At 64.6% G+C, this 57,096-nt stretch carries 49 protein-coding genes, 3 tRNA genes and 1 pseudogene (2 of these 53 running past the window's edge); 29 read left to right on the top strand and 24 right to left on the bottom strand.

Annotation, left to right across the window (positions count from 1 at the left end; all coding sequences use genetic code 11):
• From PKB_RS09510 to cysB, 5 genes are all read left to right on the top strand, one after another.
• Window positions 1–320: the 3' portion of a YbbN family protein gene (locus tag PKB_RS09510; RefSeq protein WP_043251115.1), read on the top strand. 70 nt of this gene lie to the left of the window's left edge; the window shows 320 of its 390 coding nt (coding positions 71–390); its start codon lies off the left edge, out of view; its stop codon occupies window positions 318–320.
• A complete protein-coding gene (locus PKB_RS09515) occupies window positions 321–1,271 on the top strand; it encodes a putative 2-dehydropantoate 2-reductase (RefSeq protein WP_043251118.1) in 951 nt (316 codons plus the stop codon). It begins immediately after the preceding gene.
• A gap of 13 nt (window positions 1,272–1,284) precedes the next feature.
• A complete protein-coding gene (locus PKB_RS09520; RefSeq protein WP_043251119.1) occupies window positions 1,285–2,193 on the top strand; it encodes a 5'-nucleotidase in 909 nt (302 codons plus the stop codon).
• 83 nt (window positions 2,194–2,276) lie between these two features.
• Entirely contained in the window at window positions 2,277–2,762 is a 486-nt protein-coding gene (locus PKB_RS09525) for a universal stress protein (RefSeq protein ID WP_043251123.1), read from the top strand.
• A 198-nt stretch (window positions 2,763–2,960) separates the two neighbouring features.
• Window positions 2,961–3,935 (top strand): HTH-type transcriptional regulator CysB, encoded by a 975-nt coding sequence (gene cysB, locus PKB_RS09530; protein WP_043251125.1) that lies wholly within the window; start codon window positions 2,961–2,963, stop codon window positions 3,933–3,935.
• A gap of 56 nt (window positions 3,936–3,991) precedes the next feature.
• On the opposite strand, the gene PKB_RS09535 is transcribed toward cysB, so the two are convergent.
• The 3 genes from PKB_RS09535 to PKB_RS09545 all read right to left on the bottom strand — a co-directional run bounded on the left by PKB_RS09535 (window position 3,992) and on the right by PKB_RS09545 (window position 5,879).
• Window positions 3,992–4,621, bottom strand: coding sequence for a phosphatase PAP2 family protein (locus PKB_RS09535; RefSeq protein ID WP_043257112.1), 630 nt, complete (start codon window positions 4,619–4,621; stop codon window positions 3,992–3,994).
• Window positions 4,622–4,738: 117 nt separating this feature from the next.
• Window positions 4,739–5,083, bottom strand: coding sequence for a hypothetical protein (locus tag PKB_RS09540; protein WP_043251127.1), 345 nt, complete (start codon window positions 5,081–5,083; stop codon window positions 4,739–4,741).
• 61 nt (window positions 5,084–5,144) lie between these two features.
• Window positions 5,145–5,879, bottom strand: a complete 735-nt coding sequence (locus PKB_RS09545; protein WP_043251130.1) for a phosphoadenylyl-sulfate reductase — start codon at window positions 5,877–5,879, stop codon at window positions 5,145–5,147.
• 188 nt (window positions 5,880–6,067) lie between these two features.
• On the opposite strand from PKB_RS09545, the gene thrH reads away from it, so the two are divergent.
• Entirely contained in the window at window positions 6,068–6,685 is a 618-nt protein-coding gene (gene thrH, locus PKB_RS09550; protein ID WP_043251132.1) for a bifunctional phosphoserine phosphatase/homoserine phosphotransferase ThrH, read from the top strand.
• Between the two features lie 57 nt (window positions 6,686–6,742).
• Here the strand turns inward: thrH and pabB are convergent, their stop codons facing one another.
• Window positions 6,743–8,086 (bottom strand): aminodeoxychorismate synthase component I, encoded by a 1,344-nt coding sequence (pabB, locus tag PKB_RS09555; protein ID WP_043251134.1) that lies wholly within the window; start codon window positions 8,084–8,086, stop codon window positions 6,743–6,745.
• A 164-nt stretch (window positions 8,087–8,250) separates the two neighbouring features.
• Here pabB and PKB_RS09560 point away from each other — a divergent pair, with 164 nt between their 5' ends.
• The 7 genes from PKB_RS09560 (at window position 8,251) to PKB_RS09590 (ending at window position 19,037) form a co-directional block, all read left to right on the top strand.
• A complete protein-coding gene (locus PKB_RS09560) occupies window positions 8,251–10,962 on the top strand; it encodes a winged helix-turn-helix domain-containing protein (protein WP_084166595.1) in 2,712 nt (903 codons plus the stop codon).
• Between the two features lies 1 nt (window position 10,963).
• Window positions 10,964–13,681, top strand: a complete 2,718-nt coding sequence (locus PKB_RS09565; protein WP_043251137.1) for a helix-turn-helix transcriptional regulator — start codon at window positions 10,964–10,966, stop codon at window positions 13,679–13,681.
• A gap of 228 nt (window positions 13,682–13,909) precedes the next feature.
• A complete protein-coding gene (locus tag PKB_RS09570) occupies window positions 13,910–14,350 on the top strand; it encodes a DUF6160 family protein (protein ID WP_043251140.1) in 441 nt (146 codons plus the stop codon).
• Window positions 14,351–14,427: 77 nt separating this feature from the next.
• The gene (locus PKB_RS09575; protein ID WP_043251143.1) at window positions 14,428–15,189 is read left to right on the top strand and encodes a C39 family peptidase; all 762 of its coding nucleotides are present in this window, start codon (window positions 14,428–14,430) and stop codon (window positions 15,187–15,189) included.
• A gap of 46 nt (window positions 15,190–15,235) precedes the next feature.
• Entirely contained in the window at window positions 15,236–16,240 is a 1,005-nt protein-coding gene (locus PKB_RS09580) for a transporter (RefSeq protein ID WP_043251147.1), read from the top strand.
• 18 nt (window positions 16,241–16,258) lie between these two features.
• Entirely contained in the window at window positions 16,259–17,857 is a 1,599-nt protein-coding gene (locus PKB_RS09585; protein WP_043251149.1) for an outer membrane protein transport protein, read from the top strand.
• A gap of 10 nt (window positions 17,858–17,867) precedes the next feature.
• The gene (locus PKB_RS09590; protein ID WP_043251152.1) at window positions 17,868–19,037 is read left to right on the top strand and encodes a MalM family protein; all 1,170 of its coding nucleotides are present in this window, start codon (window positions 17,868–17,870) and stop codon (window positions 19,035–19,037) included.
• A 113-nt stretch (window positions 19,038–19,150) separates the two neighbouring features.
• Here PKB_RS09590 and PKB_RS09595 read toward each other — a convergent pair whose 3' ends face one another.
• The 4 genes from PKB_RS09595 to ppsR all read right to left on the bottom strand — a co-directional run bounded on the left by PKB_RS09595 (window position 19,151) and on the right by ppsR (window position 23,282).
• Window positions 19,151–20,137, bottom strand: a complete 987-nt coding sequence (locus PKB_RS09595) for an alpha-L-glutamate ligase-like protein (RefSeq protein WP_043251155.1) — start codon at window positions 20,135–20,137, stop codon at window positions 19,151–19,153.
• A 3-nt stretch (window positions 20,138–20,140) separates the two neighbouring features.
• Complete coding sequence (gene rloB / locus PKB_RS09600) at window positions 20,141–21,667, bottom strand: osmotic stress tolerance membrane protein RloB (RefSeq protein ID WP_043251158.1); 1,527 nt, start codon at window positions 21,665–21,667, stop codon at window positions 20,141–20,143.
• Between the two features lie 6 nt (window positions 21,668–21,673).
• Complete coding sequence (rloA, locus tag PKB_RS09605; protein ID WP_043251161.1) at window positions 21,674–22,216, bottom strand: retropepsin-like aspartic peptidase RloA; 543 nt, start codon at window positions 22,214–22,216, stop codon at window positions 21,674–21,676.
• Between the two features lie 247 nt (window positions 22,217–22,463).
• The gene (ppsR, locus tag PKB_RS09610; protein WP_043251164.1) at window positions 22,464–23,282 is read right to left on the bottom strand and encodes a posphoenolpyruvate synthetase regulatory kinase/phosphorylase PpsR; all 819 of its coding nucleotides are present in this window, start codon (window positions 23,280–23,282) and stop codon (window positions 22,464–22,466) included.
• 165 nt (window positions 23,283–23,447) lie between these two features.
• Here ppsR and ppsA point away from each other — a divergent pair, with 165 nt between their 5' ends.
• From ppsA to PKB_RS09650, 8 genes are all read left to right on the top strand, one after another.
• The gene (ppsA, locus tag PKB_RS09615) at window positions 23,448–25,817 is read left to right on the top strand and encodes a phosphoenolpyruvate synthase (RefSeq protein ID WP_043251166.1); all 2,370 of its coding nucleotides are present in this window, start codon (window positions 23,448–23,450) and stop codon (window positions 25,815–25,817) included.
• A 68-nt stretch (window positions 25,818–25,885) separates the two neighbouring features.
• A complete protein-coding gene (locus PKB_RS09620) occupies window positions 25,886–26,863 on the top strand; it encodes an alpha/beta fold hydrolase (protein ID WP_043257116.1) in 978 nt (325 codons plus the stop codon).
• A 177-nt stretch (window positions 26,864–27,040) separates the two neighbouring features.
• Entirely contained in the window at window positions 27,041–27,529 is a 489-nt protein-coding gene (gene rraA, locus PKB_RS09625) for a ribonuclease E activity regulator RraA (RefSeq protein WP_043251169.1), read from the top strand.
• A gap of 108 nt (window positions 27,530–27,637) precedes the next feature.
• Entirely contained in the window at window positions 27,638–28,636 is a 999-nt protein-coding gene (locus PKB_RS09630; RefSeq protein WP_043251173.1) for a zinc transporter ZntB, read from the top strand.
• 55 nt (window positions 28,637–28,691) lie between these two features.
• On the top strand, window positions 28,692–28,940 hold the full coding sequence (locus PKB_RS09635) for a hypothetical protein (protein WP_043251176.1): 249 nt from the start codon (window positions 28,692–28,694) through the stop codon (window positions 28,938–28,940).
• Window positions 28,941–28,942: 2 nt separating this feature from the next.
• Entirely contained in the window at window positions 28,943–29,767 is an 825-nt protein-coding gene (locus PKB_RS09640; protein ID WP_043251179.1) for a mechanosensitive ion channel family protein, read from the top strand.
• Between the two features lie 74 nt (window positions 29,768–29,841).
• Entirely contained in the window at window positions 29,842–30,432 is a 591-nt protein-coding gene (gene sigX / locus PKB_RS09645; protein ID WP_043251181.1) for an RNA polymerase sigma factor SigX, read from the top strand.
• 117 nt (window positions 30,433–30,549) lie between these two features.
• Window positions 30,550–31,611, top strand: a complete 1,062-nt coding sequence (locus PKB_RS09650) for an OmpA family protein (protein WP_043251184.1) — start codon at window positions 30,550–30,552, stop codon at window positions 31,609–31,611.
• A 63-nt stretch (window positions 31,612–31,674) separates the two neighbouring features.
• Here the strand turns inward: PKB_RS09650 and cobA are convergent, their stop codons facing one another.
• The 11 genes and pseudogenes from cobA to acnB form a co-directional block, all read right to left on the bottom strand.
• Window positions 31,675–32,409 (bottom strand): uroporphyrinogen-III C-methyltransferase, encoded by a 735-nt coding sequence (cobA, locus tag PKB_RS09655; protein ID WP_043251186.1) that lies wholly within the window; start codon window positions 32,407–32,409, stop codon window positions 31,675–31,677.
• A gap of 11 nt (window positions 32,410–32,420) precedes the next feature.
• Window positions 32,421–35,129 carry a nitrate reductase gene (locus PKB_RS09660; protein ID WP_043251189.1) on the bottom strand — a complete coding sequence of 903 codons (2,709 nt, stop codon included), beginning with the start codon at window positions 35,127–35,129 and terminating at the stop codon, window positions 32,421–32,423.
• A gap of 26 nt (window positions 35,130–35,155) precedes the next feature.
• Window positions 35,156–35,482 (bottom strand): nitrite reductase small subunit NirD, encoded by a 327-nt coding sequence (nirD, locus tag PKB_RS09665; protein ID WP_043251192.1) that lies wholly within the window; start codon window positions 35,480–35,482, stop codon window positions 35,156–35,158.
• A gap of 10 nt (window positions 35,483–35,492) precedes the next feature.
• Complete coding sequence (gene nirB / locus PKB_RS09670) at window positions 35,493–37,943, bottom strand: nitrite reductase large subunit NirB (RefSeq protein WP_043251195.1); 2,451 nt, start codon at window positions 37,941–37,943, stop codon at window positions 35,493–35,495.
• 265 nt (window positions 37,944–38,208) lie between these two features.
• Window positions 38,209–39,827: pseudogene (locus tag PKB_RS09675) on the bottom strand (bifunctional protein-serine/threonine kinase/phosphatase).
• 186 nt (window positions 39,828–40,013) lie between these two features.
• Window positions 40,014–41,225, bottom strand: a complete 1,212-nt coding sequence (locus tag PKB_RS09680; RefSeq protein WP_043251197.1) for a nitrate/nitrite transporter — start codon at window positions 41,223–41,225, stop codon at window positions 40,014–40,016.
• Window positions 41,226–41,529: 304 nt separating this feature from the next.
• Window positions 41,530–41,958 (bottom strand): thioesterase family protein, encoded by a 429-nt coding sequence (locus PKB_RS09685; RefSeq protein WP_043251199.1) that lies wholly within the window; start codon window positions 41,956–41,958, stop codon window positions 41,530–41,532.
• A gap of 72 nt (window positions 41,959–42,030) precedes the next feature.
• The gene (locus tag PKB_RS09690) at window positions 42,031–42,723 is read right to left on the bottom strand and encodes a polysaccharide lyase family 7 protein (protein WP_043251201.1); all 693 of its coding nucleotides are present in this window, start codon (window positions 42,721–42,723) and stop codon (window positions 42,031–42,033) included.
• Window positions 42,724–42,939: 216 nt separating this feature from the next.
• The gene (locus tag PKB_RS09695; RefSeq protein ID WP_043251204.1) at window positions 42,940–43,518 is read right to left on the bottom strand and encodes an ANTAR domain-containing response regulator; all 579 of its coding nucleotides are present in this window, start codon (window positions 43,516–43,518) and stop codon (window positions 42,940–42,942) included.
• A gap of 14 nt (window positions 43,519–43,532) precedes the next feature.
• Window positions 43,533–44,729: a CmpA/NrtA family ABC transporter substrate-binding protein gene (locus tag PKB_RS09700; RefSeq protein ID WP_043251206.1), complete on the bottom strand. Its 1,197-nt coding sequence runs from the start codon at window positions 44,727–44,729 to the stop codon at window positions 43,533–43,535.
• Between the two features lie 383 nt (window positions 44,730–45,112).
• Entirely contained in the window at window positions 45,113–47,722 is a 2,610-nt protein-coding gene (acnB, locus tag PKB_RS09705; protein ID WP_043251208.1) for a bifunctional aconitate hydratase 2/2-methylisocitrate dehydratase, read from the bottom strand.
• A gap of 527 nt (window positions 47,723–48,249) precedes the next feature.
• On the opposite strand from acnB, the gene PKB_RS09710 reads away from it, so the two are divergent.
• The gene (locus PKB_RS09710) at window positions 48,250–48,726 is read left to right on the top strand and encodes a DUF1289 domain-containing protein (RefSeq protein ID WP_043251211.1); all 477 of its coding nucleotides are present in this window, start codon (window positions 48,250–48,252) and stop codon (window positions 48,724–48,726) included.
• 49 nt (window positions 48,727–48,775) lie between these two features.
• Here PKB_RS09710 and PKB_RS09715 read toward each other — a convergent pair whose 3' ends face one another.
• A complete protein-coding gene (locus PKB_RS09715) occupies window positions 48,776–49,639 on the bottom strand; it encodes a universal stress protein (RefSeq protein ID WP_043251213.1) in 864 nt (287 codons plus the stop codon).
• Window positions 49,640–49,820: 181 nt separating this feature from the next.
• Here PKB_RS09715 and PKB_RS09720 point away from each other — a divergent pair, with 181 nt between their 5' ends.
• Window positions 49,821–50,426: a MiaE family protein gene (locus PKB_RS09720; RefSeq protein WP_043251216.1), complete on the top strand. Its 606-nt coding sequence runs from the start codon at window positions 49,821–49,823 to the stop codon at window positions 50,424–50,426.
• A 46-nt stretch (window positions 50,427–50,472) separates the two neighbouring features.
• Here the strand turns inward: PKB_RS09720 and PKB_RS09725 are convergent, their stop codons facing one another.
• The 3 genes from PKB_RS09725 to PKB_RS09735 form a co-directional block, all read right to left on the bottom strand.
• A complete protein-coding gene (locus PKB_RS09725; RefSeq protein ID WP_043251217.1) occupies window positions 50,473–50,682 on the bottom strand; it encodes a YgdI/YgdR family lipoprotein in 210 nt (69 codons plus the stop codon).
• A 74-nt stretch (window positions 50,683–50,756) separates the two neighbouring features.
• Entirely contained in the window at window positions 50,757–51,500 is a 744-nt protein-coding gene (gene lpxH / locus PKB_RS09730) for a UDP-2,3-diacylglucosamine diphosphatase (protein WP_043251219.1), read from the bottom strand.
• Window positions 51,501–51,504: 4 nt separating this feature from the next.
• Window positions 51,505–52,002, bottom strand: a complete 498-nt coding sequence (locus tag PKB_RS09735) for a peptidylprolyl isomerase (RefSeq protein ID WP_043251221.1) — start codon at window positions 52,000–52,002, stop codon at window positions 51,505–51,507.
• 123 nt (window positions 52,003–52,125) lie between these two features.
• On the opposite strand from PKB_RS09735, the gene PKB_RS09740 reads away from it, so the two are divergent.
• A complete protein-coding gene (locus PKB_RS09740) occupies window positions 52,126–53,808 on the top strand; it encodes a glutamine--tRNA ligase/YqeY domain fusion protein (protein ID WP_043251226.1) in 1,683 nt (560 codons plus the stop codon).
• Entirely contained in the window at window positions 53,809–55,194 is a 1,386-nt protein-coding gene (gene cysS, locus PKB_RS09745; protein WP_043251229.1) for a cysteine--tRNA ligase, read from the top strand.
• Between the two features lie 307 nt (window positions 55,195–55,501).
• Here cysS and folD read toward each other — a convergent pair whose 3' ends face one another.
• Complete coding sequence (folD, locus tag PKB_RS09750; protein ID WP_043251232.1) at window positions 55,502–56,356, bottom strand: bifunctional methylenetetrahydrofolate dehydrogenase/methenyltetrahydrofolate cyclohydrolase FolD; 855 nt, start codon at window positions 56,354–56,356, stop codon at window positions 55,502–55,504.
• A gap of 264 nt (window positions 56,357–56,620) precedes the next feature.
• Between folD and PKB_RS09755 the strand changes: the two genes are divergently transcribed.
• The 4 genes from PKB_RS09755 to tig form a co-directional block, all read left to right on the top strand.
• Window positions 56,621–56,697: transfer RNA gene (locus tag PKB_RS09755), tRNA-Arg, on the top strand.
• 31 nt (window positions 56,698–56,728) lie between these two features.
• Window positions 56,729–56,804: transfer RNA gene (locus PKB_RS09760), tRNA-His, on the top strand.
• Between the two features lie 52 nt (window positions 56,805–56,856).
• Window positions 56,857–56,941: transfer RNA gene (locus tag PKB_RS09765), tRNA-Leu, on the top strand.
• A 145-nt stretch (window positions 56,942–57,086) separates the two neighbouring features.
• Window positions 57,087–57,096: the beginning of a trigger factor gene (gene tig, locus PKB_RS09770; RefSeq protein WP_043251233.1), read on the top strand. Its footprint extends 1,301 nt past the window's final position; only the first 10 of its 1,311 coding nucleotides appear in the window; it begins with the start codon at window positions 57,087–57,089; its stop codon lies beyond the right edge, outside the window.

The following is a 57,096-nucleotide window of genomic DNA, read 5'->3' on the forward strand; positions in this document are numbered from 1 at the left end:
TGACTGACCTGGATGCCGAGCATCAGCTGCTGGCGCTGCCCGGCGACACACTGCTGATCTTCACTGGCGAAGGTTGCTCCGCCTGCCGATTCGCGTGCGCACAGCTGCCCAAAATGGGGCTGCCGGTGGATCGCCTTGCGTGGATCGATGCGGAGCGCAACGGTGGCCTCGTCGAGTGCTATGAAGTCTTTCACCTGCCGGCGCTGTTCCTGATTCGCGATGGCAGTTTCCATGGCCGCGTGCTGGCGCCCTTGCGCGCCCCAGCCCTGGCCGAAGCCCTGGGCGTCGCCGCGACGCGCGCCCCCGAGGAGTTGCCCTAGATGAAGAATGTCCGCATCGGTGTCATCGGCACCGGCGCTATTGGCGGTTTCTACGGTCTGCTGCTGGCGCGTGCCGGCTTCGACGTGCATTTCCTGCTGCGCAGCGAGTACGCCGCGGTAGCCGAAAACGGCCTGCGATTAAACAGCCAGGTGCATGGCGCCCTGGCGCTGGAGTCAGTTCAGGCGTACCACGATGTCGCCGACATGCCACCCTGCGACTGGGTGCTGGTTGGCGCCAAGACCACCAGCAATGCCGAACTGGCCCCGATAATCGCCCGCGCGGCGGCGCCAGGTGCGAAGGTCCTGCTGCTGCAGAATGGCTTCGCGGTGGAAGAGGGCATGCGCGCGCTGCTGCCGGACTCGCTGCACCTGCTCGGCGGCCTTTGCTACATCTGCGTGCATCGATCGGCACCGGGTGTCGTCGAGCACCAGGCGCTGGGGGCGGTACACCTTGGCTATCACTCGGGGCCTGCGGTCGATTCGGAGGCGCAACTGGCGATCGCTGAAGAGGGATCGGCGATGTTCCGCGCCGCCGGCCTGGATTCCAAGGCCATGCCGAACCTGGAGCAAGCGCGCTGGCAGAAACTCGTCTGGAACATCCCCTACAACGGTCTTTCGGTGCTGCTCGATAGCGGCACCCGCGATCTCATGGCCAGCCCGGACAGTCGCGCATTGATCGCCGCGATCATGGACGAGGTCATGCAGGGAGCCGCAGCTTGTGGCCATGAATTGCCTGCCGGCTATCCGGCGGCGATGCTCGACGCCACCGAGCGCATGCCGGACTACCTGCCGAGCATGTACCACGATTTTGCCCAGCATCGTCCGCTGGAGCTGCAAGCCATTTATGGAGCGCCCTTGGCTGCCGCTGCGCAGGCAGGCGCACAGCTGCCTCGCATCGAGTCATTGCTGGCTGCGCTACGTTTCCTGGATGCACGCAATCAGCAACGCTGAGGGAGAGACAAGCATGGCGGCAGGGCTGGGCGACAAGCTGGTGGTGGCGATTTCCTCGCGGGCATTGTTCGACCTGCGTGAAAGCCACGAGGTCTACGAGAACGATGGGGTTGAAGCCTACCGCCAGTACCAGATCTCCCATGAGGACGAGGTGCTGCAGCCTGGCGATGCGTTTTCGCTGGTGCAGAAGCTGCTGGCTCTGAATGCGCGGCTGGAGCGGCAACTGGTGGAGGTGGTGCTGGTCTCGCGCAACAGCGCAGATACCGGCCTGCGCGTGTTCAATTCCATCCAGCAGCACGGCCTGGAGATTTCCCGCGCGGCCTTCTCCGGCGGCAGCAGTCCCTATCTGTACCTCAAGGCCTTTGGCTGCCACCTGTTCCTCTCGACCCACGTAGAGGATGTGCGCGGCGCGCTGGAGAACGGCTTCGCTGCGGCGACCATCCTTTCTGGCGGTGCTCAGCGCGATGCGGCGGATGAATTGCGGTTCGCCTTCGATGGCGATGCCGTGCTGTTCTCCGACGAGGCCGAGCGGGTGTTCCAGCAAGGCGGGCTGGAAGCCTTCCAGAACCGCGAGCGCGAATCCGCTCGCGAGCCCTTGGGCGGCGGCCCGTTCAAACCTTTCCTGGCCGCGCTGAACCGTGTGCAGCGCGCCTTCCCCCAGGCGTCCTGCCCGATCCGCACGGCGCTGGTTACCGCGCGCTCGGCGCCGGCTCACGAGCGGGTGATCCGCACCCTGCGCGAGTGGGATATTCGTCTCGACGAGTCGCTGTTCCTCGGCGGCCTGGACAAATCGGCCTTCCTCGAGGCGTTTTCCGCCGATGTGTTCTTCGACGACCAGCCGGGGCATTGCGAGCGTGCCAGCAAGGTCGTCGCGACTGGCCATGTGCCGCACGGGGTAAGCAACGAGAAAGTTGCCAACTGAAGCCGGCGGCGCGCCGTCGGTGGTCTTCTCCAGTTGCTGCTACGCTGCTCTAAGGCCCGCCGTTCCAGGCAGTGGGAGGCCGCATGATCCGCTCCATTCTCTATGCCACCGATCTTGGTCTTTACGCGCCTTACGTCCTGCAACACGCCTTGTCGCTGACTCGCGCTTATTCGGCTGAACTCTATGTAGTACATGCGGTAGAGCCGATGGGGCTGTTCGCCGATTCGGTGCTGCAGACCTATCTGGATAGCGAAACCCTGGCCGAGCTGCGCGCTTCGGGGATGCAGACGGTGATGGGCAATATCGAGAAGCGGGTGATGGAAGGCTTTCGCGATGAACTGGGCGAGCTGCAGCCGGACGCAGGGCTGATCCGCTCGGTGCGCGTGATGCTGGGCGACCCGCCCATGGTGATCCTCGAAGAGGCGCAGCGCCTGGGTGTGGACCTGATCGTCGCGGGCAGCCACAGCCACGGAGACGGGCTCAATACGCCCCTGGGGCGAACCGCCGCGCGCGTGGTGCAACTGGCCGAGGTGCCGGTGTACCTGGTGCCGATGCTCCAGCATCGTTGAGTACGACGAGCGGCGCAGTGGCACGCAGCCGCTCTGCAATGGAGCTTCGCGCGATTCTGCAGGGAAACGGACGGGGACTTTGGACGAGTGGTAGGCAGGTTCCCAAAAAACGTCTAACTTTATTCCCTAAACCATTAATATGGTTATAAAAGCAGAGCCCGGGATCGCGGGCCGCGACATCCATTTCGAGGAACCTCCATGAAGCTTCAGCAACTGCGCTATATCTGGGAAGTCGCGCACCACGATCTGAACGTGTCCGCCACGGCGCAGAGCCTGTACACCTCGCAGCCGGGCATCAGCAAGCAGATCCGCCTGCTCGAAGACGAACTCGGCGTCGAAGTCTTCGCCCGCAGCGGCAAGCACCTTACCCGCGTCACGCCGGCCGGCGAGCGCATCATCACGACCGCCGGGGAGATCCTGCGCAAGGTCGAGAGCATCAAGCAGATCGCCCAGGAGTTCTCCAACGAGAAGAAGGGCACGCTGTCCATCGCCACCACCCACACCCAGGCGCGCTATGCGCTGCCTGGCGTGATCGGCAGCTTCATCAAGCAGTACCCGGATGTGTCGCTGCACATGCACCAGGGCACGCCCATGCAGATCGCCGAGATGGCTGCTGACGGCACCGTCGACTTTGCCATCGCCACCGAGGCCCTGGAGCTGTTCGGCGACCTGATCATGATGCCCTGCTATCGCTGGAATCGTTGCGTGATCGTGCCCCAGGGCCACCCGCTGACCAAGGTGCCGAAGCTGACCCTGGAACTGCTGGCCGAACAGCCGATCGTTACCTACGTGTTCGGCTTCACCGGCCGTTCGAAGCTGGACGAGGCTTTCAACCAGCGCGGCCTGCAGCCCAAGGTGGTGTTCACCGCGGCCGACGCCGACGTGATCAAGACCTACGTGCGCCTGGGCCTGGGCGTGGGCATCGTGGCGCACATGGCGGTCGATCCCAAGCTCGACAGCGACCTGGTGATGCTAGACGCTAGCCACCTGTTCGAGTCCAGCATCACCAAGATCGGCTTCCGCCGCGGCACCTTCCTGCGCGGTTTCATGTGCGACTTCATCGAGAAGTTCGCACCGCACCTGACCCGTGACCTGCTGGCCAAGGCGGTGCAATGCCACAACAAGACGGAGCTGGACGAACTGTTCGAAGGCATCGAGTTGCCGGTCTACTGAGCCTGAATATCGAAAACGAAAACGCCCGGCATTGCCGGGCGCTTTCATTTGGGCGATCAGTCTCGTACCCAACCTCGCGCTATGGCGGGTGCCAGGCAGCGCCGATACAGATTCTCCGCCTGCTGTGTGAGGGGCGCGCCGTGACGTTGCCAGAGCACCCAGACCAGGCTGTTGCCGACGGCCGATACGGCCAGGGCGCCGAGCATGTCGAGCGGGAAGTGGATGCCCAGGTAGACCCGTGCATATCCGACCGCCAGGCCAACCAGCCCAAGCGCTGCGCCCAGCAGGTAGGCATCGTCGAACAGTAGGCTCAGGGCCACGCTGGCGAAGATGGTGAGGTGGTCACTGGGGAAGGAGGCATTGTCCGCATGCTGCAGCCAGGCGTGCCCCAGGCCGATGGCGAAGGGGCGTGGATGCGGCCAGAGAGCGCCGATCAGGAATCCCATCAGCAGGGCAACGACGGTGACCGAAAGCGCTCGCAGCAGAGCACCGCGCTTTGCGCGGTCTCCCCAGCACCAGAGGCCAAGCAGGAGCGGCGGCAACAGGAAGAGCGGCACCGTCGCCACGAAACGGGCGCAGCCCAGCAGCCAGGTCGGCGTGTCGGGGCCGGCGTTGATAGCCAGGAAGACCTGGTGGTTGAGGTGCTCCAGCAGGCTGGACGAGGACACGAGGTGAGGGCTTTGCATGAAGAGTCGGAACCGCTTGAGCAACGGGGCTCGTGGCGAGCCCGCACGGCCGCACTCTAAGGGGCGAAGAATGAACGCGGCATTAACCGGCGGTGAAAAAAATGTCGCGAGAAGGCGTCAGAGGTGATCGAGGTCGTTCCGTGCGGCCAGTTCGGCCAGCACCTCGGGGTCGTCCGCAGGGGCGGGGCCACGGCCTTCGAGAATCTCGTGGAGGAAGCTCATGAACACCGTGAAGACCTGCTCGCGACCGTCGTCATGGCGCACCACGAAGAAGGGGGCGGTTTCCACGCCATACTGCGCGGCGACCATCCAGCCGCTGCTGGACGGATTGCGCTCGTCGGCGACCAGCACGCGATCGATGCGATCGAGATAGCCGCCGCGCTCCAGGCGCTGCTGGACGTCCTTGCATTTGCCGCAGTCCTCGCCATCGGCGAGGACCTTCTTCACCAGGGTGATACGCATCGATCTACCTCGTCTGCTGTCCCGGTAGAGCAGGGCGCAGGTGCAAACCTGCGGCCCATCTTCAGCCCTTGCTGATCAGGTTGCCGGCGTGCAGCCCGCATTCCTTCTGGGTGGCTTCTTCCCACCACCAGCGGCCTTCGCGCTCGTGCTGGTTCGGCAGCACCGGACGGGTGCAGGGCTCGCAGCCGATGCTGATGAAGCCGCGCTCGTGCAGGCTGTTGTAGGGAATCTCCAGCATGCGGATGTAGGCCCAGACTTCCTCGCTGCTCATGTTGGCCAGCGGGTTGAACTTGTATAGCGGTTTCTCCGGGGTGGAGAAGGCGCCATCCAGCTCGACCACCGCGACCTGGCTGCGGGTGCCGGGGCTCTGGTCCTTGCGCTGGCCGGTGGCCCAGGCGGTTACGGTGGAGAGCTTGCGACGCAGCGGCTCGATCTTGCGGATGCCGCAGCATTCTCCGTGGCCATCCTTGTAGAAACTGAACAGGCCTTTCTCTTTAACGAAGGGTTCCAGAAGACGCGGATCGGGCGTCATCACCTCGATGGCGATGCCGTAGTGCTCGCGCACCTGCTCGATGAATCGGTAGGTCTCCGGGTGCAGACGGCCGGTGTCCAGGCTGAACACCTTGACGTTCTTGTTGATCTTCCAGGCCATGTCCAGCAGCACCACGTCCTCGGCACCGCTGAAGGAGATCCACAGGTCGTCGCCGAAGTGCTCGAAAGCGAACTTGAGGATGTCCTGGGGGGACTTGCTGGCGTAAGTCGCGGCGACTTCCGCTACATCGAAGGGGTGGCTCATCAGGCGGCTTCCAGTTGTTCTTGCGCGGTGCGCTGTAGTGGCCGCCGATCTTAGCAAAGAGGCGGATATGCCCCTAAATAACCATCAGGAAGGGTGACTGCATTGTTTGGGTATAAGGGCCGCGTTGCGCCGGCTCGGGCGAGCCGCTAGAGTGCCGCCTTCTGTCAAATCCTGCGGGGAAAACGTTCGTGGAAATCGCCTGTCTCGACCTGGAAGGGGTTCTGGTTCCGGAAATCTGGATCGCCTTCGCTGAAAAAACCGGTATCGATGCGCTGAAGGCGACGACCCGCGACATTCCCGACTACGACGTGCTGATGAAGCAGCGCCTGCGCATCCTCGACGAGCACGGCCTGAAGCTGTCCGACATCCAGGAAGTGATCGCCACCCTCAAGCCGCTGGAAGGCGCGGTGGAGTTCGTCGACTGGCTGCGCGAGCGCTTCCAGGTGGTGATCCTCTCCGACACCTTCTATGAGTTCTCCCAGCCGCTGATGCGCCAGCTCGGTTTCCCGACCCTGCTGTGCCACAAGCTGGTCACCGACGAGACCGATCGCGTGGTGGGCTACCAACTGCGCCAGAAAGATCCCAAGCGTCAGTCGGTGATCGCCCTCAAGAGCCTGTACTACCGTGTGATCGCCGCCGGCGACTCGTACAACGACACCACCATGCTCAGCGAAGCCCATGCCGGCATCCTGTTCCATGCGCCGGAGAACGTGATCCGCGAGTTCCCGCAGTTCCCGGCGGTGCACACCTACGAGGACCTGAAGCAGGAATTCCTCAAGGCGTCGAACCGCGAGCTCAGCCTGTAATTTCGGCTGTGTAAACGAAAATGGCCCGCTGACGCGGGCCTTTTTCATGCGTGGGATTTACAGCTGCTCCAGGGTTCGCAGCAGCACATCGACCTTGGTCAGCGATTCCTCGTACTCGGCTTCCCAGTTCGAGTCGGCAACGATGCCGCCGCCGCCCCAGCAACTGGCCTGGCCGTCTTTCACCAGCACAGTGCGGATGGTGATGGAGCTGTCCAACTCGCCGCGCACGTCGAGGTAGAACAGGCTGCCGCAGTAGATGTTGCGGCGAGTCGGTTCCAGCTCGTCGATGATCTGCATGGCGCGGATCTTCGGCGCACCGGTGATGGAGCCGCCGGGGAAGCTGCCGAGCAGCAGGTCGAGGGCGTCCTTGTCCGGCGCCAGTTCGCCGGTGACGCTACTGACCAGGTGGTGCACGTTGGGGTAGCTCTCCAGGGCGAACAGCTCCGGCACTCGCACACTGCCTGGCGTGCAGCTGCGCCCCAGGTCGTTGCGCAGCAGGTCGACGATCATCAGGTTCTCCGCGCGGTCCTTCTCGCTGGCCAGCAGCGCTTCGGCGTTCGCTGCGTCCTCTTCCGGCGTGCGCCCGCGGGGGCGGGTGCCCTTGATCGGGCGGGTCTCCACCTGGCGCTTGTGCATCTGGATGAAGCGTTCCGGCGACAGGCTGAGGATCGCGCCTTCTTCCAGCGCCAGGTAGCCGGCGAAGGGTGTCGGGCAGGCCTGGCGCAGCGCCTGATAGGCCAGCCACGGCGAGCCGCTGCAGGGGGCTTGGAAACGCTGGGTGTAGTTCACCTGGTAACAGTCGCCGGCAAGGATGTAGCCCTGTACGCGCTCCAGCGCTTCGCGGTACTGCGCCTTTTCCAGGTCCGGGCGGAAGCCGCGTTGCAGGCGGAAGGGCTCTTCCGCGTGTGCCGGCTCGCCGCTTTCGAACAGCGCCATCAAGCGCTGGCGCTCGTCCTGACCCAGATGCGGATGAAACACCAGCTGGCTCGTGCGCTGCTGGTGGTCGCTAATTAGCGCCCAGGTGTACAGACCGACACGCGCCTCGGGTAGACCCAGGTCGTCGGCGCTGCATTGCGGCAGCCGTTCGATGCGCCGGCCGAAGTCATAACTCAGATAGCCGATCACTCCCCCGACGAATGGCAGATCCGGAATTTCGGCCGGTTGCAGATTGCCGAGGCTCTGCAAGGCGTCTCGCAGGCGATCGAAGAAATCCTTGGCCGATTCGTCAGTGCCTGGCGCCAGTTCTGCCAATGGCCAGGCGCTCATAAGGTCATAGCGTCCACGTGTGGCCACTGGCCTGCCTGCATCAAGCAGGACGGCGCCTGGAGCCCGACTGATGCGCGTGAAATACGCGGCAGGATCTTCCCGATAGGGCAGAGGGTGTACGAGGTAATGGGACATAGGTGGGGTGAGGGCGCTCCAAGCAGGGGCTGCTGCTTGTCTGAAAAGTCCGATGCTAGAGCCGTTTCCTCGGTTTACGTAGGAAAGGCATTCTGATAAGAATTGGATTATCCCGCGGAAGCCATGCTCCGTACCACAACGATAATGAAACAGGGATATAGGCCGTGGACGTCGTGTTCAAAACCGCAGCCGGCAGCCTTTCGCGTCATCAGTCTTCGCTCCCCCAGGTGCCTGCCGATCATCTGTACCTTCCCCAGGTCCAGTCCGCACTGGATCGTTCCAAGCATTTCCGAGTCCTGCTGTTCTCTGCGCCTGCCGGTTTCGGCAAGAGTGCCGCTTTGGCGTCGCTTGCAGCTCAGCGTGAGGAACGCGGCCACCACGTGGTGTGGATTTCCCTCGAGAGTGCCGACGACGACCCGGTGCGCTTCTGCACCCGGCTGACCGAGTCGCTCGCCGCCGCCTTGCCCGGCGTCGGCGCCGATGCCCAGAGCTACCTGCAGAACACCCTGCGTGTGCCGGTCGTCGCAGTCATGGAAAGCCTGCTGATGGACCTGGCGCGTTGCGAGCAGCCGGTCCTGCTGGTGCTGGATGACTTCGATCGCATTGGCCACGAAGAAATCCTCGGTGGCCTCAACCGCCTGGTGCAGTACGCCCCGCCAGCCTTCACCCTGGCCATCGGCAGCCGTTCGCTGCCGCCGCTCAGCCTGGCCACCTGGCGCGCCAAGGGTCTGTTGCTGGAAGTCGGCCTCGAAGAGCTGCGCCTGAGCGAAGAACAGACCCGCGACTACTTCCGCCGCAGCGGTCTTGAACTGGCCGACGAATGCCTGCGCGCGCTGTACACGCAGACCGAGGGTTGGGTGATCGGGGTACACCTGGTGAGCCTGTGGCTGCGTCAGCAACCCAGCGGCACGCCCCTGAACCTCGAGGCCCTGCGCGGTGACCAGGCGGCGGTCGGTGGTTATCTACTGCGCGCGGTCTTCGAGCGCCTACCCGACGACATCCGTAGCATCCTGCTGTCTCTGAGCGTGGCCAGTCGCCTGAACGGCGACCTGGCCAATGCCCTGACTGGTCGCCAGGACGGCCAGGCCCTGCTGGAGCGCCTGGACAGCCTGCAACTCTTCCTCCTGCCGCTGGACCGCGAGCGCCAGTGGTACCGCTTCCACCAGCTGTTCGCCGACTTCCTCCGCGCGCACCTGCGCGATCGCGAGCCGGAACGCTTCAAGCAGCTGCACTTCAACGCGAGCCTGTGGTTTACCAACCACCACATGCCGACCCTGGCGATCGAACACGCCTGCCTGGCCGAAGACCCGGAAATGCTAGCCGCGCTGGTCGATGGCTACGGTCTGGAGCTGATCAACCGCGGCCAGCTGTACCTGATCTCGCGCTGGCGCCGGCACGTGCCGGACGAGATCGCCGCGCGCTATCCGATCCTGGTGCTCAGCGATGTCTGGACCCGCGCCACCGAGCTCAGCCTCGCCGAAGCCAATCGCATGCTCGACGAGCTGCTGGCGCGCTGGAGCGACGGCAAGCCGCAGTCGCCCATGGGCGACCAATACCTGTCGGCGCTGGCGGTGAAGGCCGTGCTGGCGCTGCAGAAGGACGATCTCGAACAGTGCATCGCCCTGGCGCGCCGGGTGGAGAGCCAGCTGGGGCAGAACTCGGCGTTCCTCGAGTGCGCCATCCTGCTGGTCGCCGCCTTCGCCCAGGTCATGCATGGCCAGGCCGAGCAGGCGCGGCGCCTGATGGGGCTGGCGCAGCAGCGCAATCATTTCCTCGACGGCCGCTACCTGCACATGCAGCTGTCCACCATCGAGGTGATGCTGGCGCTGGAGCAAGGCCACGTGAAGCAGGCGCAGCTGCTGGTCGATCGCGTCCGCGAGCAGGCGGTGCCGCTGTTCGACCGGCGCTCCCAGGCCCTGGCCCTGCCGGCGATCACCGAGAGCCTGACGGCCTACTACCGCATGGAGCTCGATGGCCTGGAGGCCCGCCTGCGTTGGGCGTTGGGGCGGGTCGACGTGATCAACCCCATCGATCTGTACGCCCAGGGCGTGCAGTGCCTGGCGCGCATCCAGCGCCTGCAGGGGCGCAGCAAGGAGGCCCTGGCGACCCTCGGCCTGATGCAGGCGCTGGCGTCGCGCAACCACTCCTGGCGCATCTTCGCCATGGCGGTGGGGGAGGAGATCAACCTGATTCTCCAGGAGCCGGCCGCCGACCGCTGCAAGCGCGCCGAGCAGCGCCTCAACGGCATCGATTGGCAGAAGCTCGCTGCTTCGTATCGCCAGGGCCCGTTCAACCCGGTGCTCTGGGTACGCGGCATCAGCCGGGTGCGCCTGCTGCAGGCGCGCGGCCATTTCAGCGAAGCGCTGCACGAGATCACCCAACTGCGCGCGCTGCTGCAACCCGGCTGGCACGGTCTGCAGCGCCTGCGCCTGGACCTGCTGGCGGCGCTCAGCTACCAGCGCCTGGGCTACCAGGAGCGCGCCAACAGTCTGCTCGGTCAATGCCTGATCGGCGCCGAGCGCGAAGGGGTGCGTAGCCTCTTCATCGAGGAGGGCGAGGGCATCCGCCTGCTCCTCCAGCAACTCGAGTCCACCGAACGCCAGCCGGCGCTGCAGGTCTTCATCCGCGGCCTGTTGTCCGCCTGGCCAGGACAGGAAATACGCAAGGCACAGGACGTGCTCGAGGAAGGGCTGACCGACCGCGAGCGGGAAGTGGTGTGTCTGGCTGCCCAGGGACTCTCCAACGAGGAGATCGGCCAGAAGCTGTCGCTGGCCCTGGGAACCGTCAAATGGCACCTGCACAACATCTACGAGAAGCTCAAGGTGCGTAATCGGACCCAAGCGATCCGCCGTGCCCGCGAGCTGAGCCTGCTCTGACATGAACATGATGAATTCTCAGCAGCCCACGCCGCTGCTGCGCACCAAGCTGTTCCCGCCGCACGCGGATGGCGTGGCGCTGTTGCCGCGCCAGGCCTTGATCGACCGCCTGTACGGTGCGCGCAACCAGCGCGCGCTGATCCTCAGCGCGCCGGCAGGGTTCGGCAAGAGCACGATCCTCAGCCTGTTTCGCCGGCGCCTGCAGGAGAGCGGGGCGCTGGTAGCCTGGCTGTCCTGCGACGAAGGCGACAGCGAGCCGCAGCGCTTCCTGCAATATCTGGTGGCGAGCATCCGCAGCGTCGCCGAGGGCTTCGGCGCCAACACCTCGAACCTGCTGCAGTCGGACATGACGCTGCCGCTGGAGGGGCTGCTCGATGCCTTCCTCGCCGACCTCAAGCGCATCGATGGCCAGCTCTATCTGTTCCTCGACGACTTCCACCGCATCCGCCATCCGGCGCTCACGCCCGGCGCGCGCTATCTGATCGAGCACCTGCCGGACAACGTCCGCCTGGTTACCAGCACGCGCTACCGGCCACGCTTCCTGGTCGACGAACCGGCGCTGTCGCCCTGGGCCTTCTGCCTGAGCGGCGCGGATCTGCGCCTGACCCGCGAAGAAGCCGACACCTATCTGCTGGAGCTCAAGGGGCTGTCTCTGGCCGAGTCCGAGCTGGCGCTGCTCTACAAGCGCACCGAAGGCTGGATCACCGCGCTGCACCTGGCCGCCCTGGCGCTGGCCCGGCACAGCGACCGCGCCGCCTTTCTGCGCGGGCTGTCCGGTACCGAACGGGACATAGCCGACTACCTCGCCGAAGACGTGCTCGCCTCGCTGCCGGCGCCGCTGCAGCAATTCCTCGACCAGACCTCCGTGCTCGACGAGTTCTGCGCCGAGCTGTGCAACGCCCTGACCGGGCGGCGCGACGGCATGGACATGCTCATGCGCCTGCAGAACGAGCAATTGTTCATCATCCCGCTGGACGACCAGCGCGAGTGGTTCCGTTACCACCACCTGTTCGCCGAGTTCCTCCACGGGCGCTTGGCGCGCAGCGCCGATCCCACGCCGTTGCTCAATGCCGCGGCGCGCTGGTGCGAGAGCCGCGACATGGCCGATCGCGCGGTGCGCTATGCGCTGCGTGCGCGTGACTACGCTTTTGCCGCCGACTTGCTGGAGCGCCAGGGCGCGCGGCTGATCGCCGGCAACCGGGTGTACAGCATCCTCGGCATGCTCGGCAGCATTCCCGCCGAGGTGATCCGCGAGCACCCGGTGTTCCAGATCTTCTATGCCTGGCAGTTGGCCTTCGAGCAGAAGTTCGCCGAGGCCGAGGCCCTCATCGAGGAGCTCAGCGCACGGCTGCTGCTGGGGCAGGGCAAGGCGCGCAACTTCGGTCTGGCCGAGTTGCTGGCGGTGGCCCAGGTACTCAAGGCGCTGGTGCTGCTCTACCAGGACAAGCTGGAGGCGAGCCTCAAGGTCTCGCGCCAGTGGCTGTCGCTGGTGCCTGCGAACCAGCCGGTGTTCCGCGCGAGCCTGGCGTGCATCCTCGCCGCTGCTCATGCACTGCTGGGCGACTATGCCGAAGCGGCCGGTGCCATCGGCATCGCCCGCGAATGCCTGCGCATGGCGGACAGCGAGTACCTGCAGGTGGTGGCGAGCATGATCGAGGCGCTGATCTGCAAGGAGAGCGGCGAACTGGAGCGCGGGCGGACCATCGCCGAAAGCGCGCGCAGCCGGGTCGAGCGGGTGTTCGGCCGGCGCAGTAGGGTAGGTGGGCCGTTGTCGCTGGCCTACGCCGATATCCTCTACGAGCAGGATCGCCACGCCGCGATCCTCGCCGAACTGCCGCTCGCCACGACCTGGCGCGACGTGGCGACGCCGGTCGAGCTGATCAGCCGCGGCCAGTTGGTGATGGCCAAGGCGCGTTTCTTTGCCGGCGAGGCCGACCAGGGTCTGGCCCAACTCGACGAATGGCTGGCCGGGCTGCAATCGCCGGGTTACGAGCGGGTCAATGCGCTGGCCATGAGTTGCAAGGTGCAGCTGTTGCTTTGGCTGCGTCGACCCAACGAGGCCGAGCGCGTTTGCCTTCAACTGGCGCGACAGCTCTCGGGGCTTTCCGCGGAGCGCTTCGCTGACGCCCACGCCGCGCTGTGCCTGGCCGAGGCGCGCCTGGCGTTGTCCGAGCGGCATGCCGAGAAAGCGCAACAGCGCCTGGAAGCCTGCCTGGCGGCGACGACTTCGCCCTATCTGCGCGACCGGCGCTTGCGTCTTTCCTTGTTACTTTCTGTTGCGTATTGGCAGAAAGGTAACAGCGAAAAAGCCTTCGCACTCTTCGCGCCGACTCTCGAAGAGGCCTGGAACCAGGGCTATCGCCGCCTGTTCCAGGACGACGCGCTCTGGCTGCTGCCGTTCTGGGAGGCCTGGCGCGAAGCCGAGCCCAAGCGCGCCGCCGCCTGGCAAGGGGTGGCCGAGATGCTCCGCGAGCAGTGCCGCCGGCTCTCCGTCGACCCGGAAGGTTTCGAGGAAAATCAGGATGTTAGCCACCGCGAGCGGGAGATCCTGCGGCTGGTCGCGGCGGGCCTTTCCAATCGCGATATCGCCCAGGCGGTACATCTGTCGGAGGCCACCATCAAGTGGCACCTGCACAACCTGTTCGCCAAGTTGGGAGTGCGCAGTCGTACCCAGGCAGTTCTCAAGGGGAAGAGCCTCGGCTTGCTGAGCGAGGCGTGAAATCACGGAAGATCCGGCTCCATCCCTTGGATGGGCTGGCAGGTGGGGGTTGGACCAGTAGCTTGAAACCAGGACGCGAAGCCTGAGTGCTTCACGAATCCATGCCCGCGACACCTAGGGAAGCCGTGGCGGGTCTGGAGGGTCGGCTTGGCCGGCCAACCTGCAGCGGGGCAGGACGCCCACTGCAGCCCTGGGGCAAACCCACCTGAACACTGGAGAGACACAACAATGAAAAAAATCCAACAACTGGTTCTTGCAAGTGCTGTTCTGGCCGCTCCGTTCATGGCTCATGCCGACCTGAAATCCATGGATGACACCGCGCTGTCCAGCGTGACCGGTCAGGACGGCATCAGCATCGCCGGTACCTTCAACGCCTCTATCGGCGCCGTGACCTACACCGACGCCGACACCAACGGCGGCTCCCTGGTGCTGCAGGGCATCCATCTGCCGAGCGTAACCATCGCCGACAGCGCCCCGATGACCGTAGACGTGGTTACCACCACCATCGGCAGCACCCCGACCCAGCAGCTGGCTATCGGCCTGCCGACCGTTACCGGCGACGTGACCATCGACGCCATCAAGGTTGGCAGCACTGGCGCCAGCATCGGCTCGCTGACCGTCTCCAACCTGAACCTGGCCGGTTCCACCGTGAAGATCTGGGGTCACTGATCACGGTGTTCGCGTAGTACCCGATCTCGCCGGCGCCTCGCCGGCGAGGTCCATCCAGAATTCAAGGAGTGGGATGGATGTTCGAGATTCTGCTGGGGAGCCTGCTGGGGCTGTTCGGTTTCACCCAGGCGGTGGACACCAAGCCGCAACCGCAAGGCACGGTCAATCTCTCGCAGCAACTCACTCCCAACGGCCCCTTGCGTGAGTCGGTGCAGCTCGAGCCGATGAGCCAGGTGCAGTTCCGCAACGTCATTCGCCAGTCGTACGACTACAGCTGCGGCTCGGCGGCCCTGACCACGCTGCTGGACTACTACCTGGGGCGCAACCTGGAAGAGCGCCAGGTCATGGAAGGCCTTCTGAAGTACGGCGAGGCGGACAAGATCGTCCAGCGTCGCGGTTTCTCGCTGCTCGACATGAAGCGCTACGCCGCTGCACTGGGCTACAAGAGCGGCGGTTTCCGTGCCGAATTCTCCGACCTCGACTCGCTGGAAAACCCGGCGCTCGTGCCCATCCACTACGGCGGCTTCAAGCATTTCGTGGTGGTGCGTGACGTCTACAACGATCACGTTTTCGTTGCCGATCCTGCCCTGGGCAACATCAGTTTCACCCGCAGCCGCTTCGAGGCGATCTGGGACCAGAACGTCCTGTTCGTGATCTACCCCGGCGGCCAGGAGCCGAAGAGCGCCCTGGCCCTGAAAGAACAGGACCTGCGCCTGGTGGATGACCGTACCGTGAGCCTGCTGGCCTTCCGCGATTTTCCGGAGCTGAGCAAGTTCGCCAGCAACCGCGTGACGGAGGCCGCCTCGAAAGGCGACGTGCAGTACATCCGCAACAAGTGAGCGCTCTTTTCATCGACCCATAAGAACAAGACCAGGGGATAGCATCATGGATTTCAGGGGGTATGCGTGCGCCGCCATACTGGCCTTGCTGGCTGGCGGCCCTGTGTGGGCCGAGGAGAAATCGGTCGACCAGGCGCGTGATGCACTGTCCAAGAAAGAGGGTGACGCCGACAGCGCCAAGGCGCTGGAGCAGGTGTTCCAGGCGGCGGAACAAAGCTACACCTTGCTGAAGAAGGGCGAGCGCACGCTCACCTATGGCTTCGACTACTCGATGATGCGCGACACCCGCATCCAGCAGGTGCGCACTGGCCAGAACGTCTACAGCGTCCTGGCGCAGAGCGAGGCGCAGCACACCTTCACCAACTCGTTCACCTTCGACTACGGCATCTGGGACAACCTGACCTTCAGCCTGCGCCTGCCGTTCGTGGCCAAGTACGACACCGAGCGCGACGTGCATGCCTACAGCCTCGGCGACATCTCCACGACGTTGCGCTGGCAGCCCTGGCCATCGGTACGCGGACGTCCCGTCACCACCTTCTACGCCACCCTCGGCCTCCCCACCGGCGACAGCCCGTACGACATGAATCCGGACAAGGACGTGTCTACCGGCAGCGGCTACTACAGCCTGGGCGTGGGCGCCAACATGTCCTACGTGATCGACCCGGTCGTGCTCTACGGCTCGCTCGGTTACACCTACAACATGCAGGTCGACAGCATCCATCAGTACCAATACAACGAGGAGCTGCAGAAGGTCACTCCGGGCGACACCCTGAACTTCGCCATGGGCATGGCCTACGCGCTGTCCTATGACGTATCGCTGGCCACCTCGTACCAGATGGCCTACCAGATGAAGAGCCACTACCACTTCGACGACCGCACGGTGGAGGCTCCGGAACAGACCAGCGCAATCATGAACTTCTCGCTCGGCCTGCGAACTTCACCCGACTACATCGTCAACGTGAACGCCGGCTTCGGCATGACCGAGGACTCGCCGGATGTCCTGCTGGGGGTTTCCCTGCCCCTGGACATCAAGGGCCTGAAACCCGACTAACCCGCGAGCGAGACCCACATGACGAAGCGCATTTCGCCACTCGTGCTGGCGATGGCTGGGGCGGGGCTTGGCTGGATTCTGCCGGCGCACGCACAACTGGCCAACGACATCACCATCGGCAACCCCAAGGCGATGGCCCTGGGCAACGCGGTGACTGCCGATTCGACCGGCATCGACGCCGTGCACTACAACCCGGCCGCACTGACCAAACTCAAGGGCCGGCAGACCACGGTGAAGCTGGTGGCCGGCTTCATGGATATCCGCGCCGGCTTCCATGCGCCGCCAGATTATGGCTCGAGCACCTTCGGCGTGACCGACGACCCGATCGCCAACTCGCACAGCCGCACCACCACGCCGACCATGTACCTGCCAGGCCTCGGCGGCATGACCGACGTGCCGGCGCTGGTAGCGCCGCTGGCCGGCATCTCGATCAACCCGCCGGGCTCGAAATTCACCTTCGCCACCAACGTCTACACCCCGCAGGCGCTGGGCTATTCGCGCGATTCCGACAGCGATCCGGCACGCTACGATGGCCGTCGTGTATCGCTGCAGCGGCTGACCTACTTCTCGCCCTCGGTGGGCTACCAGATGAACGACGCCTGGTCGTTCGGCCTGTCGATCGGCTTCTCGCACCAGGCCATGGCGCTGGATACCGACTTCCGCAACCCGGGCATCCTCACCGGCCTGCTGGAAACCCTGCACAACACCACCTGCGTGCCGGGGGCGCAGGAAATCGTCGAGCTGGTGTTCAACGTCTGCGGCGGCAAGATCGGCCCTTACGACAAGCTGGCCAACCTCAAGCTGGACATGCAGCAGACCCTCTCGCCGAGCTACAACCTCGGCGTGCTCTGGGAGCCCAACGACTGGTTCGGCTGGGGTGCGGTGTACCAGAGCGAGTCGCGCATGAAGCTCAAGGGCAAGTACCGCGTCGACTACACCCAGGACTGGCAGGGCTTCTGGTCCGGCCTGCAGAGCTCGGTGTTCGGTGCCTTCCTCAGTCCGCTGTTCCCCAACGGCAACGTCGACGAAGAGCACGGCGTAGCCACGCTGAAGCTGACCAACCCGGACAACTTCTCCACCGGCATCAAGATTCGTCCGTTCGACAACTGGCAGTTCAACGCCGACCTCAAGTGGAGCGGCTACAGCGACTGGAACAACATGACCATCGAGTTCGACAAGGAACTCGACCTGCTGCGCATCGCCAAGAACTTTGCGCCCAACGGCGCCACCGACCACAGCATCATTCTCGACCGCGGCTACCGCGACACCTGGAGCTACGCCGCCGGCGTACAGTACGACGTGAACGACCGCCTGCAGCTGCGCGCCGGCTACGAGTACCGCCCCTCGGCGATCCCCAAGAGCAAGGCCGACGCCCTGGTGCCCATCGGCGACGCCAACCTCTACGGCCTCGGCCTGGGCTATCGCTGGGACAAGGACACCACCATCGACCTGGGCTTCAACTACTTCGTTTCCAAGCAGAGCATCAAGGCCGGCGAGAGCTGCAACCTGACCTGCACCGGGATCGACAACCTGGTGTACAACCCCTATGCCGGCATGGATGTGGACACGACGGTGAAGGCCTATATTTTCGCACTGACCTACAACACCACCTTCTGAGGACGGACAGATGCGTCGCTGCACTCCACTGGGCATTGTTCTCCTCGGCGTGGCCTTGCTGTCCGCGGGTGCGCAGGCGGGCGCCGGACGCTATCTGTCGTGGATCGACGACAGCGGGCAGGTGCACAACACCTTCGTCGACGACGACTTCAATCGCCAACAGCGCCAGGCGGCCAAGCGCATCGACCAAAGCGACCAGGCGCGCCTGCTCGACGACGGCGGCACGCGCTGGCCGGGGAGCCAGGCGGCGGGGGAGAGCAAGCGGCGTTACTTCACCTGGGTGGACGGCCAGGGCAACCTGCAGAACAGCTTCTACGCGGCCAACCAGGCGCCTGCCGGTGGCGCCGACTACGTGCTGCCCAATGGCGATCGCTCGTCCGAGTACATCGATGCCGAGGCGTACGAAGACAAGGGCTTCGTTCGCAGCCAGAACGGCAATCCGTACTACACCTGGGTCGACGAGCAGGGGCGCATGCACAACTCGCCGATCAGCCCCGAGGAGCGCGCAGCGGGCATTCGCCGCAACGACATCGCCTTCACCGAAGGTCGGCAGGTCGAGTTCGGCAAGCGTCCGCAGGCATTGCCTGGGCTCGACGGCAGCGGCGAGCAGACCGACGCCATGAAGGCGCTGCTCAAGGGCAGCGGCAAGACCCTGAACGACCTCTACCAGGACCTGCAGCGGCGCTGCTGCGAGCAGATCGGCGAGGGCGATTTCACCGAACTGAGTGCCGATGAGCCGCGCTACGAGGAGCTCAACAAGTTCTCGCCGAGCTTCGATTTCCCGATGGGCAAGAGCTACTACGTGGCCATGAAGCTGCCGGCATCGCAGCAGGTCTATGGCCTGCGCGTGCGTAGCTTCGCCAACCATCAGGTGGTCTATCCGTCGCTGCTGTTCCTCGACGAACACAAGCGCCCGACCCGCCTGGTCAGCGACGCGGTGTACAAGCTCAATCCGGAGACCTGGTACCGCTACGCCTTCATCGAAGGCACGGTGCCGGTGCGCGCCAACGAAGGTGAACGCTACGTACTGCTGCTGACCACGGACGAGGACCGCAGTCTGCAGACCCTCGACAACAAACCGTACAAGCGGCCGCTGGAAAAACTGGCGGTGAACGATGCCGGCATGAAGGTGCGCGACCACGGCGACCAGGGCGGTTTCGAGCTGGCGGTGATTCGCTGAGGTTGGGCGGGGGAATCCCTGTAGGAGCGGACCTTGTCCGCGATTCGCGCGCATGGCGCGCTCCTACAGGTTTTTCGCGGATGAGATCCGCTCCTACGGGCGGGGCGGCGCCGTCAGATCTCCCGCTGCGGCACGTGCCCGAACAGGCTCTGGGCGAACTTCACGCGCTGCTCCGGCGTTTCCTCAATACCCTTGGCGCGCAGGCTTTCCAGATGCGCCTCCACTGCCTGAGTTCGGCCGACCAGGCCGCAGTCGTTGGCGATCTGGATGTTCAGGCCGGGGCGTGCGTTGAGCTCGAGGATCAGCGGGCCCTTGTCCTGGTCCAGCACCATGTCCACGCCGATGTAGCCAAGGCCGCAGAGCTCGTAGCAGCCCGCGGCGAGCTTCATGAAGCCGTCCCAGAACGGCAGCTGCACGCCGTCCACCGCGTTGGCGGTGTCCGGGTGCTTGGCGATCTTGCGGTTCAGCCAGGTGCCGCGCAGTGTGCTGCCGGTGGCGAGGTCCACACCCACGCCGATGGCGCCCTGGTGCAAGTTGGCCTTGCCGTTGGACTGGCGGGTCGGCAGGCGCAGCATGGCCATCACCGGGTAGCCCATGAGGACGATGATGCGGATGTCCGGCACGCCCTCGTAGCTGATGCTCTTGAAGATCGGGTCGGGGGTGACGCGGTACTCGATCAGTGCGCGGTCACGGTGCCCGCCGAGGGAGTAGAGGCCGGTGAGGATGCTGGACAGCTGGTACTCGATCTCGTCGCGGCTGATGATCCGCCCGGAGACCGTCTTGTAGTTGCCCTCGAAGCGGTCGGCGATCACCAGGATGCCATCGCCGCCGGCGCCCTGCGCAGGCTTGATCACGAAGTCGTTGCGCTCGCCGATGATGCTGTCGAGCTTCTCGATTTCCTTCTCGGTGGAGATGATCCCGTACATCTCCGGCACCTGGATGCCGGCCTCGATGGCGCGCTCCTTGGTGATGATCTTGTCGTCGACGATCGGGTACAGATGGCGCTTGTTGTACTTCAGCACGAAGTCCGCGTTGCGCCGGTTGATCCCCATGATGCCCTTGGCTTCCAGGGCTTTCCATCGCTTGATCAGGCCGAACATGGCTCAGTCCTTGAGGAAGGCTTTGAAGCGGAACAGCTCGGTCAGGCGGTAGCCGCGGTAGCGACCCATCGCGAGCATGAAGGCGACCAGGATCAGCAGCACCGCCGGGAAGGTGAAGACGAAGTACACCAGTTCCGGCACGCGCATCAGGATGTGCGCCAAGGTGGCCGCCACCAGGGTGCCGAGGGCCGCCTTCATCGCATGCGCGGCGCCGCGCTCCTCCCAGGTGATCGACAGGCGCTCGATGCTCATGGTCAGGATCACCATCGGGAACAGCGCCACCGACAGCCCGCTCTCGAAGCCGAGCTTGTGGCTGAGCAGGCTGATGATCGCGATCATCACCACCACGAACGTCAGCACCACCGACAGGCGCGGCAGCATCTGCAGCTTCAGGTGCTCGAGGTACGAGCGCAGCGACAGGCCCAGGGCGGTGATCACGGTGAACAGGCCGATGCCCCACTGCAGGCCGGTCTCGCGGAAGGCGAGGGCGATCAGCACAGGGGTGAAGGTGCCCAGGGTCTGGATGCCGATCAGGTTGCGCAGCACCAGGATCACCAGCACGCCGAAGGGGATCATGATCATGATCTGGAAGGTCTGCTGGGTCGACAGCGGCAGGCCGTACAGCGAGTACTCGAGGAAGGTCGCGTCGGTGTTGGCGTCGGAGATCTTCGCCAGGCGGATGGCATTCATCTCGCTGCTGTTGATGCTGAAGCTGACCTGGGCCTTCTTGCCACCGTCCACGCTCAGCAGCGGCTCGTCGCCCAGCCACCAGATCACCCGGTCGTTGGGCAGGCCGCGCTCGCCGGTCTCGGGGTTGAAGTACAGCCAGTCCTTGCCGTTGTAGCTGCGCAGCCACAGCTCCGGGGTTTGCTGCTGGTTGGCCAGCAGGCGCAGGGTGTGCACCCGCTCCAGCGGCACGTGGGCGATGCCCAGCAGGGTCTCGACGATGTAGGCGCGCTTCTCCAGGCTGGTGTCGCCGGCCATCAGCAGCTTGACGTTGTCGTCGGCCTGGTTGTTGGCACGCTTGATGGTCTCGCTGACGAAGGTCTCGATGTCGGCCGAATGCTGGCGGATCGGAGCGATCAGCGCTTCGGCTGCGATCTTCTCCGGGCCTTCCAGCGGCGGCGTGTCGCGGAAGATCGGGCCTTTCTCCTTGGGCTTCTCGCCGCTGAAGCGCTTGGTCAGCACCAGGCGGTAGTAGAGGGTCTGCTTGCCGCTGGCGCGGCGCGAAGACCAGGTCACCTTACGGTTGCCGTCGGAGCGGTTGATGCTCACGCCGTAGTTGTTCGACACGAAGCTCTCGTTGAGGCTCGTGTAGTCCTGGGTCAGTGGCGGGACGAACATCTGCACCTTCACCGGCGTCTTGGGCGCGGCTTCGAAGCTGACCCGTGCGTCGATGTTCCAGAGGTCCTCGGTTTCCGCTTCGGTCATGGGAATTCCGAGGACGAAGATCTGGTACGCGGTGATCGAGATGCCCAGCAGCACCAGGGTCGCGATCAGGATCTTCAGGTGTAGGTTCAGAGAGCGCATGGGGCGTTACTCGGCAGTTTTCTTCGCAAGGGGACAGCCGGGCTGGCCGGCGGCGTATTTCAGGCTGGGATCGACCAGCGCACCGAAGCGCTTGAGCGCGTCGGAGCCGATCAGCAGCGGGTATTGGAAGGCGCTGCGATCGGTCAAGTTCACTTCGATGGTGCGGCGCACCTTGCCCAGGCAGACCTCCAGTTCGATGACCGGGCGTGCGGTGTAGGCCTTGTCTTCGTCGGGGTCGAAATCGCCGTGGCGGCGCTTGATCTTGCTGATGCGTGCCAGCGGCCGTTCGATCGGCTCGCGGTCGGCGCTGTCGGTGGCCAGGTAGAAGCGCACCCAGGTTTCGCCATCGCGCTTGAAGCGCTTGATGTCGCGGGCGCTGAGCGATGCGGTCTTGGCGCCGGTGTCGAGCTTGGCGGCGAGCACTTCGTCGAGTTCGCCGATGTGCGCGTATTCGTTGAGGCCGTAGACGGTCTTACCCGCGGCCTGGGCGGTGACGCCGAGGGCGGGGAGCAGGAACAGCAGCAGAAGGGTGGTGAGTCTGAGTTGCATAGGTTCTGTGCACTGGGAGACCGCGAGGCCTCTGGTACGGGAGCATCCGGCAAACGCCTGGCCCGCATGTGCGCGCTGATCGTTCGGCCGCGCCGGGAAGACGCCCAGTGGAGAGCGGGCGGCATTCTAGCATGGGGCGTTTCGGCCGCGACAACCGGGCGCTCCTGCCCTGGGATCAATGTGCGCCAGATAACGGAAAAGCCGGCGTTCGGCCGGCTTTTCGCGCTGTTTCGCTGCAGTCGAGCGGCTATTTTAGACGGCGCTCGACACCCTTCTCGACGAGAATCTTGGCCGAAATCTCTTCCACCGAAAAATGCGTGGAGTTGATGTAGGCGATGTTCTCGCGGCGGAACAGGTTCTCCACCTCGCGCACCTCGAACTCGCACTGGGCGAAGCTTGCGTAGCGGCTGTTGGGCTTGCGCTCGTGGCGAATGGCGGTCAGCCGGTCGGGGTCGATGGTCAGGCCGAACAGCTTGTGCTTGAAGGGCTTGAGCGCATTGGGCAGCTGCAGGCGCTCCATGTCTTCTTCGGTGAGCGGGTAGTTGGCGGCGCGGATGCCGTACTGCATGGCCATGTACAGGCAAGTCGGGGTCTTGCCGCAGCGCGACACGCCGACCAGGATCAGGTCGGCCTTGTCGTAGTAGTGGGTGCGCGCGCCGTCGTCGTTGTCCAGCGCGAAGTTCACGGCCTCGATGCGCTCCATGTAGTTGGTGTGCTGGCCGATGCTGTGCGACTTTCCGACGGAGTACGAGGAGTCCGCGGATAATTCCTGTTCCAATGGGGACAAAAAGGTCGAGAAGATGTCGATCATGAAGCCATTGGACTGCGCCAGGATGGCGCGGATCTCGCGGTTCACGATGGTGTCGAAGATGATCGGGCGGGCCCCGTCCGCCTCGGCAGCAGCGTTGATTTGCTGTACCATGACGCGCGCTTTTTCTTCAGAGTCGATGTAGGGTCGCGTCAGTTTGAGGAAGTTGATGTTCTCGAACTGCGCAAGGAGACTTTGGCCGAGGGTTTCGGCAGTGATGCCGGTTCCGTCGGAAATGAAGAACGCCGTACGTTTCATTGCGCTAGTGGCCTTAAGGTAGGAAGGAATCCTAGGTATGATAGGCCGCGCTTTTGCAGGGCCTTTTGCCGGGGGATTGTTACCCATTTTTCCGGCCCAGGCCAGGACGCGGCGGAGCCGCGACGGCCGTTTTGAGCTTTTCCAACATTCAGTGGAGAGATCACCTTGGTAGAGTACGTAGTTTCCCTCGATAAGCTCGGCGTCCACGATGTCGAACATGTGGGGGGCAAGAACGCATCCCTGGGCGAAATGATCAGCAACCTCGCCGGTGCTGGGGTTTCCGTTCCCGGTGGCTTCGCCACCACTGCTCAGGCCTACCGTGACTTCCTCGAGCAGAGCGGCCTGAACGATCGCATCCATGCCGCCCTGGACGCGCTCGACGTCGACGACGTCAACGCTCTGGCCAAAACCGGCGCACAGATTCGCCAGTGGGTGATGGACGCCGAATTCCCCGCCCAGCTCGACGCCGAGATCCGCAAGGCCTTCGCCGAGATGGCCGGCAACAACGCCAACATGGCCGTTGCCGTGCGCTCTTCCGCCACCGCCGAAGACCTGCCGGACGCCTCTTTCGCCGGCCAGCAGGAAACCTTCCTGAACATCCGTGGCGTGGACAACGTGATCCGCGCCACCAAGGAAGTCTTCGCCTCCCTGTTCAACGACCGCGCCATCGCCTACCGCGTGCACCAGGGCTTCGACCACAAACTGGTCGCCCTGTCCGCTGGCGTGCAGCGCATGGTCCGCTCCGAAACCGGTACCGCCGGCGTGATGTTCACCCTGGACACCGAGTCCGGCTTCCGTGACGTGGTCTTCATCACCGGCGCCTACGGCCTCGGCGAAACCGTCGTGCAGGGCGCTGTGAACCCTGACGAGTTCTACGTCCACAAGCCGACCCTGGAAGCCGGCCGCCCGGCGATCCTGCGCCGCAACCTGGGCAGCAAGGCGATCAAGATGGTCTACGGCGACGAAGCCAAGGCCGGCAAATCGGTCAAGGTCGTCGATGTGGACAAGGCCGACCGCGCGCGCTTCGCCCTGACCGATGCCGAGGTGACCGAGCTGGCCAAGCAGGCGTTGATCATCGAGAAGCACTACCAGCGCCCGATGGACATCGAGTGGGCCAAAGACGGCGACGACGGCAAGCTGTACATCGTCCAGGCTCGTCCGGAAACCGTTAAGAGCCGTTCCAGTGCCAACGTCATGGAACGCTACCTGCTCAAGGAGAAGGGCAAGGTCCTGGTTGAAGGTCGCGCCATCGGCCAGCGCATCGGCGCCGGCCCGGTCAAGGTGATCCACGACGTATCCGAGATGGACAAGGTCCAGCCGGGCGACGTGCTGGTCTCCGACATGACCGACCCGGATTGGGAGCCCGTGATGAAGCGCGCCAGCGCCATCGTCACCAACCGTGGCGGCCGTACCTGCCACGCCGCGATCATCGCCCGTGAGCTGGGTATCCCGGCTGTCGTAGGTTGTGGCAACGCCACTGCGGTCCTGAAAGACGGCCAGCGCGTGACCGTTTCCTGCGCCGAAGGCGATACCGGCCTGATCTACGAAGGCGAGCTGGGTTTCGACGTGCGCCAGAACTCGGTCGACGCCATGCCCGAACTGCCGTTCAAGATCATGATGAACGTCGGCAACCCGGACCGCGCCTTCGACTTCGCCCAACTGCCCAACGAGGGCGTGGGCCTGGCCCGTCTGGAATTCATCATCAACCGCATGATCGGCGTGCACCCCAAGGCGCTGCTGAACTTCTCCAGCCTGCCGGCCGACATCAAGGACAGCGTCGAGAAGCGCATCGCCGGTTACGACGATCCGGTCGGCTTCTACGTCGAGAAGCTGGTCGAAGGCATCAGTACCCTGGCGGCGGCCTTCTGGCCGAAGAAAGTCATCGTGCGCCTGTCGGACTTCAAGTCCAACGAATACGCCAACCTGATCGGCGGCAAGCTCTACGAGCCGGAAGAAGAGAACCCGATGCTCGGCTTCCGTGGCGCCTCGCGCTACATCAGCGAGTCGTTCCGCGACTGCTTCGAGCTCGAATGCCGCGCGATGAAGAAGGTCCGCAACGAAATGGGCCTGACCAACGTCGAGATCATGGTGCCCTTCGTGCGTACCCTCGGCGAGGCCTCGCAAGTGGTGGAGCTGTTGGCCACCAACGGCCTCAAGCGTGGCGAGAACGGCCTGCGCGTCATCATGATGTGCGAACTGCCGTCCAACGCCCTGCTGGCTGACGAGTTCCTCGAGTACTTCGACGGCTTCTCCATCGGCTCCAACGACCTGACCCAGCTGACCCTGGGCCTGGACCGCGACTCCGGCATCGTTGCGCACCTGTTCGACGAGCGTAATCCGGCGGTGAAGAAGCTCCTGGCCAACGCCATCCAGGCGTGCAACAAGGCCGGCAAGTACATCGGCATCTGCGGTCAGGGGCCTTCGGACCATCCGGACCTGGCCAAGTGGCTGATGGAGCAGGGCATCGAAAGCGTTTCGCTGAACCCCGACTCGGTGCTCGATACCTGGTTCTTCCTGGCCGAAGGCCAAGCCTGACGTCGCGTTAAACCGTCCAAGAGGGTGGCCCCCCCCCCCCCCCCTTTTTTGTGCCAGTCATTTCCATCATGCAAAGCAGCAGCGAACTCTTTCCCGTCGCGCTCGTCAGCGCCGAAATCCGCGGAGACCTCGTCGAGGATATCTACCGCCTCAAGCCCAACAACAGCCCGGACGCCAGCGTCGAGCTGGCCCTGACCCGCCTCGGCCTGATCGGGCAGGAAGCGCGCGGCGTCCCGGTCATCCTGCTGCACGGCAGTTTCTCCAACCGGCGCTTCTGGTACTCGCCCAAGGGCATCGGCCTCGGGCCGTACCTGGCGCGCGCCGGTTTCGACGTGTGGATCGCCGAGATGCGCGGCCACGGGCTGTCGCCGCGCAACCAGGACTACTCGCGCAATCGCGTGGCCGACTACGCACGCTACGACTTGCCAGCCATTGGCCGCTTCGTCGCCGAGCAGGCGGGGCAGCGTCCTCACTGGATCGGGCATTCCCTCGGTGGCATCACTCTGGCTGCGGCCTGTGGCGGTGGCTACCTGGGCGAGGACGAGGCGGCCAGCGTTGCCTTGTTCGGCAGCCAGGTGAGTCGTGACTACTGGCCACTGAAGTTGCCGCCAGTGGCCTGGAGCGGGCGCTTCCTGCTCAAGCGCATGGGTGTGATCTCGGGCTCGCGCCTGCGCCGCGGGCCGGAAGACGAGCCCATCGGCCTGGCCCTCGAAGCCCTGCGCTGGCACGGCCTGTTCGGTCGCTTTGGCGAACGCGACAACGATTGGTGGGCCGGGCTTTCCGAGGTGCAGGTGCCGGTGCTGGCGGTAAGCGCCGAAGGTGATCACCAGGACCCGCCGTGGCTCTGCCGCAAGCTGTTCGATCAGTTCGGTTCCGAAGTCCGCGAGTACCTCTGCCTGGAGCGCAAGCAAGGCTTCTCGGAAAACTTCGGCCACGTCGAAATGCTGGTCAGCAAGGGGGCGCAACGCGAGGTCTGGCCACTGGTGCTCCATTGGCTCGAACACCAGGCGCTACCGAAGTCCGACGCTGCCGCCGTGCCGGTGTAGAGCCTTCGCAAAGCCGCAATCCAGGGCCCTAGGGCGTAGGCGGATGACGCGGCAGTCGCTAGACTCTGACGCCGGAGCGAACTTCAGTCATTCCGGGTGCCCGGCGCCTGGAATGCGTTCGCCGATTCGGCTGGCGATGTCGCCGCGCATTCCGCTCATTCTCCAAGGAGTCTCTCCATGCATTACGTCACCCCTGATCTGTGCGACGCCTACCCGGAACTGGTGCAGGTCGTAGAGCCGATGTTCAGCAACTTCGGCGGTCGCGACTCCTTCGGTGGCGAGATCGTCACCATCAAGTGCTTCGAGGACAACTCGCTGGTCAAGGAGCAGGTCGAGAAGGAGGGCAAGGGCAAGGTGCTGGTGGTCGATGGCGGCGGGTCCCTGCGTCGTGCGCTGCTTGGCGACATGCTTGCGGAGAAGGCGGCGAAAAACGGCTGGGAAGGCATCGTGGTCTACGGCTGCATCCGTGACGTCGATGTGATCGCGCAGACCGACCTGGGCGTACAGGCCCTGGCCAGCCACCCGATGAAGACCGACAAGCGCGGCATCGGCGACCTCAACGTGGCCGTGACTTTCGGCGGCATCACTTTCCGCCCGGGCGAGTTCGTCTATGCCGACAACAACGGCATCATCGTTTCCCCGCAAGCGCTGAAAATGCCCGAGTAAGGTGAACCCCGGGCCGGTCCTCCGGTCCAACCGGGTCCCTGGGGATGCCCCTGCAGTGTCGGGCGCGCGCGTTGGCGCCGTCCGACGCCGGAGTACTTGGAAGCCTGCATGCAGTCATACGAAAGCGGTACCGAACGCGGCTTGATCTACGGCTTCGTCCTGGACGGGCGTGGGAGTGGCCGGCAGATCACTCGAAGCGAACTGCCGCTGCTGGATCTCAAGCCCGAGGAAAGCCTCTGGCTGCATTGGGATCGCGGTGTGCCGGAGGCGCAATCCTGGCTACGCGAGACCAGCGGGCTCAATGAGTTCACCTGTGATCTGCTTCTGGAAGAGGCGACTCGGCCGCGCCTGGTCGATCTCGGCGCCGAGCGCATGCTGGTGTTCCTGCGCGGGGTCAATCTGAACCCCGGGGCGATGCCCGAAGACATGGTATCGCTACGGGTGTTCGCCGAAGCCGGGCGAGTGATCTCGATGCGCCTGCGGCCTCTTAAGGCGGTTGCTGACCTGCGCGAGGACCTGGCTGCCGGCAAGGGGCCGAAGAATGCGTCCGAAGTGGTGTTGTACCTGGCGCATTACCTCACCGATCGTGTCGACACCCTGATCGGCAATCTGGCCGACCAGCTCGACGACATGGAAGAGGCGATCGAGGAGGACGAGACCAATATCCCCGACCAGGCTGTGCTGCGTACCCTGCGTCGCCGCTCCGCCGGATTGCGCCGTTACCTGGCGCCACAGAGTGACATCTATTCGCAACTGACCCGAACCAAGCTGTCCTGGACGGTGCCGGACGATGTCGACTACTGGAACGAGCTGTACAACCGCCTTACCCGAAACATCGAGGAACTGGAGCTGGTGCGCGAGCGCATCTCGCTGATCCAGGAGGCCGAGCACCGGCGCATCACCGAGAGAATGAACAAGACCATGTACATTCTTGGTATCATCACCGGCTTTTTCCTGCCCATGAGCTTCGTGACCGGACTCCTGGGCGTCAACGTGGGTGGTATCCCGGGCGCCAGCGCTCCCTACGGCTTTGCCGTGGCCTGCGTGGCCATCGTGCTGATCGCCGGGTTCCAATGGTGGGTCTTCCGCCGCCTGCGCTGGCTCTGATGTGACTTGTGGTGGTGTGGCTGCGTCAAGGCACCACACAGAGGCGAGGTGTGCCATGCACGACCCATTCGAGGAATCCCTGCGCGACCTGCTGCGCATGCCGGCGGAACAGCCGGACGACGATCTGCGCCTGGGTCGCGTGCTGAAGACTGCCAACCGCCAGGTGGGCGCCGGCGACCTGTTCAGCCTCATGGGCCACTGGTTGCAGGCCCTGAGCATCGGCGTCAGCCGTGGCGCCGCACACGTCGCACCGGTTTCCCGCCGTCCCCGTCATTCCGCTCCTTCTGCTGACAAGGCTGATTGAAGATGCAATTCGATATCTGGACGCAAAGCCTGCTGACGGCCATGAACACCCTCTGGGGCAAGCTTGCTGGGTTCATTCCGAACCTGCTCGGCGCCCTGGTCGTGGTGCTGCTTGGCTTCATCGTCGCCAAGCTGCTGGACGCGCTGCTGTCCAAACTGCTGGCCAAGCTCGGCCTGGATCGCCTCATGGCCGGCACCGGCCTGACCAAGCTGCTGTCGCGCGCCGGCGTCCAGGTGCCGGTCTCGACCCTGGTGGGCAAGATCGTCTACTGGTTCGTGCTGCTGGTGTTCCTGGTTTCCGCTGCCGAATCCCTGGGCCTGCAGCGGGTCTCGGCGACCCTCGACATGCTCGCGCTGTACCTGCCGAAAGTGTTCGGCGCGGCTCTGGTACTGATCGTCGGCGTGCTCCTGGCGCAACTGGTGAATGGCCTGGTGCGCGGCGCCGCCGATGGCGTCGGTCTGGAGTACTCCAACGGCCTGGGTCGTCTGGCCCAGTGGCTGGTCATCATCATCAGCATCTCGGTGGCCATCGGCCAGCTCGAGGTGAAGACCGATCTGCTCAACTACATCATCGCCATCGTGCTGATCACCGTCGGCCTGGCCGCCGCGCTGGCGCTGGGTCTCGGTAGCCGGGACATCGCCGGGCAGATCATCGCCGGCATCTACGTACGTGAGCTGTATCAGGTCGGACAGCAGGTGAAAGTCGAGGATGTCGAAGGCATCATCGAAGAAATCGGGACCATCAAGACTATTCTGATGACCGAGGAGGGCGAACTGGTGTCCATTGCCAACCGCGTGCTCCTCGATAGTCGCGTGACCAGTCGCTGAACTGACCCTGATCCGCGCCGACGCCGCTTCCGCGAAGCCGCGTCGGCTACCGACTTGACCTGGCCCGATCCGACTTGAACAAGCCGCAACCACTGTCCCAGCGCTATGACCCGCGCCAGCTCACCGACGAGGAGCTGGTGGAGCGTGCTCATGACGAGCTGTTCCACGTGACCCGTGCGTACGAGGAGCTGATGCGCCGCTACCAGCGCACGCTGTTCAACGTCTGTGCCCGATATCTGGGCAATGACCGGGATGCGGATGATGTCTGTCAAGAAGTGATGTTGAAGGTCTTGTATGGTTTGAAGAACTTCGAGGGTAAGTCCAAGTTCAAAACTTGGCTTTACAGCATCACATACAACGAATGTATTACCCAGTACCGCAAAGAGCGGCGAAAGCGTCGTCTGCTCGATGCGCTGAGTCTCGATCCGATCGAGGAAGCCTCCGAGGAGAAGGCCCCCAAAGTTGAAGAAAAGGGGGGGCTCGACCGCTGGCTTGTGCATGTCAATCCCATTGATCGGGAAATCCTGGTGCTACGTTTTGTCGCAGAGCTGGAATTCCAGGAGATCGCCGACATCATGCACATGGGCTTGAGCGCGACGAAAATGCGCTACAAGCGTGCACTCGACCGCCTTCGGGAAAAGTTTTCGGGCGTATCCGAAACATAGTTGGGTAAATGTTGTCTCTCTAATTCGCGAGTTCTGATAAACTTGCGCGCAAGTTGCTTGTCCTGATTTTTGTCGATGGCTTGCAGCTTACTGACCACCAAGATGGGGATTTAACGGATGAAACTGAAGAACACTCTGGGCGTCGTTATCGGCTCCTTGATCGCCGCCTCCGCGGCCAACGCTCTCGCTCAAGGCCAGAACTCGGTCGAGGTAGAGGCGTTCGGCAAGCGTTACTTCACCGACAGCACCCGTGACATGAAGAACGGCGACCTGTACGGCGGTTCGGTTGGCTACTTCCTGACCGACGACGTCGAGCTGGCGCTGTCCTACGGCGAGTACCACGACATTCGTGGCACCTACGAGACCGGTAACAAGAAGGTACATGGCAACCTGTCCTCCCTGGACGCCATCTACCACTTCGGCACCCCGGGTGTCGGCCTGCGTCCGTACGTGTCCGCTGGTATCGGTCACCAGAGCCTGACCAACATCCACGACGCCAACGGCAGCCGTCAGAACCTGACCATGGCCAACATCGGCGCCGGTCTGAAGTACTACTTCACCGACAACTTCTACGCCAAAGCCAGCCTCGACGGCCAGTATGGCCTGGAGCAGCGTGACAACGGTCACCAGGGCGAGTGGATGGCTGGCGTTGGCGTCGGCATGAACTTCGGCGGCGGCTCCAAGCCGGCCCCGGCTCCTGAGCCGGTTGCTGAAGTCTGCTCCGATGCGGACCACGACGGCGTCTGCGACAACGTCGACAAGTGCCCGAACACCCCGGCCAACGTTACCGTTGACGCCAACGGCTGCCCGGCTGTTGCCGAAGTCGTACGTGTTCAGCTGGACGTGAAGTTCGACTTCGACAAAGCCAAGGTCAAAGAGAACAGCTACGCCGACATCAAGAACCTGGCTGACTTCATGAAGCAGTACCCGTCCACCTCCACCACCGTTGAAGGCCACACCGACTCCGTCGGCACCGACGCCTACAACCAGAAACTGTCCGAGAAGCGTGCTAACGCCGTTCGCGACGTTCTGGTCAACACCTACGGTGTGGAAGGCGGCCGCGTGAACGCAGTTGGCTACGGCGAGAGCCGTCCGGTTGCTGATAACAACACTGCCGAAGGCCGTGCTGTTAACCGCCGCGTAGAAGCCCAAGTAGAAGCCCAAGCCAAACAGCAGTAATTGGCCTGAGCTTTGAGAAAAACCCGGCCTCGGCCGGGTTTTTCTTTGCCTGCAGAAAAATTCTCAGGCGCTGCGGGCCAGCTCCAGCGCGGTGCTTGCCGCGACTTCGCCGATCACCAGGATGGCCGGGCTGCGCAGGCCGAAGGCCAGGGCGTCGGCCTGCATTCGCGCCAGGCTGCTGCGGCACTCGCGTTGTTGGGGCAGCGAGGCGTTCTCGATCAGCGCGACCGGCATCCCGGCACGCATTCCGCCTGCAAGCAACCCGTCGCGGACTTCGCCCAAGCGCGCCACGCCCATGTAGACCACCAGCGTCGTGCCGCTTTGCGCCAGTGCTGACCAGTTGGGCTCGCTGTCGTCCTGGGTGTGCGCTGTCACGAGGGTCACGCCACGGCTGATGCCGCGAAGCGTGAGCGGAATGCCGCAGTTCGTGGCCGCTGCCAGCCCCGAGGTGATGCCATTGACCAGTTCGCAGCAGACACCTCTGGCCTCCAGCCAGGCGGCTTCCTCGCCGCCACGGCCGAAGATGCACGGATCGCCTCCCTTCAGGCGCACCACACGTCGCCCTTGGCGCGCATAGCGCAGCATCAGGCGCTGGATGAAGTCCTGCGGCGTGGAACGGCAGCCGCCACGCTTGCCGACCCGCATCACGCGCGCAGCCGGGCAATGTTCCAGCACCTGCGGGTTGACCAGGTCGTCGATCAGTACGACTTCCGCCTGCGCCAATGCCTTGGCCGCTTTCAGGGTCAGCAGCTCCGGATCACCCGGACCGGCGCCGACCAACCAGACTTTTCCGCTCATGGCTTCTCTCCTCAGGCGTGTACGGCGAGGCTGCCGGCCGCGCTGGCCAGCAGTCGCTTGATCTCGGGAACACAGGAACCACATTGGGTGCCGCAGCCCAGTTCGCGCTTGAGAGCGTCCAGGTCCAGGCCCTGGGCGATGCCCGCGCAAACGCGGCTGTGGCTGACATTCATGCAGTTGCACAGGGTCTTGTCGGCAGCGGCGGCGGGTTGCGCGCCGGGCGGTGCGAGCAGCTTGCGACGCAAGTCGGTGTCGGCTTCGCCGGATTGCCAGAGCGCCTTGAGCCAATCGCTGGCGATGCCGCTGCCCGCCAGACGCAGGCCGCTGATGCGCCCGCCGTCCAGGCGCACGCGCTTGCCCTGTACGCGCCGGGGATCGTCGTAGGCCAGCACCATTCCCTCGCTCAGATCGAGCAACGCGTCCACCTGCTGCAACCAGTTCGAGTCCGGATTGCCGCTGTGCGCGGCGCGAATCTGCAGGGCAGGGCGCTCGCGACCGACCAGGCAGAAGCCGGCATAGTCGAGGCTGTCGAACAGCGGGCGCAGTGCCTCGAACCGTTGCTGAACATCGCCTTCGACCAGGGCATAGAACTGCCAGGGCAGGTCCACCGCGACGACTTCCACGGCGGTGTGCTTGAGTTCGGGTTGCCGCGACAGCGGGTCGAAGGCCGGCAAGGTCAGGGCGTTCACGCCCAGCCCCTTGAGGAAGCGTTCGCCCCAGTGCATCGGCAGGAAGGCCTGGCCGGGCAGCAGCCCGTCATCGGCCTGTACCGGCAGCACCAGGCTGCCGCGGCGGCTGCTCAGGCGCACCAGTTGGCCGTCCACCAGGCGCCGCCGGCGCAGTTCGGCGGGATGCAGGCTGAGGCGGGCTTCCTCGACATGGCCGAAGGCGCTGGCGGCGGTGCCGGTGCGCGTCATGCCGTGCCACTGGTCACGCAGGCGGCCGGTGTTGAGGATCAGCGGGTAGCGCGCTTCGCGGCGTTCGCGCGGGGCGCGGTAGGCCTCGGCGATGAAGCGCGCACGGCCGTTGGCGGTGGCGAAGTTGCCGTCGCCATAAAGACGCTTCAGCCCGTGCTCGAAGCCGGCGGGCAGCGGCCACTGCTGCGGTCCGCGCGCATCCAGCAGGGCGTAGCTGATGCCGCCCATGTCGAGGTCGCGGCCTTCGGTCAGCGGGCGGTATTCGTTGAACAGTGCCTCAGGGCTGGCGAAATCGAACAGGCTTGGCTGACCGGGGCGCAGTTGGCACTCCAGGCGCCGGGCGAAATCGCAGGCGATGGCCCAGTCCGCGCGTGCCTCGCCCGGTGCCGGTACGGCGCGGCGCACATGGCTGACACGGCGCTCGGAGTTGGTCACCGTGCCTTCCTTCTCGCCCCAGCTGGCGGCCGGCAGCAGCAGGTCGGCGTAGCGGCAGGTCTCGCTGGTGGCGAAGGCTTCCTGCACGACCACGAAGGGGCAGGCTTCGAGCGCCTCGCGGACCTTGTGCTGATCTGGCAGCGATTGCGCGGGATTGGTGCAGGCTATCCACAGTGCCTTGATGCGTCCGTCACGCACAGCCTCGAACAGTTCGATGGCGGTCAGCCCGGGCGCATCTGGTAGCGAATCGACTCCCCAGTGGCTTGCGACTTCGGCACGATGCGCGGCATCGCCGGCATCGCGATGGCCGGGCAGCAGGTTGGCCAGGCTGCCGGTCTCGCGGCCGCCCATGGCGTTGGGTTGGCCGGTGAGGGAGAAGGGCCCGGCGCCCGGCCGGCCAATTTGCCCGGTGGCCAGGTGCAGGTTGATCAGCGCGCTGTTCTTGGCGCTGCCGGCAGTGGATTGGTTCAGGCCCATGCACCACAGCGACAGGAAAGAGGGCGCGCGGCCGATCCATTCCGCGCAGCGCTGCAGGTCTTCCACGGCGATGCCGCAGATTTCCGCCACCGCCAGCGGGCCGTAGTCGCGCACCAGGGCCTTGAGGTCGTCGAAGCCCTGGGTGTGCGCCTCGATGTAGGCGCGGTCGACCCGGCCTTCCCAGAGCAGCAGGTGGAGGATGCCGTGGAACAGCGCGACGTCGGTGCCCGGCTGGATCGCCAGGTGCAGGTCGGCCAGCTCGCAGGTGTCGGTGCGCCGCGGGTCGATGACGATCACCTTCATCTGCGGGCGCGCAGCTTTGGCCGCCTCCAGGCGGCGGAACAGTACTGGGTGGGCGTAGGCCATGTTGCTGCCGGCGATCAGCACGCAGTCGCTCTGTTCCAGGTCCTCGTAGCAGCAGGGCGGGGCGTCGGCACCGAGGCTGCGCTTGTAGCCGACCACAGCCGAGGACATGCAAAGCCGCGAGTTGCTGTCGATGTTGTTGCTGCCGACCAGGGCGCGGGCGAGCTTGTTGAAGGCGTAGTAGTCCTCGGTCAGCAGTTGCCCGGATACGTAAAAGGCCACGCTGTCCGGGCCGTGCTCGCGGATCGTCTCGGCGAACACCCCGGCGGCGTGGTCCAGCGCGCTGTCCCAGTCGACCCGGCTGCGGGCCAGGCTTTTGCCCAGGCGCAGCTCGGGGTAGAGCGCTCGGGCCGAGCGGTCTCCGGTGAGGTGCAGGCTCGAGCCCTTGCTGCACAGCCGGCCGAGGTTGGCCGGGTGCTGCGGGTCGCCCTGCACGCCGAGGATGCGCTCGCCGTCGTGCTCGATCAGCACGCCGCAACCGACGCCGCAGTAGCAGCAGGTGCTGGCGGTGACTTGGCGTTGGCTCATGGCGTTCTCCCGTTTGGCGGTGGATGTCAGGCGCAGGCGGCCAGGTCTTTCAGGGCCAGCAGCACGCGGCCGTTCTCGACCTTCGCCGGATGCCGATGGGCGCAGCCGACGTCCGGCGCCACGGCGTTGCCGCTGTCCAGTTCGATCTGCCAGTTGTGCAGCGGGCAGGCCACGCGCTTGCCGAAGATCAGCCCCTGGGACAACGGCCCGCCCTTGTGCGGGCAGCGGTCGTCGAGGGCGAAGACTTCGTCGTCGGCGGTGCGGAACAGGGCGATGTCGCCGTGGGGGCCTGCGATCACGCGCGAGCCCAGCGGGTTGATGTCTTCCAGGGCGCAGATGTCTTGCCAGTTCATGCGGTTCTCCTCAGGCCGGTTCCAGTTGGGTGAGCGCAATACGTTCGAATTCCTTCTTCAGCTGCGGCTGTTCGATGCGCTGCTGCCAAGGGTCCTGTTCCAGCGAGAGGGCGAACTGCAGGCGGGCGTTGAGCGCCTGGCGGTTCTCCGCGTCTTCCAGCACGGCCTTCTTGATGTGCTCCATGCCGACGCGTTGCAGGTAGTGCACGGTGCGTTCGAGGTAGAAGGCTTCCTCGCGGTAGAGTTGGAGGAAGGCGCCGCTGTATTCGCGGACCTCATCGGAGGTCTTGAGCTTGACGAAGAACTCCGCGACCTCGGTCTTGATGCCACCATTGCCGCCGATGTAGAGCTCCCAGCCGGAGTCGACGCCGATGATGCCGATGTCCTTGATGCCGGCTTCGGCGCAGTTGCGCGGGCAGCCGGAGACGGCGAGCTTGACCTTGTGCGGCGACCACATGTTGAACAGGTCGTGCTCCAGGTCGATGCCCAGCTGCGTCGAGTTCTGCGTGCCGAAGCGGCAGAACTCGCTGCCCACGCAGGTCTTCACGGTGCGGATGGACTTGCCGTAGGCGTGCCCGGAGGGCATGTCGAGGTCCTTCCAGATCGCCGGCAGGTCTTCCTTCTTCACGCCCAGCAGGTCGATGCGCTGGCCGCCGGTGACTTTCACCATCGGCACGTTGTACTTGTCGGCCACATCGGCGATGCGCCGCAGTTCGGACGGATTGGTAACGCCGCCCCACATGCGCGGGACGACCGAATAGGTGCCGTCCTTCTGGATGTTGGCGTGGGCACGCTCATTGATCAGGCGCGACTGCGGATCGTCCGTCGCCTCGCCCGGCCAGGTGGAGATCAGGTAGTAGTTCAGCGCCGGACGGCAGGTGGCGCAGCCGTTGGGTGTGCGCCAGTCCATGAAGCCCATGGCCTCGGCCATCGAGGTCAGGTGGTGGTCGCGGATCGCCTTGCGGATCTGCCCGTGGTTGAGGTCGCTGCAGCCGCAGATGGCCTTCTCGCTCTTGGGCTTGACGTCTGCTGCGCCGCCCACGGTGCTGATCAGGATCTGTTCCACCAATCCGGCGCAAGAGCCGCAGCTGCTCGCCGCCTTGGTGTGCTTCTTCACCTCGTCGACGCTGAACAGGCCGTTCTCCTGGATGGCCTTGACGATGGTGCCCTTGCACACGCCGTTGCAGCCGCACACTTCGGCGCTGTCGGGCATGCTTGCGGCGCTGTTCTGGCCCTGGTGGCCGACGTCGCCCAGGCTGCTTTCGCCGAACATCAGGTGGTCGCGGATCTGCGCGACGTTGTGGTTCTCGCGGATCTGCCGGAAGTACCAGCCGCCGTCCGCGGTGTCGCCATAGAGGCAGGCGCCGACCAGTACGTCGTCCTTGATCACCAACTTCTTGTAGACCCCGCCGATGGGGTCGGAGAGGGTGATGGTCTCGGTGCCTTCGCTGCCCATGAAGTCGCCGGCGGAGAACAGGTCGATGCCGGTGACCTTGAGCTTGGTCGAGACCACCGAGCCCTTGTAGCTGGCGAAGCCGAACTGGGCGAGGTGGTTGGCGCAGACCTTGGCCTGCTCGAACAGCGGCGCTACCAGGCCGTAGGCGATGCCGCGGTGGCTGGCGCATTCGCCGATGGCGTAGATGCGCGGGTCGAAGGTCTGCAGGGTGTCGTTGACCAGGATGCCGCGATTGCAGGGGATCCCGGCGCTCTCGGCGAGCTCGGTGTTGGGGCGGATACCGGCTGCCATCACCACCAGGTCGGCGGCAACCACGTCGCCATCCTTGAACTGCACGGCGCAGACGCGGCCGTCGCCGTTGTCCATCAGCTCGTCGGTGACGGTGTTCAGGCGGAAGTGGATGCCGCGCGCTTCCAGAGCGGACTGAAGGAGCTTGCCGGCGGTGCGGTCCAGCTGGCGTTCCAACAGCCAGTCGGAGAGGTGCACGACGGTGACGTCCATGCCGCGCTGCTTGAGGCCGTTGGCCGCTTCCAGGCCGAGCAGGCCGCCGCCGATCACCACCGCGTGGCTATGGCTCTTGGCGGTTTCGATCATCTGCTGGGTGTCGGCGATGTCGCGGTAGCCGATCACGCCCTGCAGGCGATTGCCCGGCACCGGCAGGATGAAGGGGTTGGAACCGGTGGCGATCACCAGGCGATCGTACTCGGCCTCGGTGCCGTCGGCGGCGAAGACCTTGCGCTTGTGGCGGTCGATCTTCACCACCTTGCGGTCGAGCAACAGGCGGATGCCGTTCTCGCTGTACCAGTTCAGGTCGTTGAGGACGATGTCCTCGAAGGTCTGTTCGCCGGCCAGCACGGGGGAGAGCAGGATGCGGTTGTAGTTGGGGTGGGGCTCGGCGCCGAACACGGTGATGTCGTAGAGGTCCGGGGCGATCTTCAGCAATTCTTCCAGGGTGCGGATACCGGCCATGCCGTTGCCGATCAGGACGAGCTTGAGCTTCTTCATGCGAGGGGCTCCAGGAATCGCGGAAAACAAAAAAGGCGTCCCGCCGGTTGCCGGGGGGGCCCCCCTTTGTCCAAGTCCCGATCGATCGGGAAGTGCGCTCCTCGTCGTTGAGGCGCGCGCTTTTGTAAATTGTTGATGGGGTTATTGCAGGTGCCGTGCCAGTCTTGCCGAGTGCCGATTTTTCGGGGCTTTGCGGGCGCTATCGGCGGCTTTGCCGATATTTCTGCACTGTGATGAAGCGTGCGGGACTCGAACTGGTGCGCTTTCAGCCGCGCAGCAGGGCGACGATCAGCAACAGGTTGAGGACTAGCGAAAGCAGTGCGATGGCGCGCCAGGTACGCAGTGGGGCGCGCTCCAGCAAAGGGCGGGGGCGTGCAGTCTGCCCGGCCTGGCGTTCGCCTTGCTCCAGGGCGAGCAGGGCCTCCTCGGCGGTCTCGAAGCGCTGTGCCGGGTCACTGGCAACCGCGCGCAGCAGCCAGGCGTCGAGCCAGACCGGCAGGTCCGGGCGGTAGCGGCTGGCTGGCGTCGGATTACCGAAGCGGGGGCGCTGGAAGGCTTCCACTTCTCCATAGGGATAGTGTTCGCAGAGCAGCTGGTAGAGCGACACGCCGGTGGCGTAGAGGTCCTGGCGTACGTCCGGTGTGGCGCCCTCGAAGGCTTCCGGCGCGAGGTACGACGGCGTGCCCGGCAATTGGTGCGCCTCGTCGAGGGAGAGTCCCGGGCAATACGCGAGGCCGAAATCCAGCAGGCGCAGTTCGCCGTCTTCGCCCAGGTGAAGGTTCTCCGGCTTGATGTCGCGGTGCAGGATGTTGCGCCGATGCAACTGGCCCAGCGCGCGCAGCAGCCGCGGCGCCAACTCCAGCCATTCGGCCAGCCCGAGTGCACCCGCACGCAGGCGCTCGGCGAGCGTCTGGCCGGGGTACTCGCGCATCACGTAGTACAGGTGCTGGCGTTGCGGCAGGCCGTGCAGCTCGGGGAAGTGGCGCCCCTGCACGCGGCGCAGGAACCACTCTTCCAGCAGCAGCGCCTGGTTGGCTTGCGGATCGTCGTGCAGGTACTCGGGCAGCGTCTTGAGCAGCCACGGACGCTGTTGGCTGTCGTGCACGCGGTAGATCAGCGATTGCCGCGACTGGCTCAGTCGCCCCTGCACCTGCCAGCCCTCGAATGCCTGGCCATCGCGCAGTTCCGGCGGCAGCGGCCAGGCGTCCAGTTGTGCCAGGGTGTCGCCGAGGCCGCTCGGCGGCAAGGTGTCGATGCGCACCAGCAGGGCGCTGGCGTTGTCCTGGCTGCCGGCAAGGTGTGCGGCCCTGACCAGCGCCTCGGCCGCTTCGGTTGGCTCGTCGGCATCATTCAGGATGCGGCGTATACCGTCATCGCCCAGGGTCGCCCAGACGCCGTCGCTGACCAGCAGGAGGCGATCACCCGCCTCAAGCTCGCCATCGCGGTAATCGACCACCAGGTGTTGATCGAGACCAAGGGCGCGCTTGAGCACGTGTTGCATGCCCGGTTGCTCCCAGACATGGTCCTCGGTCAGGCATTCGAGCGAATCTGCGCGCCAGCGGTACAGGCGGCAGTCGCCGACATGCGCCAGGGTGAAGCGACGGCCGCGCAGCACCAGTGCGGTCAGCGTGGTCAGCATGCGGTCAGCGTGGTCAGCAGCGGCTGGCCGCCGCCGTTGGCCTGCAGCCAGCGGTTCTGCGACAGCAGCAGGCGATCCAGGGCCTGGGCGACGGCCCAGGTTTCCGGGGTGGCGTAGTAGTCGCTGGCCAGCGCCTGCAGGGTCACGCGTGCCGCCAGTCCTCCATCCGCGCACTGGCTGACGCCGTCGGCCAGGGCCAGCAGATGGCCCTTGCTGGCGGCCAGGTCGGCGGGGGGCGTGACCACCCGCAGGGCGTCCTGGTTTTCCTTGCGCGGGCCGGTGGCGCTGGCCTGGCCGATGCTCAGTTGCAGGCTCATGAAGGCTCCTTTTGCCTTGTCATGCCCATTGCTGTCTGCTGGGTCCCCGCGTTCGCGGGGATGACATGGGAGGTCGTTATTCCCGCGAATGCGGGAACCCAGAAAACAATGTTGCTATACCCGCGCAGCGGTCACGGCTGCGCTGCCCCAGGTGGTGCGCCAACGCTGCTTGACGCCGTAGAGGCCGAACCAGGCCAGCACGCCGAGGGCGGCGAACAGCCAGAGGCCGAGCTGGTAGTCGCCGCTGGCCTGCTTGATCGCGCCCAGGCCGGCGGTCAGGCAGAAACCGCCGATCCCGCCGGCCATGCCGATCAGCCCGGTCATCACACCGATGCTGTGGCGGAAGCGCTGCGGGACCAGTTGGAATACAGCGCCGTTGCCTGCCCCGAGGCTGAGCATGGCGAAGACGAACAGGCTCAGTGCGGCTACCGCGCTGGGCAGGTGAAAGCCCACGGCGGCGATGCAGATCGAGGCGACCGTGTACATGCCCAGCAGGCTGCGGATGCCGCCGATGCGGTCGGCCAGCGCGCCGCCGAGCGGGCGCATCAGGCTGCCGGCGAATACGCAGGCGGCGGTGTAGTAGCCGGCCTTCACCGGATCGAGTCCGTACTGGTCATGGAAGTACCCGGGCAGCGTCGAGGCCAGGCCGAGGAAGCCGCCGAAGGTCACGCTGTAGAAGAACATGAACCACCAGCTGTCGCGGTCGCCGAGGGCCTTGAGGTAGTCGCCGAGGGCTTTCGGGGCCGGGCGCTCGGGGGCGTTGCGGGCGAGCAGGGCAAAGACCATGAAGGCCGCCAGCAATGGCAGCAGGGCGAAACCGAAGACGTTCTGCCAGCCGAAGGCGACGGCCAGTGCGGGGGCGAACAAGGCGGCGAACACGGTGCCGGAGTTACCCGCGCCGGCAATGCCCATGGCCTTGCCCTGGTGCTGCGGCGGATACCACTGCGAGGCCAGCGGCAGGGCGACTGCGAAGGAGGCACCAGCCATGCCGAGCAGCACGCCGAGCAGCAACGCTTGTTGCAGGCTGTGGATGCCCAGCATCCAGGCGCCGGCCAGGGAGGCGATGACGATCACCTGGCCGAAAAGCCCGGCGCTCTTGGGGGACCAGCGATCGGCGAGCAGGCCCATCAGGAAGCGCAGCACGGCGCCGGAGAGGATGGGCGTTGCGACCATCAGTGCCCGCTGCTGGGTAGTGAGCTGCAGGTCGGTGGCGATCTGCACGGCCAGCGGGCCGAGCAGGTACCAGACCATGAAGCTCAGGTCGAAATAGAGGAAGGCGGCGAACAGGGTCGGCGCATGGCCGGCTTTCCAGAAACTCGTGTTCATTGAACACCTCGTCAACGCGGGTAGGGGGCCCCGGCCGTGGCCGGGATACGTCCAACCGCCCCAGCGCCGGGGCGAACGAAAAAGGCGCCGCGCCACCTTCCGCCGGAGCGGAGGTGGACGCGACGCCTTTGTCGTGATTCGGGTAATCGCCGTTGACTACCAGCGTCCCTGGCTCAGCAAGGGTCGGGCCAAGGATGGAAATTCGAGGTGAATCAATGGCCTGGGAGGCAGGCAAGGAGCATGGGCGGACCAGGATGGGGCGCGGGAAGGATTGCTGCTCCGCCTTGGGGCGACCTTGGCCCCGTCAGCTCACCCAGTTGACGTTCGGGAAGGTGGCGCGGAACGCCTCGGGGATCGGCATCACCTTGCCGACCTGGTAGTCGAAGAACACGAAGCCGGACTTGGCCATGGCCACCAGGGTGCCGTCGGCCGGGCGCGTGATGCGGAAGATGATGTCGCCGCCGTACTTGTTGAAGTCCATCACCCCGACCTCGAACAGCAGGTGGTCGCGGGCGTGCGCCTCGGCGCGGTAGGTGGTGGCCAGGTCGGTGACGATGATGCCGGTCTCGCGGATGCCGTAGTCGAACAGGAAGCGCGCGCGGGCCTCGGAAATCATCGAGATCATCGAGTCGTTGCCCAGGTGGTTGGCGCCGTTGATGTCGGTGACGCGCACGGTCAGCTGGGTCTGGTAGCAGAAGCAGTCGTCGGGAAACTCGAGGGTGAGGCGGGCCATGGCAACCTTGATCGCGTCGGTGAAGTCGAAGCGGCGATTCTACGGTTTAGGGCCCGCGTGCGGGGACTCCTTTCAGCGGTGCGCGAGGTTCAGGTGGTAGAACACCACGCGCGCGCCTTCGGTGCTCGGTCCGTAGTTGTCGGCGATGTAGGCGCCGGCCTTGAAGTAGAGCAGCTGCTTCGACCAGGTGGTGCTGAGCGTCTTGCCGTAGTACTTCTCGCGGCCATCGGAGCTCTGCACCCGGATGCCCAGGTTGCCCGATGAGGTGACGCGCAGACTGTAGGTCAGCGCCTGGCCCAGGGTCACGCCATCGAGGATGGGCACGTTGACCGAGGTGTCGTCCGTTGGATGGTTGCGTATCAGCGCCTCGATGCGCCCGCTGCCCTGGCTGGGGATGTAGTGGTATTGCAGCTTGAGCAAGGGTTCGCCGTCGCCGCTGTAGGGTGACTTGCTGTGGATCTGGCCGATCACCACCTTGTTCTGCGAGGGCACCTGCTCGACCGAGGGGGTGGCGCGCAGTTCGTTGTCGGCGGATCGGTAAAACCAGTTGTAGATCGAACCGTCTGGGAGTGTTTCCCGCAGCTCGGTGCGCGGGTAGACGCTGTCGGAGGTATGCGAGCCGGTAACCGGGACCCAGAAGCTCACCTGGCTGCTGGTGCGGGTGAAGTAGATGCTCTTGTAGCCGGCGGCTATTTGCTGGGTGGTGATTTCGGTCGGCTTGGGATCGGTGGGAACGCTGAGATTCCAGGTGCTGAGATCGAGCATGGGCGCCTCGTTCGGGGCCGGCGTGCCGGCTCTGACGGATGGGCGCCCGGGTACCTGGCCACGTGCGCCCACTGCGGGCTTCCGCTAGGCGGCGGAAGCGTGTCGCCCCGTGGCGACACGAGGCGGGGGCGAGCATAGTCGCGAGCGTCTGGAGCGGGGGCCAGCAGCGGCGCTGGCGAACTGATCGCCCGGTGCCGCCGCTGGCGATTGGCCGCGTCAGTGGCCGAGCATCTCGTGCATCGCAATGATCTGCTCGGCTACCTGCACCAGCTTCTGCTGGCGGCTCATGGCCTGGCGGCGCATCAGGGTGTAGGCCTCTTCCTCGGGGCAGCCTTTCATTTTCATCAGCAGCCCCTTGGCCAGCTCGATGCGCTTGCGCTCGGCCAACTGCTGGTCGCGTGCCTGCAATTGCGCGCGCAGGGCCTGGTCGCTCTCGAAGCGGGCCATGGCGACATCGAGGATGGGCTGCAGGCGTGCGGCGTGGATGCCCTCGACGATGTAGGCGCTGACGCCGGAACGGATCGCCTGGCGCATCACCTGAGGGTCGTGTTCGTCGGTGAAGAGCACGATCGGGCGCGGCTGGTCGCGGCTGACCAGCACGACCTGCTCGAGCACGTCGCGTCCCGGCGACTCGCTGTCGATGAGGATCACGTCCGGGTGCAGCGCTTCGACGCGCCGGGGCAGGTCGATGGCCAGGCCGTCGTCGTCGAGCACCTCGAAACCGGCCTCGACGAGCGCGGTGCGCAGGCGCCCGAGCTTGCTCGTGGTGTCGTCGATCAGAAGGATTCTCAGCATTTCCGGCATCCTCCTCAGGCGTTGTCCATGGCGTGCAGTGCGAAACCGCGGGCATAGCCGGCGGGGTCGGTGCCGTCCCAGGTGCGACCGTCGAGCAGTGTCGAGCTGCGCATTTCATCGGTAGCCACGGGGATGCCGAGCGCTTGCGCCGCCTCGCGGTACAGCGCCTGCTGCTGCACCTGACGGGCTACGCCGAGGTAGTCCGGGTCGTCGCGCAGCAGGCCCCAGCGGCGGAACTGGGTCATGAACCAGAGACCGTCGGAGAGCCAGGGCTGGTTGGCCGCGCCGTCGCCATGGAAACGCAGGGCATGGGCGTCTTTCCAGGCATGGCCGAGGCCGTCCTGGTAGTAGCCGAGCAGGCGCGGCTCAATGCTTGCCAGCGGTGCATCGACATAGTCGGCGCCGCTGATCAGGCGCGCGGTGCTGCGACGGTTCTCTTCGCTGGCCTCGATGAAGCGGCTGGCATCGAGCAGGCTCATGACCAACGCGCGGGCGGCGTTGGGGCATTCCTCGACGAACGCGCGGGTGGCGGCGAGGACCTTCTCCGGGTGGTCCGGCCAGATCGCCTGGCTGGTGGCCACGGTGAAGCCCATGCCTTCGTCGATGGCATGGGCGCCCCAGGGGCCGCCGGCGCAGAAGCCGTCGATGCGCCCGGCGCGCAAGTGCTCGACCATCTGCGCCGGTGGTACGACCAGGGTGGCGACGTCGCGCAGCGGATGAATGCCCAGGCTGGCCAGCCAGTAGTAGAGCCACAAGGCATGGGTGCCGGTGGGGAAGGTGTGGGCGAGCGTCAGGCGTGCGCCTTGCTGCAGCACCAGTTGGCGAAGTGCGTCGGCGCTGGTCACGCCATCGCGCTGCAGGGCGGCGGACAGGTTGATTGCCTGGCCGTTCTGGCAAAGTCCCATGAGTACCGCCATATCCGCCGTGGTGCCGCCGCCGATACCCAGCTGCACGCCATAGACCAGGCCGTACAGGCAGTGCGCGGCATCCAACTCGCCGTTTAGCAGGCGATCGCGCAGCACGGCCCAGGAGCTCTGGCGGTGCAGGTTGAGGGTCAGGCCATAGGGTTGGGCGAAGCCCTGGGTTGCCGCGACTATCAGCGAGGCGGCGTCGCTCAGGGCCATGAAACCGAGGTTCAGGGCGCTCTTTTCTGGTGCGTCGGATCCCGCCACCCACGCCAGTTGGTGCAGGGAAGTAGTGCTGTCGGTCATGCTCACCTCAAGGCAAAAAGGCGCCGCTTCGCGCACGACGGTGCGGGCGAAGGGACGCCGATGTCATGAGCGATCCGCCGTTGGAGCGCCTCTATGGCGATGGCAGCAAGGCCTGTGCCAGTACTGTGCAGGCGCAAGAAAAAGCCCCGCGTGGCGGGGCTAAAGGGAAGGGAGCAACACACAAGACACAACTAGCACGGGCTCCGTCAGGAATATTGGCAGGGCCTGTGTCCAACGATAGCCAGTGGCCGGTGCCGCGCAATGTCCAATAGGTATTAGGCCGAAAGTCCGAAGGCGATTGCAGGGGGAACCTGCTCGCGAGTCGCGACCGCCGGAAAAGAAAAAGCCCCGCGCGTGGGCGGGGCTTTCTCAGTGCCGAAGGCTTAGGCCTGAACGACCGGGATCTTCGCGTTGGCCGCGGCTTCGCGGAACTCGGCGATCTGGTCGAAGCTCAGGTAGCGGTAGATGTCGGCAGACATGCTGTCGATATCTTTCGCGTAGGCCATGTACTCCTCGACGGTCGGCAGCTTGCCGATGATCGAAGCGACGGCGGCCAGCTCAGCCGATGCGAGGAACACATCGGTCGAGTCACCCAGGCGGTTCGGGAAGTTACGGGTCGAGGTCGAAACGACGGTGGAACCGGTCTGGACGCGAGCCTGGTTACCCATGCACAGCGAGCAGCCCGGCATTTCCATGCGCGCGCCAGCCTTGCCGTAGATGCCGTAGTAGCCTTCCTCGGTCAGCTGGTGGGCGTCCATCTTGGTCGGCGGAGCCAGCCACAGACGGGTCGGAATGCCACCCTTGACCTTGTCCAGCAGCTTACCGGCAGCGCGGAAGTGACCGATGTTGGTCATGCACGAACCGATGAACACCTCGTCGATCTTGCGACCTTCGACGCTGGACAGCAGGCGGGCGTCGTCCGGATCGTTCGGCGCGCACAGTACCGGCTCTTTCACGTCGGCCAGGTCGATCTCGATGACCGCGGCGTACTCGGCGTCCTTGTCGGCTTCCAGCAGTTGCGGGTTGGCCAGCCAGGCTTCCATCGCTTGCGCGCGGCGCTCCAGGGTGCGGGCGTCACCGTAGCCTTCGCCGATCATCCAGCGCAGCAGGGTGATGTTCGACTTCAGGTACTCGGCGATGGCCTCTTCCGGCAGCTTGATGGTGCAACCGGCAGCCGAACGCTCGGCGGAGGCGTCGGACAGCTCGAAGGCTTGCTCGACGGTCAGGTCGTTCAGACCTTCGATCTCGAGGATGCGGCCGGAGAAGATGTTCTTCTTGCCTTTCTTCTCGACGGTCAGCAGGCCAGCCTGGATCGCGTAGTAGGGGATGGCGTGGACCAGGTCACGCAGGGTGATGCCCGGTTGCAGCTTGCCCTTGAAGCGAACCAGTACCGATTCGGGCATGTCCAGCGGCATGACGCCGGTGGCAGCGGCGAAGGCTACCAGGCCGGAACCGGCCGGGAAGCTGATGCCGATCGGGAAGCGGGTGTGCGAGTCGCCGCCGGTGCCGACGGTGTCGGGCAGCAGCATGCGGTTCAGCCAGCTGTGGATGATGCCGTCGCCCGGACGCAGGGACACGCCACCGCGGGTCATGATGAAGTCCGGCAGGGTGTGGTGGGTCTTGACGTCGATCGGCTTCGGATAGGCCGCGGTGTGGCAGAAGGACTGCATCACCAGGTCAGCGGAGAAGCCCAGGCAAGCCAGGTCTTTCAGCTCGTCGCGGGTCATCGGGCCGGTAGTGTCCTGGGAACCGACGGTGGTCATCTTCGGTTCGCAGTAGGTGCCCGGACGCACGCCCTTGCCTTCCGGCAGGCCGCAGGCGCGACCGACCATCTTCTGCGCCAGGGTGTAGCCCTTGCCGCTGTCGGCCGGAGCTTCCGGCTTCTTGAACAGGTCGGATGGGGCCAGGCCCAGTTCGGCGCGCGCTTTCTCGGTCAGGCCACGGCCGACGATCAGCGGGATACGGCCGCCGGCGCGGACTTCGTCCAGCAGCACGGGGGTCTTCAGCTCGAAGGTGGTGACCACTTCGCCGCTGTCATGACGCACGACCTTGCCCTCGTACGGGTACACGTCGATGACGTCGCCCATGGCCAGGTTGGTGCAGTCGAACTCGATCGGCAGGGCGCCGGCGTCTTCCATGGTGTTGTAGAAGATCGGGGCGATCTTGGTGCCGAAGCAGAAGCCGCCAGCGCGCTTGTTCGGAACGTAGGGGATGTCGTCGCCGAAGAACCACAGCACCGAGTTGGTGGCGGACTTGCGGGACGAACCGGTGCCGACCACGTCACCGACGTAGGCGACCGGGAAGCCTTTGGCCTTGACCGCTTCGATCTGCTTCAGCGGGCCAACGGAGCCCGGCTGTACCGGCTCGATGCCGTCGCGAGCCATTTTCAGCATGGCCAGGGCATGCAGCGGGATGTCCGGGCGGGACCAGGCGTCCGGAGCCGGGGACAGGTCGTCGGTGTTGGTTTCGCCGGGCACCTTGAACACGGTCAGGGTGATTTTCTCGGCGACGGCCGGCTTGGCCTTGAACCACTCGCCTTCGGCCCAGGACTGCAGCACGGCCTTGGCCGCGGCGTTACCCTTCTTGGCGCGTTCGGAAACGTCGTGGAAGGCGTCGAACATCAGCAGGGTGTGCTTCAGCTGTTCGGCAGCGACTTCAGCCAGTTCGGCGTTGTCCAGCAGCTCGACCAGGGTGGCGATGTTGTAGCCGCCCTGCATGGTGCCCAGCAGCTCGGTGGCGCGGACCTTGCTGATCAGCGGGGAAGTGGCTTCGCCCTTGACGATGGCGGAGAGGAAACCGGCCTTGACGTATGCGGCCTCGTCAACACCCGGCGGGACGCGGTTGGTGATCAGGTCGAGGAGGAATTCTTCTTCGCCGGCCGGCGGGTTCTTCAGGAGTTCGACCAGACCTGCGGTCTGCTCGGCGTTCAGCGGCTGGGGCACGACGCCCTGGGCGGCACGCTCTTCTACGTGTTTGCGGTAGGCTTCAAGCACAGTATTTCCCTCATCAGTGGTCCCGGAGGACGCGTATCCAGGAGACCCCTCCGATCCATTCGTCAGGCATGGTGGACGGTAATCCACGGACCTACGACGGCATCGGCAGCCTCCGGGCAGAAGCTGTTTTCAAAGTTTTACGCCGGAGGGCCTTGGAGGAGAGGGGCTGAACGCTTGAGGGGAGCGACCAGCCCGCGCGGCTGCCGGAATCTGTGCTTCGTGACGCTTTGAAAACAGCTTCTAACGGACATTGCGCCTTGTGAAAGGCGGGCCGATTCTACTGGAATTCACCAGCGAAAGTAAGCGGCAATCCGGCTTCGCAAAGGCTGATTTCGCCTAGACAAAAGGATGACGGCCACGTGCCTTTCGTCGGAATCAGTATTTGTCCGGCCGGTGTGCGAGGTCGGCGGAAAGGGCCATCAGCCGAGCCTTGCGAACGCTTCCTGACCCATCGGTCGCACCGCAGCGGTTTGCGATGCAGCGCACTCGACCCTAAGATGCCGCTTTGCCCGAATTGCTCCAGCCCCATGTCCATCCAGCGAATCAAGACTCCCTGCGTCGGCCTGTGTTCCACGGTCTACGGCGATCTCGTGTGCCGCGGTTGCAAGCGTTTCCACCACGAGGTCGTGAACTGGAACCTTTACGGCGACGACGAGAAGCGCGCGGTGTGGAAGCGCCTTGAGGTGCTGCTGGTGCAAGTGATGATGGCCAAGCTCGAAGTCTTCGAGCCGCTGCGTCTGCGCGGCCAGTTGGAGCAACGGCAGATCCGCTTCAACGCCGAGCAGTCGCCGTATTGCTGGGCCTACCAGTTGATCGCCCGGGGTTCGCGGCTGATCCAGAACCTCGAGGCCTATGGTGTGGCGTTGCTGCCGGAATTCCGCGACTGGCCGCTGCCGGATTTGCGCGATGCCATCGACCGGGAGTTCTTCCTGCTTTCCGAGGCCCATTACGAGCGCTACATAGCGCCGCGCTTCCTGCGCGAGGGGATGGACCTGCGCGTCTGAAAAAGCAACGGCCTGCACAGCGCAGGCCGTTGGGCGGGATCTATTGCGCTCAGACTTTTGCGGCCAACTCTTCGAGATGGGCGACGATGTCGTCCGGCTTGAGCACCAGCACGTCGCTTTCGAGGGCATCCAGCACCACCTCGGCGGTGTTCCCGATCAGGGCGCCGGAGAACCCGCTGCGCGCCACCGTGCCGATGACCGTAACCGCGGCTTCCAGCTGGTGCGCGGTGCGTGGGATCAGCACGTCGGCCGGCCCTTCCTCTATATGCAGATGTTCGTCGTCGACCCCGTACTCGGCCTGGAACGCCTTGCAGGCTTCGCGGTAGCGCGCCTCGATGGTTTCACTGAGCTGGAAGGTCGGGTCGGCGGCCGAAAGCATTGGCGAGGGGTGTGCGCTGATCACGTGCAACTGGCCGTGGGTCAGTCCGGCTATGTCGTAGGCATGGCTGACGATGCTGGCGTGCAGCGAGCGATGCTCGATATCGCTGTTGCCGACGTCGACCGCGGCGAGGATGTTGCGCCCCGCCCAGGGCAGGGTGTTTTTCACCAGAAGAACCGGCGCAGGGCAGTGGCGTAGCAGCTTCCAGTCGTCGGGGGTGAGCAGGGCCTTCTTCAGCGGGCTGTCGGGCAGGTGCTGCTTGACCACCAAGCCGCAGCCCTCGGCCTGCTGCTCGGCGATGATGGTGCCCTGCAGGCTGTCGTGCCAGGCCTGCCGGCAACTGCTGCTGTAACCCTCCTCGCGCAGCTCTGCGGCGAGGTCCTCGAGCGATGTGAGCAGGTCGTCGCCCTTTTGGCAGGCCAGCAGGTGCAGGTGGGACTGGGTCACGCTGGCGATCAGCCGGGCGCGTTTGAGCGCCGGACCGTCCGGCTGTACGGGGTCCACTACTACGAGAATGCTGCGGATGGCTTGCATGGTCGTCTCCCTGGGCTGTTGGTCTTGCTTTAGCAGAACTGTAGACGTGTTCCGATCATGCGGATCTTGAGGCACATCAAAGGTAGAACTGGCTGTGCGCGGGTGCATTCGTATAATGCTCCGCCTTTTGGCTGCCGGCGCATTCATCGCAGCGCCTGCCGATGATCCAGTGGAGCCTCTCATGTTGTCCGAAATCCGCGAGTTTCTTGGTTGCGCCACCCCCGACGCCTGGGTCGAGGCCGCGTTGCGGGACCAGGAGGTTCTGCTGATCGACCACAAGAACAACGAGTTCAAGGCCGCCAGCACGGCGCTTGCACTGATCGCCAAGTACAGCACCCACGAGGAACTGGTGAACTTCATGTCGCGCCTGGCGCGCGAGGAGCTGCGCCACCACGAGCAGGTGCTGGCGATCCTGAAGAAGCGCGGCATCGGCCTGCGCCCGATCTCCGCCAGTCGCTACGCCTCGGGCCTGCGCGCGGCGGTGCGCAACCACGAGCCGCACAAGCTGATCGATACGCTGATCGTCGGCGCCTTCATCGAGTGCCGCAGCTGCGAGCGCTTCGCCGCGCTGGTCGATCACCTGGATGCGGACCTGGCGAAGTTCTACGGGTCGTTGCTCAAGTCCGAGGCACGGCACTTCCAGGGTTACCTGGGGTTGGCACGGCGTTACGGCGATGAAGCCGACATCGAAAAGCGCGTAGCGCACATTCGTGAGATCGAGGCGCAGCTGATCAGCTCGCCAGACGAAGAGTTCCGCTTCCACAGTGGCGTGCCCAGCGCCGCCTGAGCCCAAGGAAAAGCCGCCGGATTCGGCGGCTTTTTCGTTGTACGCCCTAGCGTTCGATGATCTGGCGAATCTGCGTCTGCGGAATCATCTGCTCTTTGCCCTCGGAGTCCTCGAACCGCACCATCCCGCTGTCCTTGTCCACGCGCGGCTTGTTGTCGGTGGTGATCATCTGGCCGTCGGCGGTGGTGATGATGTAGTGGCTGGAGCAGGCGCTCAGCGCCAGCAGGCAGGCGGCGAGTAGGAGGTGCGCTTTCATGGAGGATTCCCCGGGCTTTGCCGATGACGATAGATTCAGCTTAGCTGCCGGCCCGGGGGGGAGGCTGACCTGGATCAGGAGCCGGAAGGCTCTGGCTCGAGGCTGAAGGGCGCCTGCTGCAGGCCATCGGCGTCCGCCTGCAGGGCCCAGCCCTGGCGGTCCCAGTCGCCCAGGACGATGCGGCGCGCGGGCTTGCCGTCGAGTTGCAAGTCATGGATGGCCGGGCGGTGGGTATGCCCGTGGATGAGGGTTTGCACGCCATGCTCGCGCATGACCTTCAGCACCTCTTCCGGGGTCACGTCGACAATTTCGCTGGCTTTCATGCGCGTTTGCGCACGGCTTTCCTTGCGTAGCTTGCGCGCCAGCTGATGGCGCTTCGCTAGCGGCAGATTGCGCAGGATGAACAGCGAGAACGGATTGCGCAGCCAGCGGCGCAGCTTCATGTAGCCGACATCCAGGGTGCACAGGCTGTCGCCGTGCATCAGCAGCACCTTTTCGCCATTGAGCGCGACGACGCTGGGGTCGCGGAGGAGGGTGCAGCCGGCCTCACGGCAGAAGGCCTTGCCGATCAGGAAGTCGCGGTTGCCATGCATCAGGTAGATGCGTGTCCCTGCATCGGACAGCTCGCGCAAGGCGCGGGCGATGGCGTGCTGGAACTCGTCCATGCCGTCGTCGCCGATCCAGGCTTCGAAGAAGTCGCCCAGTATGTAGAGCGCCTCGGCCTGGCGTGCGCGGGTGCGGAGGAAATGCAAGAACGCCCGGGTAATGTCCGGGCGTTCCGCTTCGAGATGCAGGTCCGAGATGAACAGGACGCTCATCGACTCACTCGCCGACGATCTCGGCTTTCTCGATGATCACGTCGTCGCTCGGCACGTCCTGGTGACCGGCGCGCATGGTGGTCGGCACGGCCTTGATCTTGTTGACCACGTCCATGCCGTCGACCACCTGGCCGAACACGCAGTAGCCCCAGCCCTGCACGGTCGGCGCGCTGTGGTTGAGGAAATCGTTGTCGGCGACGTTGATGAAGAACTGCGCGCTGGCCGAATGCGGTTCCATGGTGCGGGCCATGGCGACGGTGCCGATCTTGTTGGCGACGCCGTTGTTGGCTTCGTTCTTGATCGGTGCGCGGGTGCTCTTCTGCTTCATGCCTGGCTCGAAACCGCCGCCCTGGATCATGAAGTTGTTGATCACGCGGTGGAATACGGTGTTGTCGTAATGACCGCTCTTCACGTACTCCTTGAAGTTGGCCGCGGTTTCCGGGGCCTTGTCTTCGAAGAGTTCCAGGGTGATGACGCCGTGGTTGGTGTGCAGCTTGATCATGAGGGAATTCCGCTCTGTCGGGAAAATCGAAGGCCTGTCAGGGGGTTGACAGCTTCGGCTATGATAAGCGCTTTGGTTTGGCCGGCCTACCCTGGCCGAACGTCAGTAACGATCAAGGACACCATGAGCAAGCCCACCGCCGATTCGAAAGAAGCCACTGTCGCCGCCAACTTCCTGCGCCCCATCGTCCAGGCCGACCTCGAGAGCGGCAAGCACCAGAAGATCGTCACCCGCTTTCCGCCGGAGCCCAACGGCTACCTGCACATCGGTCACGCCAAGTCGATCTGCCTGAACTTCGGCCTGGCCAAGGAGTTCGGCGGTGACTGCCACCTGCGCTTCGACGACACCAATCCGGCGAAGGAAGACCAGGAATACATCGACGCCATCGAGGCTGACGTTAAGTGGCTGGGCTTCGACTGGGCGGGTGAGGTGCGCTATGCCTCCAACTATTTCGACCAGCTGCATGCCTGGGCCGTCGACCTGATCAAGGCCGGCAAGGCCTTCGTCTGCGACCTCAACGCCGAGGAAATGCGCGAATACCGCGGTAGCCTGACCGAGCCGGGCAAGAACAGCCCCTTCCGTGATCGCTCGGTGGAAGAGAACCTGGACCTGTTCGCCCGCATGAAGGCCGGCGAGTTCCCGGACGGCGCGCGTTCGCTGCGCGCGAAGATCGACATGGCCTCGCCGAACATCAACCTGCGCGACCCGATCCTCTACCGCATCCGCCACGCCCATCACCACCAGACCGGCGACAAGTGGTGCATCTACCCGAGCTACGACTTCACCCACGGCCAGTCGGATGCCATCGAGGGCATCACCCACTCCATCTGCACCCTGGAGTTCGAGGACCATCGCCCGCTGTATGAGTGGTTCCTGGCCAACCTGCCGGTGCCGGCGCAGCCGCGCCAGTACGAATTCGCCCGCCTGAACCTGAACTACACCATCACCAGCAAGCGCAAGCTCAAGCAACTGGTGGACGAGAATCACGTCGACGGCTGGGACGATCCGCGCATGTCGACCCTGTCCGGCTACCGCCGCCGTGGCTACACCCCGGCTTCGATCCGCACCTTCTGCGACATGATCGGCGTGAACCGCGCCGGCGGTGTGGTCGACATCGGCATGCTCGAATTCGCCATTCGTGACGACCTCGACGCCAACGCCGAACGCGCCATGTGCGTGCTCAAGCCGCTGAAGGTGGTCATCACTAACTACCCGGAAGGCAAGGTCGAGAACCTCGAGCTGGCGCGCCATCCGAAGCAGGACATGGGCGTGCGCGTGCTGCCGTTCAGCCGCGAGATCTACATCGACGCGGGCGATTTCGAAGAAGTCCCGCCGGCCGGCTACAAGCGCCTGATCCCGGGCGGCGAAGTGCGCCTGCGCGGCAGCTACGTGATCCGCGCCGACGAAGCCATCAAGGACGCCGCCGGCAACATCGTTGAGCTGCGCTGCAGCTACGACGAAAACACCCTCGGCAAGAACCCCGAAGGCCGCAAGGTCAAGGGCGTTATCCACTGGGTGCCGGCTGCAGAGAGCGTCGAGTGCGAAGTGCGTCTGTACGATCGCCTGTTCAAGTCGGCCAACCCGGAGAAATCGGAGGAGGGCGGCAGCTTCCTCGACAACATCAACCCCGAGTCGCTGACAGTGCTCAAGGGTTGCCGTGCCGAGCCGTCGCTGGCCGACGCCACGCCGGAAGATCGCTTCCAGTTCGAGCGCGAAGGCTACTTCTGCGCCGATTCGAAGGACTCCAAGCCGGGCGCCCTGGTGTTCAACCGCACCGTCACCCTGCGCGATTCCTGGGGGCAGTAAATGGCGCTTTCCGTCTACAACACCCTGAGCAAGGTCAAAGAGCCTTTCCAGCCGCTGGTCGGTAACCAGGTGCGCATGTACGTATGCGGCATGACCGTGTACGACTTCTGCCACATCGGCCACGCCCGCGTCATGGTTGCCTTCGACGTCATTGCCCGTTGGTTGCGCCAGCGCGGCTATGACCTGACCTACGTGCGCAACATCACCGATATCGACGACAAGATCATCCGTCGCGCCCAGGAAAACGGCGAATCCTTCGAGGACCTGACCGCTCGCATGATCGCCGCGATGCACGAAGACGAGGCGCGCCTGTCGGTACTGCGTCCGGACATCGAGCCGCGCGCCACCGGCCACATCGCCGGCATGCACGCGATGATCCAGACCCTGATCGACAAAGGCTTCGCCTACGCGCCGGGCAATGGCGACGTCTACTATCGCGTCGGCAAGTTCGTCGGCTACGGCAAGCTGTCGCGCAAGAAGATCGAAGACTTGCGCATCGGTGCGCGCATCGAAGTCGACGAGTCCAAGGAAGATCCGCTGGACTTCGTGCTCTGGAAAGGCGCCAAGCCGGGCGAGCCGAGCTGGGAATCGCCCTGGGGCGCCGGGCGTCCGGGCTGGCACATCGAATGCTCGGTGATGTCCACCTGCTGCCTGGGCGAGACCTTCGACATTCACGGCGGCGGTCCGGACCTGGTGTTCCCGCACCATGAGAACGAGATCGCGCAGAGCGAGGCGGCCACCGGCAAGCTCTACGCGGCGACCTGGATGCACGCCGGCGCGGTGCGCGTCGATGGCGAGAAGATGTCCAAGTCCCTGGGCAACTTCTTCACCATCCGTGAGGTGCTGGAGAAGTACCACCCGGAGGTTGTGCGCTTCCTGCTGGTTTCCAGCCACTACCGCAGCCCGATCAACTATTCCGAGGACAACCTCAAGGAAGCCAAGGGCGCGCTGGAGCGTTTCTACACCGCGCTGCGTGGCCTGCCGAAAGCGTCGGCTGCTGGTGGTGACGCCTTCGCTGAGCGATTCGCTGCAGCCATGGACGACGACTTCAATACGCCGGAGGCCGTCGCCGTGCTGTTCGAGATGGCCCGCGAAGTGAACCGTCTGCGCGAGTCTGACCTCCAGGCCGCTGCGGCCCTGGCGGCCAAACTCAAGGAGTTGGCCGGTCTGCTCGGTGTGTTGCAGTTGGAGCCGGACGTCTTCCTTCAGGCAGGTGCTGCCGGCAAGGTCGATGCCGCTCAGGTAGAAGCGCTGATCCAGGCGCGCCTGGAAGCTCGCGCGGCGAAGAACTGGGCCGAGTCCGACCGTATTCGCGACGAGCTTACTGCCATGGGTGTGGTTCTCGAGGACGGAAAGGGTGGCACTACCTGGCGTCTCGCCGAGTAAGTGTTGAAAAAGGGCCGCTGATCAGACCCTGTGAATATAGCCCATGAACGACAATGCCCGTATCGATCGATACGGGCATTGTCGTTCATGGGCTATATCCGCGGTGAAGGGCGTGGTCAGGGCAGCTTGTTTCCGGTGTCGCTGGATGAGTTGGTCCCTGAAGAACATCTGGTCCGCGTGATCGAGTTGATGGGCTGATCCCTCCGAAAAGCAAACGCCCCGAACCAGTCGGGGCGTTTGTTTTGCCTTGCTCACAGCGTGTTTTCACACGGCCTGTGATGCGGCCCATTTTCATTCGCGGGAGCGCTTACTTGTGCAGCTCTTCCGCAGCGTACAGGGTATTTTCCAGTAGGCAGGCGCGGGTCATGGGGCCAACGCCGCCCGGTACCGGAGTGATCCAGCTGGCGCGTTCGGCGGCTACTTCGTATTCCACGTCACCCACCAGCTTGCCATCGGTCTGACGGTTGATGCCCACGTCGATGACGATGGCGCCTTCCTTGATCCATTCGCCCTTGACCAGGCCCGGCTTGCCGGCGGCCACTACGACCAGATCGGCCCGACGCACGTGCTCGGCCAGGTCGCGGGTGAAACGATGGGTCACGGTTACGGTGCAGCCGGCCAGCAGCAGCTCCAGCGCCATCGGGCGGCCAACGATATTCGAGGCGCCCACGACGACTGCGTCCAGACCGTACAGATCGGTGCCAGTGCTTTGCAGCAGGGTCATGATGCCTTTCGGGGTGCAGGGGCGAAGCAGCGGGATGCGCTGAGCCAGGCGGCCGACGTTGAAGGGGTGGAAGCCGTCCACGTCCTTGTCCGGCGCGATGCGCTCGAGCAGTTGCGAAGCATCGAGGTGGGCGGGGAGGGGCAACTGAACCAGGATGCCGTCGATTGTCGGGTTGGCATTCAGGCTGTCGATCAGAGCAAGCAGTTCTTCCTGGGAGGTGCTTTCCGGCAGGTCATAGGCCTGGGACAGGAAGCCGACTTCTTCGCAGTCCTTGCGCTTGTGTGCGACGTAGACCTGGGAGGCGGGGTCGCTGCCAACCAGGATCACTGCCAGGCCGGGGACGCGCAGACCTTGCTGGCGGCGCTCGGCGACGCGTTGGGCTATCTGCTGGCGGAGGCTGGCGGCGATCGCTTTGCCGTCGATCAGTTTTGCAGTCATGTCGGAAGAGCAACCATAGAGTCGGGAGAAAAAAGGACGCGCATTTTCGCACGCCCTCCTCATAAGGCAAAGGCGGCGACCCCCTGATTTGCCGTAACTCCTTTATCTCTTTGAAATTTTTTTAAAAAAACCGTTGACGAGGTTAGGGCTCATCGATAACATGCGCCCCGCTTGCCGAGCACAGCCTGAAGCAAGAACAGAAGGCAGTGCAAACCGGTTCAGTGGTTTCCACTGATCTGCTTAGCAAGGGTTGCAGCCACTAAAGCGCCCGTAGCTCAGCTGGATAGAGCATCCGCCTTCTAAGCGGATGGTCGCAGGTTCGAGTCCTGCCGGGTGCGCCATAATGGCGTTCGGTAACAAGCATGTAATATGGTGGGCGTAGCTCAGTTGGTAGAGCACAGGATTGTGGCTCCTGGTGTCGTGGGTTCGATTCCCATCGTCCACCCCATATTCCGAAGCGCCAGGCCTATAGCCTGGCGTTTTCGTTTCTGCGGTACCCTGCGGACGTGGTGAAATTGGTAGACACGCCGGATTTAGGTTCCGGTGGCGCAAGCTGTGAGAGTTCGAGTCTCTCCGTCCGCACCATCTTTCTCTTTATTCAGAAGCTCTCGCATCCGTGAATTTCTGCTGCTTCCAGCAGGGTGACTTCTGCATTTCTTGTGACTAGAATGCTTGCCCTTGATCTGGGAGCCGGAAGGACCGGCTTACGTCTGTGCCACGAGGAATATCCATGCAAGTTT

The sequence above is a fragment of the Pseudomonas knackmussii B13 genome, from assembly GCF_000689415.1.
Lineage (GTDB): Bacteria > Pseudomonadota > Gammaproteobacteria > Pseudomonadales > Pseudomonadaceae > Pseudomonas > Pseudomonas knackmussii.

Excerpts from the sequence above, each read along its gene's own strand:
- PKB_RS09700 (WP_043251206.1), bottom strand. The coding sequence starts at position 44,729 with ATGACCGACAGCACTACTTCCCTGCACCAACTGGCGTGGGTGGCGGGA.
- PKB_RS09590 (WP_043251152.1), top strand. The coding sequence starts at position 17,868 with ATGCGTCGCTGCACTCCACTGGGCATTGTTCTCCTCGGCGTGGCCTTG.
- pabB (WP_043251134.1), bottom strand. The coding sequence starts at position 8,086 with ATGTCCCATTACCTCGTACACCCTCTGCCCTATCGGGAAGATCCTGCC.
- PKB_RS09680 (WP_043251197.1), bottom strand. The coding sequence starts at position 41,225 with ATGAACACGAGTTTCTGGAAAGCCGGCCATGCGCCGACCCTGTTCGCC.
- lpxH (WP_043251219.1), bottom strand. The coding sequence starts at position 51,500 with ATGAGCGTCCTGTTCATCTCGGACCTGCATCTCGAAGCGGAACGCCCG.
- PKB_RS09725 (WP_043251217.1), bottom strand. The coding sequence starts at position 50,682 with ATGAAAGCGCACCTCCTACTCGCCGCCTGCCTGCTGGCGCTGAGCGCC.
- PKB_RS09695 (WP_043251204.1), bottom strand. The coding sequence starts at position 43,518 with ATGCTGAGAATCCTTCTGATCGACGACACCACGAGCAAGCTCGGGCGC.
- nirB (WP_043251195.1), bottom strand. The coding sequence starts at position 37,943 with ATGAAGAAGCTCAAGCTCGTCCTGATCGGCAACGGCATGGCCGGTATC.
- PKB_RS09635 (WP_043251176.1), top strand. The coding sequence starts at position 28,692 with ATGCACGACCCATTCGAGGAATCCCTGCGCGACCTGCTGCGCATGCCG.
- PKB_RS09715 (WP_043251213.1), bottom strand. The coding sequence starts at position 49,639 with ATGCAAGCCATCCGCAGCATTCTCGTAGTAGTGGACCCCGTACAGCCG.
- PKB_RS09515 (WP_043251118.1), top strand. The coding sequence starts at position 321 with ATGAAGAATGTCCGCATCGGTGTCATCGGCACCGGCGCTATTGGCGGT.
- PKB_RS09640 (WP_043251179.1), top strand. The coding sequence starts at position 28,943 with ATGCAATTCGATATCTGGACGCAAAGCCTGCTGACGGCCATGAACACC.
- PKB_RS09540 (WP_043251127.1), bottom strand. The coding sequence starts at position 5,083 with ATGCGTATCACCCTGGTGAAGAAGGTCCTCGCCGATGGCGAGGACTGC.
- PKB_RS09720 (WP_043251216.1), top strand. The coding sequence starts at position 49,821 with ATGTTGTCCGAAATCCGCGAGTTTCTTGGTTGCGCCACCCCCGACGCC.
- PKB_RS09580 (WP_043251147.1), top strand. The coding sequence starts at position 15,236 with ATGGATTTCAGGGGGTATGCGTGCGCCGCCATACTGGCCTTGCTGGCT.
- cysS (WP_043251229.1), top strand. The coding sequence starts at position 53,809 with ATGGCGCTTTCCGTCTACAACACCCTGAGCAAGGTCAAAGAGCCTTTC.
- rraA (WP_043251169.1), top strand. The coding sequence starts at position 27,041 with ATGCATTACGTCACCCCTGATCTGTGCGACGCCTACCCGGAACTGGTG.
- rloB (WP_043251158.1), bottom strand. The coding sequence starts at position 21,667 with ATGCGCTCTCTGAACCTACACCTGAAGATCCTGATCGCGACCCTGGTG.
- rloA (WP_043251161.1), bottom strand. The coding sequence starts at position 22,216 with ATGCAACTCAGACTCACCACCCTTCTGCTGCTGTTCCTGCTCCCCGCC.
- PKB_RS09575 (WP_043251143.1), top strand. The coding sequence starts at position 14,428 with ATGTTCGAGATTCTGCTGGGGAGCCTGCTGGGGCTGTTCGGTTTCACC.
- PKB_RS09525 (WP_043251123.1), top strand. The coding sequence starts at position 2,277 with ATGATCCGCTCCATTCTCTATGCCACCGATCTTGGTCTTTACGCGCCT.
- cysB (WP_043251125.1), top strand. The coding sequence starts at position 2,961 with ATGAAGCTTCAGCAACTGCGCTATATCTGGGAAGTCGCGCACCACGAT.
- PKB_RS09710 (WP_043251211.1), top strand. The coding sequence starts at position 48,250 with ATGTCCATCCAGCGAATCAAGACTCCCTGCGTCGGCCTGTGTTCCACG.
- PKB_RS09620 (WP_043257116.1), top strand. The coding sequence starts at position 25,886 with ATGCAAAGCAGCAGCGAACTCTTTCCCGTCGCGCTCGTCAGCGCCGAA.
- ppsR (WP_043251164.1), bottom strand. The coding sequence starts at position 23,282 with ATGAAACGTACGGCGTTCTTCATTTCCGACGGAACCGGCATCACTGCC.
- PKB_RS09735 (WP_043251221.1), bottom strand. The coding sequence starts at position 52,002 with ATGATCAAGCTGCACACCAACCACGGCGTCATCACCCTGGAACTCTTC.
- PKB_RS09570 (WP_043251140.1), top strand. The coding sequence starts at position 13,910 with ATGAAAAAAATCCAACAACTGGTTCTTGCAAGTGCTGTTCTGGCCGCT.
- PKB_RS09535 (WP_043257112.1), bottom strand. The coding sequence starts at position 4,621 with ATGCAAAGCCCTCACCTCGTGTCCTCGTCCAGCCTGCTGGAGCACCTC.
- PKB_RS09630 (WP_043251173.1), top strand. The coding sequence starts at position 27,638 with ATGCAGTCATACGAAAGCGGTACCGAACGCGGCTTGATCTACGGCTTC.
- cobA (WP_043251186.1), bottom strand. The coding sequence starts at position 32,409 with ATGAGCGGAAAAGTCTGGTTGGTCGGCGCCGGTCCGGGTGATCCGGAG.
- PKB_RS09650 (WP_043251184.1), top strand. The coding sequence starts at position 30,550 with ATGAAACTGAAGAACACTCTGGGCGTCGTTATCGGCTCCTTGATCGCC.
- PKB_RS09660 (WP_043251189.1), bottom strand. The coding sequence starts at position 35,129 with ATGAGCCAACGCCAAGTCACCGCCAGCACCTGCTGCTACTGCGGCGTC.
- PKB_RS09740 (WP_043251226.1), top strand. The coding sequence starts at position 52,126 with ATGAGCAAGCCCACCGCCGATTCGAAAGAAGCCACTGTCGCCGCCAAC.
- nirD (WP_043251192.1), bottom strand. The coding sequence starts at position 35,482 with ATGAACTGGCAAGACATCTGCGCCCTGGAAGACATCAACCCGCTGGGC.
- PKB_RS09545 (WP_043251130.1), bottom strand. The coding sequence starts at position 5,879 with ATGAGCCACCCCTTCGATGTAGCGGAAGTCGCCGCGACTTACGCCAGC.
- folD (WP_043251232.1), bottom strand. The coding sequence starts at position 56,356 with ATGACTGCAAAACTGATCGACGGCAAAGCGATCGCCGCCAGCCTCCGC.
- PKB_RS09690 (WP_043251201.1), bottom strand. The coding sequence starts at position 42,723 with ATGCTCGATCTCAGCACCTGGAATCTCAGCGTTCCCACCGATCCCAAG.
- PKB_RS09565 (WP_043251137.1), top strand. The coding sequence starts at position 10,964 with ATGAACATGATGAATTCTCAGCAGCCCACGCCGCTGCTGCGCACCAAG.
- PKB_RS09595 (WP_043251155.1), bottom strand. The coding sequence starts at position 20,137 with ATGTTCGGCCTGATCAAGCGATGGAAAGCCCTGGAAGCCAAGGGCATC.
- PKB_RS09585 (WP_043251149.1), top strand. The coding sequence starts at position 16,259 with ATGACGAAGCGCATTTCGCCACTCGTGCTGGCGATGGCTGGGGCGGGG.
- PKB_RS09520 (WP_043251119.1), top strand. The coding sequence starts at position 1,285 with ATGGCGGCAGGGCTGGGCGACAAGCTGGTGGTGGCGATTTCCTCGCGG.
- PKB_RS09685 (WP_043251199.1), bottom strand. The coding sequence starts at position 41,958 with ATGGCCCGCCTCACCCTCGAGTTTCCCGACGACTGCTTCTGCTACCAG.